The organism is Synergistaceae bacterium (assembly GCA_017450125.1).
Lineage (GTDB): Bacteria > Synergistota > Synergistia > Synergistales > Aminobacteriaceae > JAFUXM01.
In genome coordinates this window covers 115344-173014 of record JAFSWZ010000013.1, presented here as the reverse complement: position 1 = coordinate 173014, position 57671 = coordinate 115344, and the positions used below count along the sequence as shown (strand labels likewise).

The window sequence follows — 57671 nt, the reverse complement described above, 5'->3', positions numbered from 1 at the left end:
AGAAATGTATCTTACGCCGCCTTCTATGTTCTGTTCTGCGTTGAAGGGGTCAGTTACTCCGAGCATCGCGGCAGTTCGGGGCATTAACTGCATGAGCCCCTGAGCTCCCTTGTTCGAGACTGCCTGCGTGTCCCATCCCGACTCCACCTGAATCATCGCGCGTATGAGCTCGCTGTCAATGTTGTACTTTTCCGCGCACCTGTCGATAACTTCCTGAAGTTCCGTGTAGCTGGTCTTGCCCGAGACTGCCCCCGCACTTCTTGCGCGCCGTCCTATCCCGCTGACCTCGTCCATGACTTCCACGAACCTGCTCTTTACCGGCGCAGAACCCTGAGTGTGATACAGGTCGGGCATTATGCGGTGATTGATCTCCTCGATGCGGCTAAGTACCCGCGTTATGTTGGTGAGGTTCGGTCCCATGCGTCAAACATCTCCTTTGCGTGAATACTGCATCGTTGCTACGTCGTCAAGTTCGTTCTGTTCTATGCCCAGCTGTTCCTGGAAGTCCTCTTCCCTGAGGTGCTCTATGTACGTCTCCATTATGCGCACGTCCTTGTGTCGTTCGACGAGGCGGGCTTCTGTTCCGGCAATGCGCGTCCTGACTTCCGCTAGGGATGACATACCGCGCGAAATGTCCGAGTCTATTGCGTCGATGAACTGCCGCTGAAACCACAAGTCATTTGCGCTCACTGTCTGCGTTCCCGCTGTGCTGAAGTCCATTATTGCCTGTCTTTTCTCGCCCTCAAGCTGTGTGATGTGCGTCATCACGGCACGTTCCTCGCTGCGTTCTGCGGCAAGGATTGCCTGTTCGTTCTTGCGGCTGTCCTCGCGAATCTTGAGGATTCGGTTGAATGTAGCTATTCTTTCCTGCATTGTTTAACCTCCCTGCTGGTTGGGGTATGGTGCAAGTTCCTGCAGTCTCTTATCAGTTTCGTCAAAACTCGTGGGGTCTTCCACTCTCTGCGACAGGAATCCCCTCACCGCCTCCATGTTAGCTAGTGCCCAGTCAACACGCATGTTGCTGCCTGTCTTGTACGCGCCGATGTTGATTAGGTCTTCGGACTCTGCGTAGGTCGCCAGCAAGTCCCTGACACGTCCGGCGGAATCAAGGTGTTCGCGCGAAACCAGAGCCGGCATTACGCGGCTGACGCTGTCGAGGACGCTCACGGCCGGGTAGAAGTTCCGTGCGGCGATTTTTCGCGACAGCACAATGTGCCCGTCGAGAATACCCCTCACCGTGTCGGCAACAGGTTCGTTCATGTCGTCGCCGTCAACAAGCACCGTGTAGATTCCCGTGATGCTCCCGACTTCTCCTGCGCCTGCGCGTTCAAGCAGACGGGGCAGCATCTCGAACACTGAGGGGGTGTAGCCTCTCGTTGCGGGGGGTTCGCCGATTGCGAGGCCGATTTCGCGCTGAGCACGGGCAACACGCGTAACTGTGTCCATCATCAGCAGAACGTCTTTCCCCTGATCCCGGAAGTACTCGGCTATTGCTGTGGCGGTCATTGCGGACTTAAGGCGGATTAACGCGGGCTGGTCGCTTGTAGCTATCACCAACACAGAACGCTTCAGGCCTTCCGGGCCAAGATCCCGCTCGATGAACTCCCTGACCTCACGGCCTCTTTCACCCACAAGCGAAATCACGTTCACGTCCGCAGTCGTGTAACGTGCCATCATGCCCATCAATGTGCTTTTTCCCACGCCCGAGCCCGCGAAGATGCCGATACGCTGTCCCTTGCCGAGCGTCAGCATTCCGTCAATGACTCTAACTCCCACGCTTAAAGGAGTGTCAACCATTTTGCGCCTCAGCGGGTGAGGAGGAGTAGCATAGAGCGGGTAGAAGTCCGTCGCAACTATCGGGCCTTTGTCATCGATGGGATTCCCCAAGCCGTCGAGAACCCTGCCGAGAAGCGCATCTCCTACAGGGACTTCAAGCGGCCTGTTCGTCGAAACAACATCACAGCCCGGCCCGACTTCCTGCAGAGCACCGAGCGGCATCAACAGCACTCTGTCATCACGGAAGCCCACAACCTCAGCATCAAGTTCGTGCGAGCCGTCCCTAAACTGTATGTGGCACAAGTCCCCGACTCTCACGTCAGGCCCTTGCGACTCCGCAACAAGCCCGACAACCTGAACTATACGCCCGTTAATCTTTATCAGCGGCTTCTGCAGAAGGTCTACCGCGAAAAGCTGGAACAGTTCGCTTGCCTGCCTTGCCGGTGCTGTGGCTGTCATTGATGGTCTTCCTTCCTGACCTGCTGGAAGATCTCATCAACAACGGCCTCAACCTGCCCCATCTGCGTACGCCACCTCGCGTCGTAAATTCCGAGTCCCGTCTCGACGATACAGCTTCCCGGCTCAATGTTGGGGTCTGCCTTGAGCTCGAGACGTTTCGTGCCCCTCAAGGCCTCGCGGAATTTCGCGTCAAGTTCGCCCTCAAGGTGCTTCATGTCGTCGGGAGATACGTAGATGAGAATCTGATTCTTGTCGCTGAGCCGTGAGAGAAGCTCCGACAACACGGTGTCTATCGTGTCGGGGTTAAGCTCGACCTGACGGAACAGCATACGCCTGAGCATCTCCGTCCACACGCGAATCATTCTCGGTTCGTTGAGGCTGACGAGCTCCGCGAAATCCTCTTCCAGCTTCTTGCCGAGATTCTCGATTACCCCCGCAAGTGCCGCGAACTTATCGAGGTACTCGCGCTCGACTTCCTCACGTGCTTTAGCCATGCCTTCTTCATAGCCCTTTTTCGTGCCTTCGGCGATGGCTTTCTCCCGTGCCTCGTCAGCGATTTTCTTGGCCGCAGCTTTTGCCTCGCCCTCCAGCGTCTTCCTGCGCTGTTCGTAGTCTTTCTTCACGGAAGCTATTTCGCCCTGAACACGCGCAATCTCGTCCTGAAGCTCAACGTTCCTGACCTCTGCAGTGCTCAGGCTGGCGGTGAGCTGCCGGACGCTCGCGGTGAGTTCGTCGATCTCCCTGCTAGTTTTCTCGGAGACGGTTACCTGAACCTTCGGGGAAGGCTTAGGCTCGTGCGGAGCTGGCTTCTCGGGGCGGCCGGCTTTCTGCTCGGGGGGTTTCTCTCCGTCCTGGCGAATCTCGCTCTCGAGAATGCCTATCTTCACCGCCTGCGGAAGAAGCCTGACGGTTCGCAAAACTCTCTGATGTGCAAGACCGTTAGACAATCATATCGTCCCCTCCGCCCGAAGCTATCACTATCTCGCCCTTCTCCTCGAGACTGCGGATTACGTTCACGACCTTCTGCTGTGCCTCTTCAACGTCCTTGACGCGCACAGGCCCCATGAAGTCCATGTCTTCCTGAAGCATTTCCGCCGCACGCTTGGACATGTTGCGGAGGTACTTGGTCTTGAGGTCTTCCGTCGCACCCTTGAGGGCAAGGCTGAGATCCTTCATGTCAACTTCACGCAGCACCCTCTGAAGCGCACGGTCATCAAGCCGCATCGAGTCCTCGAACACGAACAGACGCTTCTTTATCTCTTCGGCAAGTTCCGGGTCGTTCTCCTCGAGGTACTCCATGATGTTGCGCTCGGTTGCCCTGTCCGTGCTGTTCACGATGGCAACAACCGCATCTATTCCGCCCGCAACGGTGAAGTCCTGTCCCATTACAGTACTGAGCTTGCGTTCAAGCACTCTCTCTACCTCCCTGAGAACTTCAGGCGTAATCCTGTCCATGTTAGCGATACGTTTCGTTACGTCGGCCTGAAGTATCGGGTTGAGGCCGCTAAGTATCATTGCCGCCTGCTGTGGCTCAAGGTACGACAGAATAAGCGCGATTGTCTGCGGATGCTCGTTCTGAATGAAGCCGAGTATCTGCCCTGCGTCCGTGTGTCTCATGAAGTCGAACGGCTTGACCTGCAGGCTTGCCGTAATCCTTGCGAGCAAATTCTGTGCCCTCTCCGGGCCAAGTGCCTTCTCCAATACATCGCGCGCATACTCTACTCCTCCTCTTGCCATGAACTCACGCGCCATCAGAATCTCTTGCGCTTCCTTCAGGACCGTGAGCTTTACGTCCGGCGTAACCTTGCGAAGGTTAGCGATTTCCAGCGTGATGAGCTCTATAGTCGAGTCATCAAGTTTCTTGTAGACTTCGGGGGCTACGTCAGCTCCGAGAGAAACCATCAGCACTGCTATCTTCTCGCGGCCTGAAAGTCCCTTTGCGGCTTTGTCGTCCTTCTTTGGTGGCATGTAATCACTCCTTGCTGAAAAAAATACTCCCCGTTATCTCACAGGGAGCATCAAGAATCATCATTCTAGCTGTCCATTGAGAGCCACTCATTGACGAGCGTAGCAATCTCTTCGGGATGGCTCTTCGCGTACGCCTTAAGCTGTTCCTCAAGCACAGCCATTTCACCCTGAAACGCCAGCAGGTCAGGTGAAGTAAGCATCTCCTGAATCGTCGGCACCTTCTTGCCGGCCTCCTCGATCTCCTGAACCGCAAGCCGTGCCCGCTTCATTCTGACCCACACGTACAACGCCACCAGAATCAGCAGCAGCACGAAGAACGCCGCGACAGAGCCGTAGATTATCTTCCACATTCTGTCCTGACGTAGCTGGTCTGCCATCGCGTCCGCAAACGCCGTCGAGAAACGCATTGCCCGCACAACTAGACTGTCTCCGCGTTCACGGCTGAAACCTATCGACGACGCTATTACCTCCTGAATCGCCTCTAAGCGTTCCTCGTTGATTTCGTTGTACTTGTCGTCAATCAGCACGCTCGCAGACAGTCTCCGCACTCCTCCGGGAGTTACGACCTGATCGCCTTTGCGGGTCGTGATCTCGTAGTTCGTCGTCGAGTTCGAGCGGTTATACTCACTCTCTACCGTTGTCGAGTTTATCGCGTAGCCGGGAATGTTCGTCGTTGTTCCGGGATTTCCGTTGACGGGGTTGCCCTGCCCGGTGTAGCTCTCTTCCTGACGCTCGTTGCTGCGCGGGACTCCTGTGCCGGTCTCGGGGTTGGGCGTGTATTCGACGTAGGAGCTGGTCTTCTTGTCGAAATCAAGGTCTATCCTCACCCTGACGACCGCGCTTCCGGGCCCGAACACCTGCTCGAGCATTATGCGCACCTTGTTCTCGAGCTCGCGTTCGTGCTGGCGTTCAAGCTCGCGCTGTACTGAGGTTACGGCGTTGGTGCCGTCGGGATTGTACATTATCATGCTGTCGGAGACCATGTCGGAGAGTATCCGGCCGTTCGTGTCCACAACCGTAACTGCATCGGGCTCGAGGCCGTCAACTGAGTGCGCAACAAGGTGAATGATGGACTTGACCTGTGTCGGCCCGATTGTTGCTCCCTGCCTCAGACGGAGAAGCACTGACGCGGTGGATGGCTTCTGCTGTTCGAGGAAAAGCCTCTGCTCGGGGATAACTACGCTGACACGGGCATTCTCGACCTGCGACATCTGCGAGATTGTACGCGCAAGTTCTCCCTCAATCGCCCTCATGTAGGCTACTCTCTGCTGAAACTCGCTCATTCCCATGTTCGACTCGTCGAAAATCTCGAAGCCCGTCGTCCCGCCCTTAGGCAGTCCCAGCTGTGCAAGGGCAAGGCGCGTCTCGTAGATTGCTCCGCCCGGCATAAGTATCGCGTTCGCGCTCGGGTCAAGCCTGTAAGGTATGTTGTTCTCCTTCAGGTAGTCGACAATAGCCGCCTGGTCGTTCACCTCAAGGCCTGCGTAAAGCGGCTCGTATGTTGTCCCGCCAGACATGAAGATCATCGCCGCAAGACCAGCTATCACTATGAAGATGGCAAAGAATATCGATGCCCTCTGCCATAACTTAAGGCCTCCCCAAAAAGTCAGAAACGAGGCCGCCCAACGTTTCAAGCTATCCATAATCGCCCACGATCGCCCACGTTTAGCCCGTTATCCTTGAGAGTGCCTGATAAGCATCGAGGAACTTGTTGCGCATCTCCATCACGAGACGGAGAGCTGTGTCCGCTCGGGAGGAGGCGAGCACGACTTCAGAGATGTCCTCAACGTCCCCTATCGCGAGGTCTCTCACCTTTTTTTCCGCGTCGAGCTGGAGGGTATTCACTTTCTTGATGGACTGGGTCAGCATATCCTCAAACGACAATCTCGGAGCTTCCTTCTCACGTTCCCTATGGTTCGCTGCGTATGTGCTGTATACACTTCTGGCGGCTTGCTGTGTTCCGCTCTGACCATATACCTGCGAAAAATCTATCAATAGGCGATCCATTACATAGTCCTCCCGGTGAGATATTTAGTTGTCGCTCCGTCGATATGCTTCATGATTTATGTATGATTATGATGCGCGGTACATCAGCAGGCATTCATCCTGAAAGCCAACCGAATCATAAAAATTTTTCCGCCCCTTCTTGGAATTTTATCCCGTTAATTGTACACCCATACAAAAATTTTCAGCCGTCAAATTCCAAATTCTTACTGAGTATGCAATATAATAACATGCGAATTTTCCATTACACAACCAATACCGAAAGGGGATACTTTCATGAAAGCTTTGATGTTATCGTTGATGCTGCTGGCGTTGTCTGCGTGTGCCTGCAGTGCTCTTGAGCTGCCCGACACCTACACTGGAACAATAGCCGCCCTCAATTTTTACCCCAGCGGCGCGAGGTTCGAGTTCCTCATTGAGCCGCAAGGAGAGGACGGGACGTTCGAGGCGTATCTTCCCGGCGCGTTTTCTGCGGAGTCTGTGAAGCTCCTGAACCCCGAGAACGTTTTTGGGGACATCAAGACGGAGAAGCGCACCCGCACGAAGTGGACACCGCCACAGCTTGAAGCCCTGAAGGCCGAGCAGGAAGCGCAGTCCCAGAAGGTCAGCACGCTCGCAGCACATCAGGCCTCGCTTGAGCAGACGCTGAAACTCTTGAAGGCCATCGAGCCCGACAGAGCCGACAACCCTACTGACCTGCTGGACTACATAACCAGCGCGCAGGCACTCCGGCAGAAGACAGAAGACGAACTCGCGACGGTGAAGGCCGAAGTTTCGCGGGAGAAGGAGATTCTGACGATGCTGACGAGCCAGCTGAACTCGCGCCGTCCTTCGGGAGAGAGCAGCTATCTCGTCGTAACAGGACGCGCTAAGGGCACGGTGAGGCTTGAGGCTTCGACGGGCTCGGCGAGCTGGAGACCCCGTTACGCGCTGAACCTCGACAGCGAGTCGGGGGACATTGAGGTTCAGATGTTCATCAGGGCATCGCAGAGGACAGGCCTCGACTACACGGGTGCGTTCTCCCTTCACACAAAAACTCCCGACGAGAACATCAGCAACCCCGATCTTCAGCCTATCAGGGTCTCGATAAGGCCCAGACAGGAGAGAGTGATTGCGACCAAAGGCATGAGCTTAACCCGCACTAACAGGATGTACGAGTCCGCACGTATGGCGGCACCTATGGCGGGGAACATGGCGGCTTTCGATGAGGATACTGTGGCGGAGGACTACTACGCAGAGCCAGAATCAACCGGCCCGGCGGTTCAGGAGAGCTTATCTGACAGGGCAGTGCGCGTCGAAGGCACGATAACCGGCGACGGCCAAGAGAGAGAGTTTGAGGTTGCGCTCGGCGGGCTGAAGCTGAAAGCCAAGCCGATAATCATGCTCATTCCCGAGCAGAAGGACAAAGCGTGGATAATCGCCAGCATGGACGAGGACAACGACAAGCTGATTCCCGGCAACGCAGAGCTCAGAGTTGACGGCAGTCCCACAGGAAAAATCTTCCTCGAGGAGTTCGGCACGGGACAGAGACGTATACCGTTCGGCTATGCGGATCAGATCACCGTGAAGAAGGAAGCGTTAATCGGCAAGACAGGAGTCTCGTGGTTCAGCGGGGTGTTCATGAGCGGCTACAAGCTGGAGATAACCAACGGCACGAGATCCGACAAGGTGATAACAGTCCGCGACCGCCTGCCTGTTCCGACGGATGAGAAGATAAAGCTCGACGTGAAACGCATTGAGCCGAAGGAGAAGGAGAAGGACGCGGAGAACCGTTACACGTGGGAAATCACCGTGCCGGCCGGGAAGACAGAGACGATCATAGTGGACTACACGCTCTCTTATCCCAGCGGCGAGGAACTGGAGTACAAATAGTTATGGGCGGAAACAATTTCCTGAAGTGGATAACAGTTCCTCCCGTCGTTGCGATTGCCACAATAATGCTCGCCCGCGCAATGGGCACAGGGAACGTCTCGGGTGAAGTTGACCTGTCCGTGTGGGGGCTGGTGTGGCTGCTGTTCATCGTGATAAGCGTGCTCTACGGGCTGTTCATAGCTCACGGCTTCAGTCAGGGGCTCGTCCCCCTTCAGGCACTTGCGCAGGGGATACTTCTATGCCCGATGTCGATAATGTACGGCGCAAGAATGTTCCAGTGGCTCGGGGTGATTTTGGCGGTGTGCGGAGCGGCGGCACTTGTCGTTGCGTACAACCAGACCGAAGCCGAACGCAACAAAGTCGTAGTGCTTGAGGTTGAAGACGACCTGAAGCAGCTTCCCGTGAACTTCGCGATAACCGACGAGACGGGAGCGATACTGAACCTCACTGACGACATGCTCGAGGTACTTGGCCTGTCGCGGCTGAACATGCTGGGCAAGAACATTAGCGAGTGGTTCAGTCCCGTGTCAAAGACTGCGGAGATTAACGGCAAGATTTGGGACATCAAGCGCATATCTATCGACGACGGAAGACGCTTCTACTTCGAGCTGAACCCGAAGGGGCTTCCGACCGGTGAAGAGTCCTCCGAAGGCGGAAGCACGTCAGGCGGAGTAGTTCTGGCATTTACCGACGAGGACACACAGCTTCACACGTTCAACTACGGCTTCGCGAGAATAAGCGACGAACTCTACAGGGCTGGGCGTTACGGCAGAGCAGTAAGCGCAGTGATGCTACGTCTCGTGTTCCCGCAGTTATTGCCGTCTGATGACATGGACAAGTACACGCGGCCTTTCAGGGCATACAGTGCACGCGTAATCAACAACATCCGGCAGTCCGACACTGCTATCCAGACGGGAGAGTTTCAGATTCTCGTTGTGCTGTCGGAGTGCCCGTACCAGATGGTCGAGAACGTAATAGAGAGGCTGACGGCTATCACGAATGCCCTTGTGCCGACGTTCGAGGAGTTCATGCATGTTACGGTGCTGAGCGTCTATGAGACCTTCGAGGGCGGAAACAACGTGCCGAGTGCTCAGGAACTCATTGACCGCATGACCAACGCAATGACCCGGAAATATTCGGCTAATGCACTGTCAGAATGAGACGAGGGCTGCTCAACAAATTAATACTCGGCTCATGTGCAGGGCCTTTCGTGTTCGGGATATTAATCTTCGTGCTTATCTTTGTGGCGGGAGATCTGCTGTTTCAGGCGGCCAAGCTCATAATTGAACAGGGAGTGGCCTTCGCTGTCGTTGCGAGGCTGTTCCTGTACCGTTTGCCTGAAGTGGTGATAATGACCGTTCCGATGTCGTCCCTGCTCTCTACTCTGCTGGGAATGTCCACGCTCAACGGAGGCAGTGAGTTAATCGCGCTTAAGTCTCTGGGAATACCCTTCAGAAGAATCCTGCGTCCCATACTCTTTGCGTCAATTCTCATCTCAATAACTGCGCTCGGCTTCAATGAAACCTTTGTGCCGTTCGCGTCGATAGCTGCTGACCGTCTGATGAAGTACGAGATAATGAAGAATCAGGCGGCGGCAGTTCAGGAGAAAGTGTTTCTGCGCGAGGAGGAGAAAGGACAGCTAAAACGCGTGCTGTACATCGATGAGCTTGACCCGAACGAAGGCAAAATGAGCGGGATAATGATGCATGAGTTCGACGACGGGCATCTTGCGACAACGCTTCATGCACAGCGCGGGATGTGGCAGAACTCGCAGTGGTGGATAGAGGACGGCAGAATCTACAGCATTTCCCGTGAAGGCGAGGTGTCCTTACTGTTACGGTTCGAGCGTCAGAGGCTGGCGATTCGTCTTTCACCCGAGCAATTGCAGAGGAGCACCCGCAAGCCTTCGAGCATGTCTGCACACGAGCTGTGGAGCTACATAACACAGGCTGGCACTGCAGGTACAGACCTATCCAAGCTCTGGGTAATGTTTCACCTGAAACTTGCCGTCCCTTGGGCGTGCGTGATTATGGCTGTTCTCGGTGCAGGGTTCGGAGCATCGAGGCGCGGGAGAAGCGGAGGAGGCGTGGGCTTCGGGATAAGCGTTGTTATGGTGTTCGCGTATTACGTTGTTATGTCGCTGTGCCGTGCGCTCGGGGAGTCGGGGAACATTCCGGCGGTTCTGGCGGGCTGGGGGCCTAACTGCGTGTTTCTGGTTATCGCGCTGTTCTTCGCGTGGAGGGTAGACAGGATTTGAGCACGGCACTTATCGCAGGACAAGGAATATTGCCCGTAGAGATAGCTAGGAGACTGCGGGAACTTCAGCCCGAAACGCTGATACTTGCCCTGCGTGATGACCCCGAAGAGTTAGCACCGTACGCCACGCGCCTCGTGAAAATGCGTTCTCCGAATCTTGGCCGGGGCTTGCGTGAGATAAAGGCGTTCGGTTCTGACAGGCTGATAATGGCGGGCAGGATTCCCAAGAGAATTATCTACTGCCTGCCTCTTCTGTTCGACAGATTAACCCGTTCGGTACTGCGGAAGAGCCTGCGTGATGACCATTCGCTTCTTGGTGCAATAGTCAGCGTGTTCGAGGCGAAAGGGATAACGGTTATCCCGTACTGGCAGATACTCCCGGAATTTATCGCCTCGCGCGGGAAGCTATCTTCACGTTCGCCGAATGAGCAGGAACAGCAGGACGTAGCTTACGGCAGAGAGATTCTGCGCGTAACATTGCCGTGTTCGTTCGGACAGGCTGTGTGCGTTGCGGGCGGAGCTGTGGTAGCCGTCGAGGCTATGGAGGGCACGGACAAGATGATTCATCGTGCGGGAGAGCTCGCGGGGCGCGGGGTTGTGGTGAAGATGATGCGTACGGATCAGGACATGCGCTACGACCTCCCGACTGTCGGGACACGAACCATCGAGGCAATGCGTGAGGCGGGGTTGTCGTGCCTTGCGGTTGAGGCGGGAAAGACGCTGATACTCGAGCCGGAGAAGTTCTTTGCGCTCGCAGACAAGTACAAGATAGCGGTATGGGGGATAGACAATGAAGTTCAAAGTAACAGTAAATGAAGCAGACAGCAGAGAGACATTAGGCCAGATTTTGACTTTCGTCCGTGAAAGCCTCGCGTCAAAGAAGCTCGAGACGAAGGAGAAAAACCGCGCCGAAATTCTGTGTGAAGAGTCGCTGCTCAGCCTTATGGAGCACGCAGATTTCACGAAGAGAAAAGTAATCAGAGTGAGTATCAGAAAATTTTTCGGCGACGTGATCATCGAGCTGGCAGTTCCGGGCAAAGAGTTCGATTTTGCAGAGAGTATCAACGTGCCGGATGTGCCTGATGATGAGGACGACATTGCTCCTGATGCCGAAGCAGCGATACGTAATCTTATTCTCAGCTCCTACAGCCATATCATAAAGTACAAGCATTATCAGATGTATAATGTCATCAGGATAAAGGCGTTCGTGTCTGCGTATTCAATGCTGTACAAGACTCTGGGGGCTCTGCTGTCCGCCGTAATCTTCGGCCTTGCTGCGGAACACATTTTCTCTGAGGATACCATAGCCTACCTGAATGACAATGTGCTTATGCTGGTACAGAACATATTCCTCAACAGCATGAAGATGTGTACAATCCCGGTAGTGTTCTTCTCTGTGATGCCCAGCGTTGCCGACATAGGAGACGTGTCCGGCTTCAGGCGATCCGTCGGAAAACTCCTGGCGTGTTTCCTGAGCATACAGGTCCTGGCGGTAGCTCTGGGCTTCGGCTTGGTGATGCTTTTCGGCACGGGCAAAGGCGCATACGTTACGCCTGCCAGTCCCGCAGACATTCAGGGTGCGTCATTCTCAATGACCGATATGCTGAGAAACATAATCCCTGAAAATATAGTCAGCCCTTTCCTGAACAGCAACACCCTTCAGCTGATTGTTCTCGGGGTCATCGTAGGTATAGCCGCTTCAGCGAAGGACGCAAAGCTGATTCGCAGTTCAATCCGCGAACTCAACGACGTGTTCATGAAGATAGCAGAGTTCTTTATGAAGTTCATTCCGATCGTAGTGTTCTGTTCCGTCGGATCGATAGTGCTGACTGAGGACATCCGCACGCTGGCATCTTTGGCGGGAATATTCTTCACGGTAATTCTGGGCTTCATACTCCTGAACGCTTTTTACTTGTTCATGATAAAGTCCGCCGCGAAGCTCAACCCTCTTCGCATGTTCAAGAAAGCTGTTCCGGCAATGATAACCGCGTTCGGCACATGTTCAGCAACTTCTGCGATACCTGACAGCATGAAAGCTGCTGACGACATGGGGCTTCTGCAGAAGTTCTCATCGTTTGCTGTATCGATAGGCGCATCGCTGAACAAGAACGCGTTTTGCCTGAGCCTGTCGGTGATAGTCATGTCCGCCGCGAACATGTACGGTATCCGTTTAACGTGGCTGCAGATAATTTCGCTGGGACTGTCCGTCATCATCATTGCTCCCGGGACTTCTTGGGCACCTGTTATCGCGCTGTCCACGCTGTTTGCTCAGGCGGGATGCCCCGTCAAGTCAATCGGAATGATCATGAGCATCTACACCCTGCTTGACATGGCTGACACAGTTACTTGCTGCAACGGAACTCTAGCCTCTACGCTTATTGTTGCCAAGAGCGGCGGAATGATTGACGAAGAGGAGTACAACCGTCAGTGAGGAATATATTTGTGTCGTGCGGAGAAGTCAGCGGGGACATTTACGCCGGAGACTTTATCAGGGAGCTGCTGAAGGCTGACGGTGATATTTCCGTCTGGGGAATGCTCGGCCCTATGGGCGAGAGTGCAGGAGGCCGTGCAGTGTGGAGTTACGAGGAGCTGAAGCTGATGGGCATTGTGGAGGTTATCCCTGCCCTGCCGAGAATCCTGCGCCTGAAGAACAGCATCACCCGCGAAGTCCTGAGGGTCAACCCTGATGCGGCGGTGTTAATCGACAGCCCGGACTTCCACCTTGTGCTTGCACACTCACTCAGGAAGGCGGGCTACGCGGGAAAAATCATTTCCCTGATTCCTCCGACAGTCTGGGCATGGCGGGCAAGCCGCGTGAAGAACCTCAAACGTGATTATGATTTGTGCCTTCCGCTGTTCTCGTTCGAGCACAAGTTCCTGCTGGACAGGGGAGTGCGTTCGATGTGGAAGGCTCATCCTCTCGTGCATGAACTTGAGGGCGTGAGAGTTCCCGCGTCGTTTGCCGAACGTTTCGGCGGTGAGAGAGTTGTAGCTCTGATGCCGGGAAGCCGACGCTACGACATAAACTATCACCTTGACACATTGCTCGGCACTGCTGAGATTCTTCGGGATGATGGTTACAGGCCTGTGTTCTCGGTAGCTCAAGGCCTGAGCGGTGAGCTTGCTGACGTTCTGAGAGAGAGAGTCAGTGCGTCGGGCTTCGACCTGTGGGAGGACTCGGGACGCGAGCTCATGCTTGGAGCTGAGGCTGTCGCGGGAGTGTCGGGGACTGTTGCGGTTGAGGCCATGCTTCTTGGCCGGTACATGGTCGTTATCTACAACATGAAGCGCGTAACCTACGCAATCTTGAAGCACCTCGTTCACGTGAAGAACATCTCGATCCCCAACATGCTCACGAGTCATCAGGCCTACCCTGAGCTTCTGTGCGATGCCGCGAATCCTGAGAACATAGTCCGCGAACTCAAACGTTACCTCGACGACGAAGCAATACGTCAGGAGACAGATTCCATCCTTCGCGAGGCCAAGACCTTGATGGGCAGCGAACACGCCGCAAAGTTCTGGGCTGAATGCGTCGCCAGCCTTAATGTGTAATTAACCCGTAACACTTTTTCTGCTCACAGTATTATTATTCCTCCTATCCCAAAACTTGTTAGGAGGAATTACTCTCATGAAGCGTTTACTTGCGCTCGCGCTGGCATTATCGCTCGCTGCACCTGCTTTCTCTCACGAACTCACCATCAAGGCACGGGACGAAGCCATGAAGGCCGGAGAGCCCTTCCGTGTTACGGTACAGAGTGCGCACAGGTTCATAGTGCCCGAAGAAGTTGAGGTGCTTTCACGCGTTAAGGCCGGCATCATCGAGGACGGAAAGCTGGTAGAATCATCACTAACCGGCAATGATGCGGAGCTGTGCATTGACTTCACCGTTACGCCGAAGGATTTATCACACTCCGTAATGCTCGTCGCGCTCAAGGACGGCGAGACGTGGTGCGTAACCAACGAGGGCGGCAAGACTGGCGCGCGCAAAGACCTCGAGGCACAGGGCTTGAAGGTTATCTCGGCGAACAAGTACGACAAATACGCTAAGGCACTCTTCAACACGTCGCACGAGGACACGAAATTTTCACAGGTTCTCGGTCATCCTCTGGAGATTGTCCCTGTAACCAACCCTGCAGACGCGAAGGCCGGAGAGTTCTTCACCGTCAAGATACTGCTTAACGGACAGCCTTACACCGGGCCTGTATGGGCGACGTATGACGGTTTCGTAACCGAGTACGAGAACACCTACGCGTATTATACGGAAGCAGAGAATGGAGAAGCATACATCAAGATTACTGCTCCCGGCCTGTGGGGAATCAGGGCGGCGCAGGGCGGACTGCCGGGCGTTGAAGGAGATTACGACGCGCTGAGCCTCCGTGCGTTCCTGCTGTTCGAGGTCAGGTAGTGAGGCGGGGTGCGTTAGTTATGGTGCTGGCTCTGTGTGCATGTGAGGCATACGCTCACGGAGTCGGCTTCCGCCGTTCGGAGGTCAAGGCAATACCGCTGGAGTTCTTCTACTCGACGGGCGAGAAGATGAGTTACCGTGAAGCGCGCGTGTTCTCTCCGCGTGATGAGAAGTTCGCGGTTCAGACAGGAAGGACGGACGAGGAGGGACGTTTCGCGTTCATGCCTGACGTGTCGGGAGACTGGAGAGTAGTCGTGCGGGACGAGGAAGGCCACCAGTGCACGGCGGTTGTTACGGTGAATGATGAGGGCTCGGCGGTCGGCGGAGACAACTCACAGCCTGACATTCTCATACGGGCATTGCTGGGTGTCAGCCTGCTCTTCAACATTGCATTCATGGTGAAACGTTATGCACATAAGTGAAGGTGTCTTGTCAGGAGGAGTCCTTATCGCCGGATGGGCAGGAACTTGCGCTGGAGTAGCGGTAGGATTGCGGCACACTGAACCCGCAAAAATCGTGCGTACTGCTCTTCTGTCGTCGGCGTTCTTCCTAGCGTCCCTCGTCAACGTGAAGATAGGTCCGTCGTCAACTCACCTGTCCCTGATTGCGCCGATGGGCATAGTTCTCGGTTCGGCGGTATTTCCGGCGGTGCTTGTTGCGTTATTGTTGCAGGCTTTGTTGTTCGGCTTCGGAGGACTGCTGGTGCTCGGCGTGAACACTCTCATAATGGCGGGTTCTGCGCTGTGCGTCTATGCACTCTTCGGGAAACGCGCAAGAGCCGGAAACCTCGTTATGTCCTTCGGGGCTGGTGTGTGCGGTGTAATGTTCGCGGCTCTGTTTGCGGGACTGTGCCTCGCAGTCAGTGATGCGGGTTTCGTCAACGCGGCCAAGATTCTCGTTGTCGCACATGTTCCTGTTGCGCTCGTTGAAGGTGCTGTAACTACCTTCCTTGTCTCGTGGCTTAAGAGAGCCGCACCCGAATTTCTGTCATGATGATTCTCTGTGTGCTGTGCTATGCGTTTATTGTCTCGGTGAGCAGAACTCTTCCCGCACTTCTTGCTGCTTCATTGCTGCCCCTTCTGCTGCTCACAAAGAAGCCCTCTCTCCCTCACATCTTCAAGCTCAACGCCCTGAACGCCGTAATGATAATCACTCTCGCACTGACTTGGCCGGATGTGCGTGAAGGCCTCCTCATGGGACTAGTGATAGCCCTCCGCGCGAATATGATATACGTTGTGTTTGCGGCTCTGGTGCTGCCTATGGGGCTGGGGGCTGTGTATTCTCTGCCTCTTCCAGAAAAACTGAAGGTGTTAGTGATTCTGACGGTGAGGGGAATCTACATCCTGCGCGACTCTCTCGATACCGCGTTAATCTCCGTGAAGCTCCGTGCTCCGAACGTTAAAGGCATCGCGCGCCTAAAAATCTTTGCGTACGTTCTTGGTTCTGTGCTCCTGAGAAGCTCGGCAAGGTCTGAACGTATGATGCTGGCAGTGATGACACGCGGAGGCTTCGGCGGGTTCGTGCAGTCTGAACGCGTCAGGCTATGCCCTGCGGACTGGATGAGGCTTGCTGGCTGTGCGGTGTACGTTCTGACTGTAAGCGCGATGAATTATGCTTGAGGTCAATGGACTGCGCTACAAGTATCCCGACGGACACGAGGCACTTCACGGCGTAACGTTCAGCGTGAAGAGCGGCGAGAAGGTAGCTCTTGCTGGTGCGAACGGCTCGGGGAAGTCTACGCTTCTGCTTCATCTTGCTGGTGCTCTTGAGGTTCAGGAGGGCACAATCACGGGCACAAAGGCCGGGCTTACGTTTCAGGACGCAGACGATGAACTGCTGATGCCGACGGTGCTCGAGGATGTTGCGTTCTCGCTCGTTGCCGGAGGAGTCAGCCTGCGTGAAGCACATGAACGCGCAATGAAGATTCTCGTGTCGCTGGGGATAGAGCACCTCGCCGACCGTCCTCCTCACAGGCTTTCGGGCGGTGAGAAACGTATGGTGTCGTTCGCTGGAGTCTTGGCCACAGGGCACGATGTGCTTGCTCTCGACGAACCTTCAGCAGGCCTTGACCCGCGAGCACGTAGGCGCGTGATTGACTTTCTGCGCAGAACGGACAAGACGATACTTCTTGCTACTCATGATCTCGACATGGCACTTGATGTGTGTTCACGGGCTGTAATCCTCAGCGGAGGGACAGTCGCCGCAGAGGGCGCATTGCCGGAACTCTTCAGGGACAAGGAGACGCTGGAAGCCTGCGGGCTTGAACTTCCCCTGCGGTACAGCAAAGAGGCCTGAAGTCTTCCTCCAAGCCTCCCCTTCGTAATTAATTCTGGCTGTAACGCGACAGGAATTGCTTTGTGCGCTCCTCTTTCGGGTGAGCGAAAACCTCGCGCGGGTCTCCCTTCTCGCAGATTACCCCTCCATCCATAAAGATAACCTGATCCGCAACATCACGCGCAAACTCCATCTCGTGTGTTACGATAATCATCGTTGTGTTCTGCTCCGAGAGTTTCCGTATAACCTTCAGGACTTCGCCGGTGAGTTCAGGGTCAAGCGCGCTCGTCGGCTCGTCGAAGCACAGAATGTCCGGGTGCATGATTAATGCCCGTGCGATTGCGACTCTCTGCTGCTGGCCGCCGGATAACTGGTGAGGGTAGTTGTTCATCCTGTCGGACAGCCCTATATCCGCAAAGAGTGCTGTTGCTTCGGCGTGAAGTCTCTCCTTGTCGGCGAACTGTTCGTGATTCTCCTTAGCGAGGAGTCTCGGGGCAATAATAACGTTCTCCAGTGCCGTATACTGCGGAAAGAGGTTGAACGACTGGAACACTAGCCCGAAGTGAAGCCTCTTCCTGCGAATCTCGCTTTCTCTCAGCGTCGACGGGACAGAGCAGTCCAGCAGAGTTTCTCCGTTCACGGTGATGCTTCCGGCATCGGGACGCTCGAGGAAGTTCAGGCAGCGCAGAAGCGTCGTCTTTCCGCTCCCTGACGAACCGATTACCGACAGAGCTTCTCCCTTCTCCAGAGAGAAATCTATACCCTTGAGGACTTCCGTCTTCCCGAAAGTCTTGCGTATGTTCCTGACTTCAAGAACTGGCATGTTATCTCTCTCCTCTCTAGCGGAAATAGTCCAGCTTGTGCTCAAATTTTGCCAGCAGAAGCGTAACTATACCGTTGAAGATGAGGTAGTAGAACGCCGTGAAGAACAGCGGCCATATTGCGCCGGAGATTCCGTGCGAGCCCTTCATGAACGCCTGCCCTGCCCAGATAACTTCCTGCAGTGCGATTATCCGTGCAAGTGCTGTATCCTTAACGAGCGTGATAATCTCGTTCGAGATCGGCGGAACGATGCGCTTAATCATCTGCAGAAGCGTTACATGGAAGAATATCTGCCGTTTCGTCATACCGAGCACGAGTCCGGCTTCAGTCTGCCCGACGGGTACGCTCTGGATTCCTCCTCTGTATATCTCCGAGAAGTAGCACGCGTAGTTGATGATGAAGGCTAACGATGCCGCAAGAAATCTTCCCTGCTCGCCGCCGCCCCAGATGGGATTGTGTAGCACGAGGCCAGGAAAGTAGTACACGATAAGCAGCTGAATCATCAGCGGAGTTCCGCGAATGATCCAGATTACGAACTGCGTCGCGAGGCTGATTGCGCGAATCTTGGAGAGAGACCCGAACGCTATTATCAGCCCCAACGGAAAAGCTCCCAGCAGGGTAACCGAGAAGAGCTTTAACGTCTGTATGAAGCCGACATTAAGCGCACCGATTACTACCGGGAGCTGATTAAGGAATACTTCCATTCCGTTACTTCGTGATTAAGGCTGCCTGTATTCCGTAGGTCTCGGCAATCTTCATGATTGTTCCGTCAGCATATCCTGCCTCAAAGAACGCATTGAGCGCGTACACGAGGTCAGAGCCCTTGCGGAAGCCCACGCCGTATTCCTCGCTGTTGAGAGCGACTGTGTAGGTCAGAGCCTCGTAGCCTGTGCCTTTGCCGACCATTGCCGCCGCCATGAGCGAGTCGATGATAGCCGCGTCTGCCGTGCCCGAAGCAACCTCCATGAGTGCTGTCGCCTGATCCTGAACCTCAGTCGTCTTGAAGCCGTACGCTGTGGCCTGCTCGTTGCCCGCGCTTCCGTGCTCTACCGCGAAATTCAGAGACTTTACCGCATCGATGTTGGAATACTCGTCAGCTTTCACGACGGGCACAACAACTATCTGTGCGTTGTTGCAGTACGGAGCTGAGCAGTCCATTGCGGCCTTGACTTCTTCGGTGAGGGTCATGCCGTTCCACACGCAGTCGATGTTCTTGCCGTCGAGTTCAAGAATCTTGTTGTTCCACTCGATCTCCTGAAACTCTACCTTAACGCCCAGACTCTCCGCAAACGCCTTCGCGAGATCCGCGTCAAAACCTATCCATTCGCCCTTCTCGTTCTTGTAGTCCATAGGCTTGAAGTCCGTGATGCCGACGACAAGAACGCCCTTAGCCTTGACGTACTCCGAGTCTGTCTCGGCGAACGCGCACGAACACACTGCGAGGAGCATAACTGCTAACACTGCTAACTTCTTCATGAATCACATCTCCTGAATATTAAGATTATTGGGGAAAATGAAGCGTGAAAATTGTACGTTATCGGGGGGAAATTGTAAAATTGGCTGGCAAGAAATATGCTTATCGGGGATTGTTCACATGAATGATGAGAGAGAATATTACGCGTTCACATGGCCCGGCAAGAGGGAGGCAATGCTTGAGGCGGGCAGGCCGACGGATAAGGTGCTGAGGCCGTGTGTCAGCGAGAGCGTGAATTTCGGCACTACGGAGAACCTGTACATTGAGGGCGATAATCTTGAAGTCCTGAAAGTGCTCCAGAGGTCTTACATGCGGAAGGTGAAGATGATATACATTGACCCGCCTTACAACACCGGGCATGACTTCATATATTCAGACACGTTCAGGCAGAGCGAGTCGGAGTCCCGGGAGGCGTTCGGGCTGTTCGGGGATGAGGACGGCGCGAGGAATTTCACGATGAGGAATTACCGCGAGAACACTAGGGCTAACCCGCGCTATCATTCGGACTGGTGCAGCATGATATACCCGAGACTGAAGGCAGCCAGCACGCTCCTGAGTGATGACGGAGTGATATTCGTCTCGATTGACGACAACGAGGTTGCGAACCTGAGGAAGATATGTGATGAGATTTTCGGAGAGGATAATTTCAGGAATCAAATTATCATAAGGCGGGGAGCTAAATCTGTTCAAGCACAATTTGATACGTGGGACAAGCTAGGAAATGATTTCGAGTACATAATGTTTTACACAAAGAATCAGACTTACAGATTCCCGAAGCAACTGCGACCAATAGACCAGCCAAAAGCTGGATCGTGGAATAACCACTGGAGGGGAACTGACAGGCCTACGATGCGTTACGAACTGTTCGGCATTACTCCGCCTTCAGGACAATGGAGATGGAGTGAAAATAGAAGCTGTATTGCCATAGAGAACTATAAACGTATGCTCTCGGAGCTCAGTACGGATACGCCAACACAAGAAGAGATTGACGAGTGGTATATCAGACAGGAGGACGCGCCGGATCTCTTGCGTCTATCCGCACAGGGAACGCCCGAGCACTATATACCCCCAACGGCTACAACACTGCTCAACAGCTCATGGATGGATTTGGTCATAGGTTCATCGTCAGAGATTAATACCCTTTTTGGCGTAAAGGTATTTGACACGCCTAAGCTCATAGCTCCCATCAAAAGAATGCTGGCTTTCACAGACCCCGACTCCATCATTCTCGACTTCTTCGCAGGCTCATCCACAACAGCCCACGCCGTAATGTCCCTCAACGCATCCGACGGAGGCCGCCGAAAATTCATCATGATCCAGCTCCCCGAACCCTGCCCGCCGGACTCCGAAGCCGCAAAGGCAGGCTACTCTACTATTGCAGAAATCGGCCGCGAAAGAATCCGCCGGGCAGGACAAAACCTCACGGGCGATACAGGCTTCCGTGCCCTCAGGCTCGACACACCCAACTTCCGCGACGTTTTCACTCTGCCGGAAGAACTCACACAGGACATGCTCGACTCCTTCACCGACAACATCAAGCCGGAACGCTCAGACCTCGACCTGCTCTTTCAGGCAGCCGCTGATCTTGGCCTGCCGCTGTCCCTGCCGTACCGCGCGGAGAAAGTCTCGGGCTTCACCGTACACATTTACGGCACAAACGAACTTGCTGCGTGTTTCGGAGAGGACATCACGGAGGAAGTCATCAGGTACATCGCCGGGCTGAAGCCTTCGCAGGCAGTGTTCAGGGACTCGTGCTTCGACGGAGTATGTTCACGGATTAACCTTGAGCAGATTTTCAGGTACTACGCGCCGGAATCGGACATAAGAATTTTGTAGGAGGGATTCACAGTTGAGCATAAAGCTGAAATTCAAGCATCAAGAGTTCCAGAAAAACGCCGCCGATTCAGTGTGCAGGGTTTTCACGGGCCAGCCCTTCAGCGGTATTCAGTCAGGCAGCAACTCTGAGGGAAGGCAGTACGTAATTCCCGGCACGCTGTCAATGTACGGCAATAACAGCATCCTACTGACAGAAGACGAAATACTTGCGAACCTGCGCGAAGTCCAGAGAGACAACCGCCTTGAGGAGGCGGAATCACTTGACGGCCTTAACTTCACCGTAGAGATGGAGACAGGGACAGGCAAAACCTACACTTACATCAAAACCATTTACGAGCTCAACAGGTTATACGGCTGGACAAAATTCGTTGTCGTAGTGCCCGGCATAGCCGTACGCGAGGGAGTGTTCAAGACTTTCAGGACGACAGAGGAGCACTTTATGCAGGATTACGGGAAGAGAGCGGGATACTTCATCTACAACTCTGCGAACCTTCCGCGCATCAGGCAGTTCGCTTCGGACAGCGGAATAGAGATAATGATAATCAACTCCCAAGCCTTCAGCGCAAGAGACAGCAATACACGCCGCATCTCTATGAGTATTGACACGTTCGGCAGCCTGATTCCCATAGACGTTATTGCTTCCGTGCACCCCATAATGATCATTGACGAGCCGCAGTCCGTAGAGGGAGCAAGGACTAAGGAGAGCCTGAAAAAGTTTGAGCCTCTGTTCACGCTCAGGTACTCAGCGACTCCGAGAGAGTATTACAACCTTGTGTACAGGCTTGATGCTGCGGACGCATACAGCCGCCGTCTGGTTAAGAGCATCAGCGTTACGGGAATATCAGTGAGCAATGTATCAGCTCAAAGCGGGTATGTGTACCTGAAGGGGATAATCAGGAGCGAACATGACCCCGTTGCGCTGGCTGAGTTTGACGCTATGACTGCCTCAGGCATCCGGCGGGTAACGCGGCATCTCAGAGAGGGAGTGAACCTGTACGAACTTTCGGGCGGGCTTGACGAGTACAAGGGCGGCTATATTCTGAAGACGGTTGACGGCCTGAACATGAAGATAGAGTTCCTCAACGGCCTTGCACTGTACGCAGGGGAAGTGTCAGGCAATGCTGACGAGGAGGAAATACGGCGCATCCAGATTCGCGAGACAATAGAGACTCACCTGAGGAAGGAACGTCAGCTTTACCCGCTCGGGATAAAAGTGCTGTCGCTGTTCTTCATCGACAAAGTAGACAGGTACAGGCTATATGCTGATGATGAGGCTGTGAACGGAGCATACGCAAAGATTTTTGAGGAAGAATACAGGGATGCGGTCAAAAATTTTGAGTTCGGTATAGATGACGGCGGATATTCAGGGTATCTGTCAAGCATCGAAGCAGGAAAAACTCACGCGGGATATTTCTCTGTGGACAGGAAGAGCGGCCGCATCACGGACACTCCGGCCAAGAAAGACGGAACCAGCGATGACGTTTCAGCATTCGACCTCATCATGAAGGATCGCGAGCGTCTCTTGAGCATGGGTGAGCCCGTAAGGTTTATATTCTCGCACTCGGCACTTCGCGAGGGCTGGGACAATCCCAACGTCTTCCAGATATGCGCACTCAGGAACAGCACCAGCGACATACGAAGGCGGCAGGAAGTCGGGCGCGGACTCCGGCTTTGCGTCAACCAGAACGGAGAACGTATCGACGAGGAATTTGCTGGCGGAGGTGTTCAGGGCATCAACGAACTCACTGTGATAGCCGGTGAGAGCTACGCTGAATTTGCGGGCGGACTTCAGCAGGAATTTGCGGAGGTGCTCAAAGGCAGACAGACAGAGATTCACATAGCCGACACGCGGGACAAAGGGGTAGAAATCCGGCTTAACCCCGACAGGATGGCATCGCCCGAATTTCAGGCAATGCTGGATAAAATCAGCCGCAGAAGCGTCTATCAGGTCGAATTTGAGGAAGCCGAACTTGTCCGCGCGGCAGTAAGGGCTATAGATGAACGCCTCAACGCTGCCCGGACAATCATCAATATTGAGCACGGAACTATGACTGCAGAGGAGACCGCAGGTTTTGCGAAAGAGTGGAGCAGGTCGGTACGCGCAGAAACCGGCGGAGGAACAGTGAAGTATGACTTAGCAGGGAGGCTTGCGAAGATTACAGGATTGACACGCAGAGTTGTCGTGAAGATTCTGAAGGGTATATCGCCTGTAAAGTTCAGGATGTTCAAGGTGAACCCGGAAATATTTATTGCGGAGGCCTCGAAGCTGATAACCGAGCAGAAGGATTTGGTATCTGCCGGGCACGTAAAATATATACTCTTTGACGAACCGCGCGGCAGGGACGTGTGGCCCGACCGCATAACGAAACCCGGAAGCGTTCTTGCAGACACGCACAGGCACGGGCTGTACGACTACGCTGTATGTGATTCGGAGGTCGAGAAAGATTTTGCGCGCGAACTTGACAGCAGCGAGGATGTTCCTGTTCACGTAAAACTGCCTTCATGGTTCAGGATTCCGACTCCGGGAGGGTACTATAATCCCGACTGGGCTATAGCGTTCAAGGACGGGACATGTTTTGTTGCGGAGACAAAGGGCTCGGACCTGGCCTCACAGCTCAGCGGTTCGGAGAACGCAAAAATCTCATGTGCCCGAGAATACTTCAGGATGACCGGCGTAATATATGAACAGGTTACGGACTTCGGACAGGTCATAAATTACGTGATGGGATGACTGGGGAAAGGCAGGGCAGGAAGAATAATCTTCCCGTCCTGAATAATTATTGTTACTGTACTGTTTCCGCTCCCCTGAACAGCACGTAACCCAGCGGCGAACGGTGAATCCCCTTGACCCTTTTGCTCTGCAGAACCGCCGAAGTGTAGAAGTATATCGGCGCGACCGGCAGATCTTCCATCAGCACAGCTTCGGCCTCGTGCATGAAGTTTATGCGCTTCACTCTGTCCGTCTCGACTGCGGCTTTCCTCATTGCCTCGTCGAATCTCGGGTTGCTGTAGCCGGTATTGTTCTGCGCTGAGCCAGAGATGCAGAGTTCAAGGATGCTCCCTGCGTCGAAGAAGTCCATTATCCATGCATCGCGGGCAATGTCGTAGTCCATCCTGTTGCGTGTCTCGATAAACACCTTCCACTCCTCATTGATGAGTTCGACCTCAACACCGAGAACCTGCTTCCACATTCCCTGCAGTGCTTCGGCCATCTGCTTATTGCCTGCGTTGGAGTTGTACTTGTACGATACGTGAGGGAAGCCCTCTCCGTTCGGGTATCCTGCTTCAGCAAGAAGCCTCCGTGCTTCCTCGACATCTGCGCGTTCAGGGAGGAACGAGCCGCCTTCATCACGAAAATCCTGCTCGTCCGTCGTTCCGGGCACAGCGTCGCACACAAAGCCTGTCGCGGGCTTCTGTCCTCCGCGCGTAACCTTCTCGACGATGATTCTGCGGTCAATCGCAAGCGTGAATGCACGTCTGACTCTCGGGTCATCGAAGGGAGGGCGGGTAACGTTGAAATCACAGTAGCCTGTACCGAGTGCGGGGAGGGACTGAGCCTCGCCTCTCTGCAACAGCATTGGGAGGAGCTGTGAAGGAATGTTGCCCATGTAGTCGATGCGTCCGGCCTTGAACGCTGCATAAGATGTATTCTCGTCATTGATGAGCACGAAACGCAGACGGTCTACTTTGACGTTCTCCGCGTCCCAGTAATTGGGGTTCTTCACGAGGATAATTTCTCCGCCATCGCCGTGCCTCCAGCTCTCGAGCTTGAAGGCTCCGTTGCTGATGAGAGTCTCGGGACGCGCTGCCCACGCTCTGGGGTTCTCGCTGATGATGTCCATTCTTGCGGGCTGGAAGAGTGCAAAGGCCAGATAGTCGAGCATTAAGGGATTCTTGTACTCCAGCTGAATGATTAATGTCCTGTCGTCAGGTGCGGAGAGGCCTACGTCATCAGCAGATGCTTTGCTGTTGTAGAATGCTTCTCCGTTCTTGATGAAGAATGCATAGTACGCATAGGGCGAGCCTGTCTCGGGGTTGAGGGCACGAAGAAAGCCGTCCCTGAACTGCGGGGCTGTGAGAGGTTCGCCGTCAGACCACTTGAGATTTTCTCTCAGGTGAAATGTCCATGTCATTCCGTCGTCGGAGATTTCCCACGACTCTGCGCAGGCTGGTTCGGGCTTGTCGTCGAAGCCCAAGCGTACGAGCCCCTCAAAGATGTTCATGATGACGTTTGCGCCGTCAAGGGCGTTGTTGAGTGCCGGGTCAATCGTTCGGGGATCAGCTCCGAGATTGTAGACTATCTCACCGGCTGAGCAGAGAGAAGCCCACACTGTAACAAGAAGAACTGCCAGAAAAATTTTGCGCATCACTAAATTCCTCCTTTATCTTCACACGAACGGACAAGCGCATAAATGCCCGTTCCCTGTGTCCCGTAATTCTGCGCTGAGAGCCGCACACTCACTCCGTACCTTCGGGCAGCGTGTCCTGAACGTACATCCTGACGGCGGGTTGAGCGCGCTCGGAATTTCTCCCTGAAGGGTTATGCGTTCGCGGTTGTCTGACTTGTCCGGGTCAGGGATCGGAATCGACGACAGCAGAGAGACAGTGTAGGGGTGCTTGGGGTTGGCGTAGAGTTCTCCGCTCTCTGCAAGTTCGACAATCCGGCCAAGATACATTACAGCGACTCTCGTGCTTATGTGCCTGACCATCGACAGATCATGCGCGACGAAAATATACGTCAAGCCCAGCGACTTCTGCAAATCCTCGAGCATGTTGACGATCTGCGCCTGAATCGACACGTCCAGAGCAGAGACCGGCTCGTCGCAGATTATGAGTTCCGGCTCAACCGCAAGCGCACGCGCAATCCCTATCCTCTGCCTTTGTCCTCCGCTGAACTCATGGGGATAACGTCCTGCCTGTTCGCTGTTCAGTCCCACGAGGCGCAGAAGGTGAGCAGCTCTGTCGTAATGTTCATCCTTCGGGATGCCGTGAATTATCATCGGTTCGCGGACAATATCCCCGACGGTCATTCGCGGGTTCAGGGAAGCGTAAGGGTCTTGGAAGATCATCTGCATACGTTTTCGGAAAGGAAGCATCTCTCTCGGGCTGAGGCTGGTGATGTCCTGGCCGTCAAAGACTATCCTTCCGGCAGTGGGTTCGTAGAGCTTGATGATTGTGCGGCCTGTGGTGGTTTTTCCGCATCCTGACTCACCGACGAGGCCGAGAGTTTCCCCGCGTTCGACAGTGAAGCTCACGCCGTCAACCGAGTGTACGACTCCCGCAGGGACAGCAAAATACTTCATGAGGTTCTGTACTTCGAGCATACTCATTCCTTCACCTCCAGCCAGCAGGAACAGCTATGTGTTTCTGACAATGTAACTTCTTCGGGTTTGCGGTCAAGGCAGATTCTCATTGCATGGGGACACCTCTTCACGTACGGGCAGCCCTTCGGAGGGTTCAGCAGATCCGGCGGCTGTCCCTCTATCGGTATAAGCCTGTCGTTCGGACGTTCAGGGTTCGGCACGGAACGCAGCAACCCCTTCGTGTACGGGTGAGCCGTGCTGTAGAAGATTTCCCGCCTCGTTCCCCGCTCCATCACTTGGCCGCCGTACATCACAAGCACTCTGTCAGCTTCCCCCGCAATCACTCCCAAGTCGTGCGTGATCAGAATCACAGACATTCCAGAGTCCCGCCGTAATTCCGCGAGAAGGTCAAGTATCTGCGCCTGAACAGTAACATCAAGTGCTGTCGTGGGTTCGTCGGCAATCAGAAGCTCAGGCCTGCAGATTATCGACATCGCTATCATTATGCGCTGCTTCTGCCCCCCGCTGAACTCGTGAGGGTACTGCCTCAGCCTCTCTTCTGCCGGAACAATCCCAACGCGTTCAAGGACTTCGACGCACCGCGCGTGAATGTCTCCCTTCCAGTGATGACGGCGCAGGGCTTCCTTGAGCTGATACCCCACAGACAGAACGGGGTTAAGGCTGGTCATCGGGTCCTGGAAGATCATCGCGATGTTCTTTCCGCGCAAGTCCTTCACCGTCTCCGCAGAAAGTTCTTCACCCTTGAAGGTTATGCTCTCTGAACGTACAGCAGCATTTTTCCCGGCAAGCCCCATAACCGACAGCATCGTCGCACTCTTTCCGCTCCCGGACTCGCCTACAATCCCCAGCACTTCCCCGCGCCTCACGGAAAAACTCACTCCGTCAACCGCCTTCACCTCGCCCGCACTCGTCATGAACGATGTGTGAAGGTCTTTCACGCAAAGTATCTCGTCATTCATCGTCATCACTTCCTGAGTTTCGGGTCTAATGCATCTCTCAGGCCGTCGCCGAGAAAGTTGAATGCCAGTATCGTGATTGAGATTGCGCCCGCCGGAAAGAACAGCTGATAGGGATATATCGCCAGCGACCCCACAGCGTCAGAGCTCAGGACTCCCCAGCTCGCCATCGGTGCACTTACCCCCAAACCCACGAACGACAGGAACGCTTCAGTGAAGATTGCGCCGGGTATCGAGAAAGTCAGCGTAACGAGGACAGGGCCCATTGCGTTGGGGATTAGATGGCGGAAAAGAATACGCGACGGCGAAGCTCCGAGCACTCTTGCGGCCAAGATGAACTCCTCGTTCTTCAGCCTCAGCACTTCTGCGCGGACAATTCGTGCCATTGGTGCCCAGTAAGATATTCCGAGCGTGATGAATATGCTCTTGAGTCCCGGCCCGAGCACAACCATCAACAGAATAACGTAAATCATCATCGGAACGCTGTAAATTACGTCGACAATGCTCATCATGAGGTTGTCAGTCTTTCCGCCGACGAAGCCGGAAATTCCGCCGTAAGTTACGCCGATGAAGAGGCTTATGATGCTCGCCACGAAACCAACAGCGAGGGAGATACGCGCACCGTACATTACTCTGACGAACAAATCACGCCCGAACATGTCAGTACCGAACCAGTGAGACAGGCTCGGAGGTTCGTTGCTCATCATGAAGTCCTGAGCGTCATACTCATACGGCGAGAACACCGGCCCGAAGACTGCCAGCCCGACAATCAGCAGAATCACAATCAGTCCGAGCACAGCTAACGGGTCTTTAACGAGACGGCTTCTCACGTCCTGCCAGTAAGTTCTTGAAGGCCGCAACACTTCTGCTGTATCCCTCTCATCAGCAGGAAGCGGCAGGAATAATTCAGGGTCATACATCGTTAATCACCTCAGCTTAATTCGCGGGTCAATGAAGCCCAAGCACACATCAGCCAGCAGGTTGAAGGCGACAAGAAGCGCGCTGTAGAAGATTGTTACTCCCATTATGGTGGTGTAATCGCGGTTGGTTATGCTCGTAACGAAAAACGTCCCCAGTCCCGGCACTCCGAAGACCTGTTCGACGACGAAGCTCCCCGTCAAGATTCCTGCTGTCAGCGGGCCGAGATAGGTTACTACGGGAATTATGGCGTTCTTGAGCGCGTGAATGTACACGACCGAACGTTCACGGAGTCCCTTAGCGTAGGCAGTGCGTATATAGTCCTGAGCCATGACCTCGAGCATTCCCGAGCGCACGAGCCGCGAGATGAACGCCGCAGGGTAGCCCGCGAGCGTCAGAGCAGGAAGCCACGCAGTAGAGAGCCCCTCCCAGAAGCCGACGGTAACCCACCCTAACCGCCACGCGAACACGTACACCAGAACGGCAGCAATCACGAAGCTCGGGACAGTTACGCCGAGTGTCGCGAGAATCATTGCGAGCCTGTCAGGCCACTTCCCGCGCTTGAGGGCTGAGACGATTCCTGCGGGAATACCGGCAAGAAGAGCAAGCACCAGCGCGATGCCTCCGACCATTGCGGACACAGGGAAATTCTGCGCTATAAGTTCATTGACGGTCAAACCTTCATACCTGTACGATGGCCCTAAATCGAAGCGCAGAACGTTGAGCAGGTATCTACAATATTGTGTGATTAACGGGTCATTGAGGCCGTAACGGTCATTCATTTTCTCGAGGACGAAGGATGGTATAGCTTTCTCGTCGGTGAAAGGTCCGCCGGGAATTGCGCGCATCATGAAGAAGGTCAGCGTGATTACGACAAACAATGTGAGCAGGCTTGATATTACTCTCCTGAAAATGTATCTGCGAATTTGGAATCACTCCCCGCAAGTTTGTGGATGAGTGAGATTTTAGCATGGTTAAAGATTTTTTCTGATAGTCTGCTAAAATATTGCGAAATTTCCACACACAAAGGAGACTTATATTTTTATGGCACGCGTTTACTACGAGAAAGACTGCGATCTCGGCAAGCTCACCGGCAGAAAGATTGCGATTATCGGCTACGGTTCACAGGGACACGCCCACGCAATGAACCTCAGGGATTCCGGCTGTGATGTAATCGTCGGACTGTACAAGGGCGGGAAGTCCTGGCCTGTCGCTGAGAAGGACGGCTTCACGGTTATGACGGTCAGCGAAGCCACGAAGGCCGCCGACATCATCATGATCCTCATCAACGACGAGAAGCAGGCAGACATGTACCGCACCGAAATGCTCCCCTACCTCACCGAAGGCAAGACGATAGCGTTCGCGCACGGCTTCAACATCCGCTACAAGCAGATAGTTGCTCCGAAGGGCGTTGATGTCTTCATGGCAGCCCCCAAAGGTCCCGGCCACACAGTACGTTCACAGTACGTTGCGGGCAAGGGCGTTCCGTGCCTCGTGGCAGTCGAGCAGGACGCATCAGGCAAGTGCCTCGACACAGCATTAGCGTACATTGCAGGAATCGGCGGCGCACGTGCAGGTGTCCTCGAGACGACGATGCAGCAGGAGACAGAAACAGACCTCTTCGGCGAGCAGACCGTTCTTTGCGGAGGAGTTGTTGACCTTATGCAGTGCGGCTTCGAGGTTCTCTGCGAGGCAGGATATGACCCCGTCAACGCGTACTTTGAGTGCATCCACGAGATGAAGCTCATAATAGACCTCGTGAACAGGGGCGGAGTTGCCGCAATGAACTACTCAATCTCCGACACAGCAGAGTTCGGCGAATACGTCTCAGGTCCGCGCGTACTTCCTCACGAGGAGATCAAAGCCAACATGCGCAGGGTACTTCAGGACATTCAGGACGGGACGTTTGCGGGACGCTGGATAGCCGAGAACAAGAACGGCAGGACGTTCTTCAACTCGAAGCGCGACCAGCTGGCCAAGCACCCGATGGAAGTAATCGGCAGGGAACTCCGCGAGCAGATGCTGTGGAAGGACGGCGGCGGCCTCGATGACGTGTCGAAGTGATAACATCAAGGCCGGTGTTGAACGTACCCCGAACGTCAGCCTTCTTTATGCACTTGGCCTCACGAAAGAAGAGATAGAGCGTCCGATAATCGGTGTTGTGAGTTCCTTCAGCGAGGTTGTGCCAGGACATATGCACCTCGACAAGATAGCTCAGGCCGTCAAGGAAGGGATTTACGCGGCGGGCGGTACACCGATGATGTTCCCGGCTATTGCTGTGTGCGACGGCATAGCGATGGGGCACGTCGGAATGAAGTACTCTCTTGTGTCGCGCGACCTTGTGGCTGACAGCACGGAAGCTATGGCGATGGCTCACCAGTTCGACGGGCTCGTGATGATTCCCAACTGCGACAAGAACGTTCCCGGCCTCCTGATGGCGGCAGCAAGGCTGAACATTCCCGCAATCTTCTGCGCTGGAGGGCCGATGCTCGCGGGACACCTCAAGGACGGACGCAGGACGTGCCTAAGCCACATGTTCGAGGCAGTCGGTGCGTACCACGCAGGGAAGCTCGATGAAGCAGGAGTCGATGACTACACGGAGAACGCGTGCCCGTCGTGCGGTTCGTGTTCGGGAATGTACACCGCAAATTCTATGAACTGCCTCACCGAAGCTATAGGCATGTCGTTACACGGCAACGGAACGATTCCTGCACCTTACAGCGCGCGTATACGTCTGGCCAAGCTCACCGGCATGAAGATTATGGAGCTGGTGAAGAAGAATATACGTCCGCGCGACATAATGACCGCCGAAGCCTTCAACAACGCAGAGGCCGTAGATATGGCGTTGGGATGCTCGACGAACACGATGCTTCACCTTCCCGCAATCGCGCATGAAGCTGGCGTAACTATCGACCTATCGCACGCAAACGCAATCAGCGAGCGCACACCGAACCTCTGCCACCTTGCACCTGCAGGAGATACCTTCATGGAAGATCTCGACCGTGCGGGCGGAGTGTACGCCGTGATGAACGAGCTGGCCAAGAAGGGACTCATCAACACGACGCTTCTCACAGCGACAGGCAAGACGGTAGCCGAGAACATTGCGGGCTGTGAGATTATGGACACTACGATAATCCGTCCCATCGACAACCCTTATTCGCAGACCGGAGGAATAGCGGTGCTGAAGGGCAACCTTGCGCCGGACGGGTGCGTAGTGAAGCGTTCTGCAGTTGCTCCCGAAATGATGAAGCATGAAGGCCCTGCGAGAGTCTTCGACAGCGAGGATGATGCTATTGCGGCAATCTACGCGCAGAAGATTAATCCGGGTGATGTTGTTGTTATCCGCTACGAAGGTCCGAAGGGCGGGCCCGGTATGCGCGAGATGCTCAACCCCACAAGCGCGATCTGCGGAATGGGGCTTGATACGAGTGTTGCGCTCATCACTGACGGAAGATTTTCAGGCGCAACGAGGGGCGCAAGCATCGGGCACGTCTCACCTGAAGCGGCAAGCGGCGGGAACATCGGGCTTGTCCGTGAGGGAGACATCATAGCCATCGACATCAACAGCTACAGCATAACCCTCAAGGTCAGCGACGAGGAGCTTGCTGAACGCCGTAAAAACTGGACTCCCAACGAGCCGAAGATCAAGACAGGGTACTTGGCACGTTACGCGAAACTTGTTACGTCGGCGGACAAGGGAGCAATTCTAGAATAATAATCACGATACCCTTCTGAACATTCAGGGGGGTATTTGTTATAATTACCCAATCACTGAATTTTTCACATATACAGGAGGATTAATTACTATGGCTAAATTTTGTGAGTGCTGCGGGCGCGGGCCTGTGGCCGGTAACGCTGTGAGCCATTCCAACAGACACACAAGGAGACGCTGGCTGATCAACCTTCAGAGCGTCAAGGTAGACTGCGGAGACGGCACGACCATGAAGGTCAGGGTCTGCACCAAGTGCCTGAAGTCCGGCTACGTCAAGCGTGCTGTAAATGCAGATTAACCGCTGGGAGAACACTCCCGTTGATAGTGTCCTTGTTCTGCTTCGGGAAGAGGACTGCACAAACCTTCCTGCTCTCCCTGACAGCCTCAAGGAGATAACGGCTTCTCTGATTGCCCGCAAAGATTTCACCGGCAAGAAGGGAAGCCTTCTGCGTGTTCCGCTCGTTGAAGGGACGCTGTACTTGGCCGGTCTCGGAAAGAAGCCCGCGCTGAACGTAATCCGTGATGCTCTCGCTTCAGGCCTGAGGGCGGCAGGACGCAAACGCGCGAAGAGTGCGTTCGTTCCTCTGTCGCATCTCGGAGCTGAGGGCTTGGGTGCTGTGCTCGGAGAGGCCGCAGGGCTGTGCGGGTACGTTTTCGACAAGTACAAGGCAAAGAAGGAAGACTACGAACCGTTTGCGCTTGAAGAAATCTTCACGGACATCGACGGAGATTTTGCGAGGGGCTTGACGTTCGCGGAAGCACAGATATTCTCCCGCGACATCGCCAACGAGCCGGGCTGTGCTGTATGGCCTCAGGTAATGGCGGAGAAGGCTCAGGCACTCGCGGAACAGTACGGACTGACCTGCGAAGTCTGGGACGAGGAGAGGCTGAAGGCAGAGAAAACCGGCGGGATTCTTGCTGTCGGAAGCGGCTCAAAGAATCCACCGCGCCTTATTCACCTTGCGTACACACCCGCTAACCCCGTGAAGAAAATCGTTTTTGTCGGCAAAGGTATAACCTTCGACAGCGGAGGCCTCAACATCAAGCCTGACCAGTTCATGCTAACGATGAAGGGCGACAAGACCGGCGCGTGCAACGTTCTCGGAGTCATGAAGGGAGTCGCTGAACTTGGCCTGAACGTCGAGGTTCACGGCATTCTGTCGTGCGCCGAGAACATGCCTTCAGGGAGTTCGTACCGTCCCGACGACATAATCACTGCGCGCAACGGCAAGACCATCGAGATCAACAACACTGACGCGGAAGGCAGGCTCGTGCTTGCGGACGCTCTGTGTGTTGCCAGCGAGCTGAAGCCCGACGCGATTATTGACATGGCGACGCTCACTGGTGCGTGTGTCGTGGCTCTGGGAAAATACCGCGCAGGTCTCTTCTCGAACGACGACGGACTCGCGGGCGAGATTCTGTCTGCCTCAGGAGCTCAGGGCGAGCCCTTCTGGAGGATGCCCCTCGAGGACGAGCACATCTCCGAGTCCCTGAAGTCTCCTTATGCTGACCTCGTAAACAGCGGAAACAGGTACGGCGGAGCTATATTCGCGGCTCTGTTCCTGAAGGAGTTTGTCGGCGAGGGCATAGCGTGGGCGCACATGGACATTGCGGGCACGGACTTCAAGGACAAAGAAGAAGGCGTGTACGCTAAGGGAGCGAGCGCGTTCGGGGTGAGGACGTGCCTTGAGTACGTTATGGGACTGTAACAAGTCCCTGACGTATTTTTGGAGATGATGGATGGTGATTATGTGGACAATAGGAATGCAATGCTGAAGTATATACGTCCGCCTGTTTGGCAGGTGCTTTTCACGGCGACGTTTTTCCCCCTCTCTGCACTATATCTGCTGTGGGTAATGATCAAAAAAATTTCTGCAGGAAATGCCTCGACATTCGAGCTTGTGTTGTTTGCGGTGTTCATTCCGGCGTATTGTTTCTTCGCGTTCTTGCCTTTCATGGACTACAGGAAAACGGTGAAGTCTCTCACAAGCAGCAATAGTCTTGATGAAGCAGCAGCAGACTTTTCTTCTGCCCAGCCTTTCTTTCAGGATCATATTCGTTTTGGGGATAGATATTTGTTCGGCGGGAATTGCTGTTCTGTCCTCAGATATACGGACATCGTGAAGGTTTACCAGTCCGTCTATAAACAAAAGAGGCGCGAAAGATCACGGACATTGCGGGCTGTTGACAGGACAGGGAAAAACTGGGACATATGCAAGCTCATACCTCACAGCAGATTCTCAGACGAAAGAAATGCTGAACTTGAGGCTAGAGAGTCGGAGATTATCAGCTTCCTGCTGTCAAAGAACGGAACTATAACTGTAGAAGAATGAGGGATGCGGCAAGTCATGGCAAATATTAATCTGCGCAAGGTCGCGATAATAGGCTGTGGTTTCGTCGGGAGTGCAAGTGCTTTCGCGCTGATGCAGAGCGGCCTGTTCTCGGAGATGGTTCTAATTGACGTGGATCACGGACGCGCAGAAGGCGAAGCTCTCGACATCGGGCACGGAATGCCTCTCGCCCGTCCGATGAAGATTTACGCGGGGGACTACGACGACGCACAGGATGCCGCAGTAATCGTTGTTACCGCCGGGGCAAACCAGAAGCCCGGAGAGACGCGCCTTGATCTCGTGAAGAAGAACGTAAACATCTTCAAATCCATCATGCCGGAGTTCGCTAAGCGTCAGTGCAAAGGTATCATGCTCGTCGTCGCTAACCCCGTCGACATCCTCACGTACGTTGCGGCCAAGTACTCGGGACTTCCCGCAAAGAAGGTCATCGGTTCGGGGACAGTCCTTGACACCGCGCGCCTGAAGTACCTGCTCAGCGAACATCTCAGCGTTGACAGCCGGAGCATTCACGCATTCATCATCGGCGAACACGGGGACAGCGAGTTTGCGGCATGGTCGAGCGCGAACGTCTCGGGAGTCCCGCTCTACGACTTCTGCACTATGAGGGGGCATTCACATTTTGAGGAAGCCTCACGGAAGATAGAGGACGAAGTCAGGAACAGTGCTTACGAGATAATCAAGCGCAAAAACGCGACGTATTACGGCATAGCGATGGCAGTGAAGCGCATCTGCGAGGCAATCATCAGGGACGAGAAATCTGTTCTGGCAGTCTCTAGCCTGATGAAGGATGTCTATGGCGTTGAGGATGTTGCGCTGAGTATGCCGGCGATTATCGGCAAGGACGGAATAGAGGACTTGATTCCTGTACGGCTTGACGTTACGGAACAACGGAAGCTGAGGGAAAGTGCAAGCGTTCTCAAAGAAGTAATCAGCGACGTATTGTGATGATAAATCCCCCTGCCGTAATCAACAGGGGGAAACTTTTTACAGCAGAACGGGAATAATCTTCGTCCCGACGAAATCCATGATGTACCCGCCGAACAATCCCGTCAACACCGCTCCGGCACTCAGCAGCAATAACGGAATCTTCATGTTCACCGTCAGTTCCTTCTGCTGAACAACCCTCGTGTAGTCGTAGTCAGCTCCCGGAAAGAACGCATCAGTAACAATCGGCAGCAAGTACCCGGCCGTCAGCAAGGCACTCACCATCAGCACGGCAATTCCAGCCCCGCCGAGCCAGCCCAGCCCCAGTGCTCCCGAAGCCATGTACCACTTGGCCACGAATCCTCCCGTAACAGGAAGCCCTATCAGCGACACCGAAGCCAGCGCAAAGCACGTCATTGTGATGGGAAGCTCCTTGCCCACGCCTTTGAGCTGGTCAGCGTAGTGGTAGTTCGCTCCCTCAAGCGTGAAGTAGATCACCACTCCCGCGCTCAGGAACAGGCAGCTCTTCGCCATAGCGTGAGCCGCAATCTGCAGAACCGCTCCCCTCAGACCGTCGGCGTTCAGCAGCATCATCGCAAACACGACGTAGGAGACATTGCTCACACTCGACCACGCAATACGTTTCTTCAGGTGCTTTTCTGTGTAAGCCATCATTGAGCCGGTGAAGATGGTCAGCAGTGCCATGCAGATTATCGCCGTCTGAACCCACGTCCCGCGCAGAAAATCATCACCCACGACGTAATAGATTACCCTGAACATCGCGATAACTCCTGCCTTCGTGATTAAGCCGGAGAGTACCGCGCTTGCCGGTGTCGGAGCAACAGGGTGAGCGGTCGGAAGCCACGCGTGAAGAGGCACAAGCCCAGCCTTCGCCCCGAAACCTACGAGCGTCAGGAAGGTTACGGTGAGAAGCATTCCTTCGCTGTGCTCTGCGGTTATACGCGCCATGTCCAGCACTCCGCCCGGCGTAAACTCCATCGAGACACCGTACACCTGGAAGAAGAAGAATCCTCCCAGCGCAAGTGCCGCACCTACCAGCGAATACAGCAGGTACGAGACCGTCGCTCGTATCGCCTCCCTCTGCTGTGAGTGCATAACCAGCGGAAGAGTCATGAACGTCATCAGCTCGTAGAACAGGTACAGCGTGAGGAGATTAGCGGCACACGCAACGCCGATAAGTATTCCGTACGTCGACAGGAAGAAGCAGTAGAACCTGTCCACAGGCGGCCGCCGTCTCAAGTACTCGAACGCATACAGCGTAACCAGAGGCCAGATGAACGACACTAGGCACGCGAAAGCTCTAGCGGGATAGTCGAACCTGAAGGCGATCGACAGCGAGGGCGTTACGCGCCAGAGAACTATCAGCTCACTGCCCGTCAGGCATACTGCCGCGAAGGTTATTCCCGCAGTCAGGAACGTCATCACTCCTACGTAAATGTGCCTGTCCTCGAAGATCGGCCTCGAAAACAGCGCAAACCCGGCAATTATCGGGAACAGTATCGGTATAAGCGTAAGGTATGCATTGCTCACAGCACGTTCACCCCCCTAGTTATCAGCCTCAGCAGCGGCATACAGAACAGCCCCAAGTAGAAATTCAGCGCGAGAAACACGAACATCGAGAAGTTGTAGAGTTTCGTCGGAGGAGGCGCGGTGAAGTTCTTTTCTGCGTCCTTGTTGTGGGTGAGGATAACGATTACTGCAGGGACGTAGTAGAGGGCGTTAAGGACGGAGCTCGCCGCCAGTGCCGCCAATGACCAAGCGACAAAAGGACTGTCAAACGACGCGAGCATCAGGCTGAGCTTCGAGGCGAACCCCGCGAACGCCGGAACTCCCATCATCGAGCACGCTCCAGCAACGAGGCCAAGCCCGGCCCAGCGGTTGACGTAGAACGTTCCCATCAAGGCATGAAGCCCCTTCTTGTGCCCGGCGGCGTTGCTGAGGCCTCCTGCGGCGGTGAACAGCATCGGCTTAACTGTCGCGTGAACGATTATGTGAAGGCACGCGGCGGCTACTCCTGCGGCGGTGTTCAGGCCTACGCCGAGAAAAATATACCCGACCTGAGCGACGCTCGACCACGCAATCATACGCTTCACGTTCTTCTGCTGCAGAGCGTGAACCGAACCCATAATCATTGCCGCGACTCCGAGAATGAATATCACCGTGTCCATCCTCAAGGCATGAATCACATCCAGCCCGAACACTCTGTAGAATATCTTTATGACGGTGAAGATGTGCCCCTTCAGGACGAGGCCGGAGAGTATTGCGCTTGAAGCGTTCGTCGAGCTTCCGTGAGCGTCAGGCAGCCACGCCGCGAAAGGATAAAGCGCGCTCTTTATGGCGAGCCCGACAGTGATGAACGCCAGCGACACGGTCAGCGGCATCATGTAGCTCTTCGTCGCGACAAGAACCTGAATCGCTCCGTGCATGTTCTGCATCAGGAGGTGTCCCGTCAAGTCGTAGAGCAGGCATATCGCGATCATCACCAGCCCCGAGCCCACTAGGCTCATCACGAGGTAGCGGATTGCCGCTCTCACTGTCTCCGGGCCCTCCTTGACCGCGACAATCGAGCACGCCGCGATAGTGTTTATCTCGATGAAGACATACGCTGTGAAGAGGTCGTTGGTGTACGTCAGCGCAAGAAGAGAAGCTGTGAGCAGGTTCACCAGCACGCAGAAGATGCTTCGGCGCGAGGCGGGGATGTCCTCCTGAGTTGACGAGAAGTTGCCGGTCAGCGAGAGCAGCATTGCCGCACAGAAGACCAGCGCAAGCACAGCCTCCAGAGGCCCGGCTCTCAGTTCGTTTCCCCAAGGGGCAGGGAAATGTCCCATCGCGAAGTTGAAGGCGATGCTTTGCCCTCCTGCCGTCAGACTGTAGAGCAGGTACGCCGACAGAACTCCCACAGTGCCGATAGCGTAACACGACAGCTTCTCGGGAAGCCTGTTGCGCGTCGGGAGCAGGGGAGTGATTATCGCCGAGATCATCATCACGAAGATACTGATGAACGGGATGTTGAACGCGAACATGTTTACTTCGTTCATGACAGCACATCCTCTTCTGCCCGCGAAATCTTGGCCTCAATGTCTTCCTGCTGTTCGGTCATCTTCATGAGTGCCTCGTCAATGTTCAGCGTCCCGTAATGCTCGTACAGTCGGAGAGTTAATGCAAGCGCGAACGCTGTAACGCTCACGCTGACGACAATTCCCGTGAGGACGAGGCCTGCAGGTACGGGGTTGACGTACACGTCTGGGTTGGTTATCCATCCGCCGCCCTCCGCAGGAATCAGAATCGGTGCGGCTCTGCCTTCAACGTAGCCTTTCGCGGCCAAGAACAGGTAGACCGCAGTGTCCATGATGTTGAGGCCGATGATCTTCTTGATGAGGTTGCGCTGAAGAAGCAGATTCGTCAGGCCTATCCCAGAGAGGATGACTGCGGCGGCCTCGTAATGGTTGAGCAATAATTTTTCCAGCATGGTCTATATTTCCCCCTCGCTGAATAACGCATAGAACCCGTAAAGCGTTCCGGCAACGATTAACCCGACGCAGATGTCCAGAGGAAGGATGAGGCCTGCGCTTAGGATGTCGCCGATTGTGCCCTTAGGGATGATTGAGTGCAGGTGATTCGCCCCAGTGAAGAACGAGTAGCCCTTAGACAGCGCGTAAATCATGAGTGCCGTAGAGCTGGATAGGATGAACGTTCGCTCGTTGAAGAACTCGTGAACACGCTCGAAGCCCCAAGCGTTAGCCATAAGGATTAACGCAGTGCTGAGGATAGCTCCGCCGGAGAAGCCTCCGCCCGGCGACAAGTGCCCGTTGATGACGACGACAATCCCCATCATCAGGATGACGTGAATAGCCAGCGATGCCACGCCGCGAAGAATAGCGTCGTCCTTCCTGAATAGGTGATGCCGTGCAAGCGGAGATTTCTTGTCGGTCTTGGTGCTTCGCGAGGCACTGAGTATCATCAAGACACTGCAGGCCGCCGTGAACAGCACGGAAGATTCCCCGAACGTGTCAAACGCGCGGTAATCCAGAATCAGTCCCGCGACGATGTTCTGTGCTCCTGTCTCGAAGCCGCCGTGTTTGACGTAACGCTGAATCACCTCGTTGTTGGCGGGGTTGCGTTCGTGCCCGAAGGGGGGAAGCTCTGCGACTGTGGCCAAGAGCAGGCAGACAATCACAACGCAGGTCAGGACGCTAAGGCCTGAGTACAGGGACGAGAACAGGTGGAGGCCGTGAATCTCGAGCCACTGGTTATAGCGTTCCTTGAGGGTTGCCTCGTGGAAGCGGGTGTACTTCTCCTCCTGTTTCTGCGTGAAGGGCAGGGCAGGCGGAGGTTCGGGAGGGATGACTTCGTTTTCGGGGCGCGGGCCGTTGCCCATTACCCAGTTGAAGAATGAGAGCCAGATTTTGCGGAGTTCTTCGTTCAAGGCTGTGTGTCTCCTTTCGTTGAATACATAGTTATTTATCTCCCTCGTCCTTGTGTCCCATCTGCCCGATCTTCCTCAGCGCAAGGAAGAACAGCACGCTCGTTACTCCAGCACCGACCGCCGCTTCAGTTATCGCGAGGTCAGGAGACCTCAGCAGCACCCAGATAACCGCCATCACAAGGCTGTAGCTCATGAAGATAATTATAGAGTTCAGCAGGTTGTTCGAGATTGACACAGCGATTGCGCACACAATCAGGAATATCAATAACAGCCACTCAATCACCAGCATCTGCCTTGTCCTCCTTCGTCAGGTCAACGTAATCACATATCTGCTCTATTTCCGGGTTGGTCTTGACCTCAGCGCGCGCAACAAGATGGCTCGCCGCAGGGTTGCACAGCCACAGGAACACTATCACCAGTCCCAGCTTCAGCGTGAACACCGTCCAGCCCGACAGCACCATCAACCCCGACAGAACCAGCAGAGCCCCCATTGTGTCGCACTTGGCCGCAACGTGTATCCTGTTCAGCATGTGCGAGAACCTGAAGATTCCCATCGTCGCAATCCCAAGCACGCACAGCCCGCCGAGCATCAAGACCGCCGCAACAATTACCCTAATCACAGTTCCTTCTCTCCTTCCCGCTTCTCGAGGACTGACCGCGCAAGCACAACAACCGCCAAGAAGTTTATGATTGCGTAGATCAGGCAGATGTCCACGAGGTAATCATTCCCGACAACCATAGCCAGCACCGCAATCAACAGAATGACCTTTGTCCCGATGATGCTCGAGGCCGTAATCCTGTCCGTGTATCTCGGGCCGAGCGAAGCCCTGAACAGGCAGATGAACACCGTAACCGACAGGAACACTGCGCACACAACAAGAAGCGCGTTCTTCAGCGTTAGTACGTCAGGCATTTGCTCTTCTCTCCATTCTGGCTAACAGCCGCTCGAAGATGCTTCCCTCCAAGCCCTCAGCGATCCCCTTGTCCAGTGCGTGAACGAGCAGGGAATTTCCCTCGAGGGCAACGGTGATCGTTCCGGGAGTCAGGGTGATGGAGTTGGCGAGGGCAACACGTGCGGCCGTCGTCTTGAGGGGGGTAGTGAACTTCACGAGGCACGGCTCAACCTGAATGTGTGAGGCCAAGACGAGGCGGATTATCGTAAAGTTTGCGCGTATTATCTCGACGAGAAGGACGACAGCATAAACCAGTGCGTCAGGCAGGAGCTTCAAGAACTTCCAGAAAGTTGCTCCGGCGAGGCGTATCTTCATCACGCGCTTGACGAAAAAATCCAGCAGAAGAGAGATTATCACTCCGGCTATGAGAATCTCGCGGGTAACGCGTCCGTTGAAGATTACCCACAAAGCAAAATATACGAGGCTCAACAGATTACCTCCCTTAATGAGAAAATTGGTTGTGTAATGTGATGTGAATGGCTTAAATTTTAGCACAGGGCATTGTAAAATTTACCCTGCCATAATATGGAGAGGAGAACAGCTGATGACGAAAATATCCTTCAACGATGAGTGCGTTCACGTAGTGTTTCTCGGTGTGCCGAATGTTCCGGGAGTAGCGTCGGAGATATTCGGGACGCTGTCAGCACATTCAGTGAGCGTCGGCATGGTAACGCAGAACACGATGCGCGGCGGGCGTTCGGATCTGTCGTTCCTGATGGGCAAGGACAAGCTGGATGACGTTATCCCTGTGTGCCGGGAAGCGGCCGAGCGTGTAGGGGGGCAGGGAGTGTCTTTCGCGACGGAGGTAGCGGCAATTACGGTGGGGATTGGTGAGGATGCGGCGGGGACGCTGTCGAGGATTTTTGCGGCACTTGCGTCGGTGAAGGTGAACATCGAGATCATCAATTCGACTGGGGAGAGTGCGATCTGCATCGTGAGCAAGACGAGGGCGCAGGAAGGCCTCGAGGCACTGAAGAGGGCGTTTGCATAACAAAAAAACGGAGGAAGCCGTTTCTGACTCCCTCCGAATTGTCTTTAGCCCTGATTGGGTTTCGTTGGACTAGAACGTTACCTTCGTCCTGAATTTCACGACGTTGTCCTCGCGGCCTACGTCGTCATCAGCGTGCATATAGTTGAGGCCGAGCGTCGTGTAGTCATTGAGCTTGTAGCTTACACCGATGCCGTACTCCTTGGGCTTTACGTCCTCAGTGCGAAGAAACACGCCATTACCATTATAGACTCCTATAGCATCCTCAACGACGTATCCATAGTAGAACAGGTAAGTTGAGAACTTGTCGGTCCACTCCTGCCCAAGCCCGACTCTGTAGTACTTTGTATCCCAGTACGCCCTGCTCCCGCCAAAGGTTTGCTGAAGAAGGTCGCCGTAGAACAGTATTCCGCCGTTATTGCCCCAGAAGCCCTCATCGAACTGGCCGTACTCGAGCCACAGGCTAGTGTACTTGAGAGCCGCCTGCTTCACGTCGAGAATTACTGCCCAGTGGTTGGCATCATCAATCATCCCAGCTCCGCCGCCGAAGTAGCCACGATCTCTCCAAGCGAGACGATTATTCCCGTCTACATAGACTTCTTCCATATCCACGTTCTGGTGGTAGAAGACACCCTTGATGCCTATAGCGTCGTTGAAGTTGAAGCGAAGGCCACCGTAAATTGTCCAGATATTGTTGAAGGACAAGTCTCCAGCACCATGCCTAGTGAGGTTACCATTGACATCTGCCACAGAAAATTGCTCTGCATTGTCGCCTACATATGCTTGTCCGCCAATATCGAAACCGATCTGTTCGGTGAACTGGAGGGAAGCCTGCGCCAAAATCATCCAAGTGTCCAATGCTGTGGTTCTCCAACCCGTTATGTTCCCATCGGCATCATACGTCAATGTACTGGCAGTATACCTACTAGGATGCGCGAAGGCTATACGCGCCATACCCAGACCGAAGTTCTTGGTGAGACCGAAGCCATCAAACGTCCAGTCCGTGAGGATCTGGTCGCCATCCCACACGCCAGTGCCGGGAAGAGAAATCTTGTAGTCTCCTTCGAGAGCCCAGCTGAAGCGTCCGACAGTCATCTTGCTGTCAAAGAAGAACGGCATCTCCACGAAGAACCTATCGAAGCGCGCATGAACCGTATCGTCATTGCGAAGCCTCGCACGGAAGAAGTAGTCGTCGTTCTCGCCGAAGTTGCGCTCGAAGATCAACCTTGCTTCATCGAAGCCAACCGAGCCTTCGCCGTCACCATCAAACGCATCGCCTGCACTGTTCCTGCTCTGGTTTATGACATCAAGCACCAGTGAACCTTCAATGTGCCATCCTCCGAGACGATCCTCGAGAACAGCAACGCGCTCGTCGAGTTCATCAACCCTGACACCCAGAGCTTCAAGCTCATCCTTGAACTCCACCACAAGACGCTTCAGCATTTCGACATCCTGCTTGCTCGCTTTGGTCATGTCCACAACAGCAAGTGCCCTCGCAAGTGCTGATGCCATCTCGTACCTCGTGGTTGACTGCTGACCCTTGTACGTGCCGTCCGGGTAGCCGGAAAGTATTCCATGAGCCGCAAGCTGTCCTATCGCATCGTACGCCCAGTGATTCATGGGTACGTCCATAAACGGATTAGTTGCAGAGAATGCAGGAGCAACCGCGCTCACCGCAAGAACTGCAGCTAAGAACATTACTGCTAATTTCTTCATTACAGATAAACCCCCTTATGAAATTGTCAATCAACTATCGCCTTTTACGCACTCAGTCCATATACTGCCCTGAGCCTGCGGGGGTTCGGAAAGTTACCTTGTTTCCTTTCTGTCCCTCTGACAGTCCGAGAGGCTGTACTCCCGACCTCCTGCGCCCTCCGCGTCCGAACTCTTCCTTAATGCTTGAACGGGGATTCGTGCATCTCCTTTCCCTGCTTCTGGCTAACAAGTTCTGCGTTGGTTTGACGATATTCCGCTACGTATTTCCCGTAGCACGCGGAGTATATTACTACACACATCTGAAAATTGCAAGCGAATCTGTAATTTCACGTATAAAGTTTTGGAAAACAGCGGCGCAGACTGCTTCCTCGCAAGGGCTTCTGAGGCGGTCGACGTGGTGAGCGTAGATCATTGTGGTGGTGATGTTCTTGTGCCGTGCGAAGGCCTGAACCTCACTCAGTGGTATGCCAGCCGATAGGGACAAGGTTATTGCGGTGTGTCGGAGGGAATGCGCGGTGAGGCGCGAGGAGGAGAAGCCGTTTGCGCGCATTGCGGATTTGCAGAGCTTGGAGATGGTTTGTGCGGAGAGGCGGGCATTCGTGTTCCGGCGGCTCATTGAGGCAAAGAGCGGGGCGGACTCCTGAACTTTGCCGCGTTCCCTGATGTAGTCGCCGATTGCTGAGCTGACTGGGGGAGGGACCTTCACGAACTCAGACTTTGTGCACCGTCCCTTGCCCCTCACGAACAGGCAGGTGTGCGTGCCGACTTTACGGAAGTCGCCGATGTTTGCGCGAGAGACCTCGATTGTGCGGAGGCCGGTTACTGACATGAGGGCGATGATGGCGAAGTTTCTGCGGCCTATGGGGGTTGTGCGGTCGATCCCGGCGAGGATTGTGCGGAGCTGTTCGGCGCAGAGGCAGTCGCGTTTGTGGCCGGGCTCGGGCTTCGGGGCTTTAACGCCGAGCGCGATGTTGGGGTAGATTCCGGCGTGTTCTGTCCAGGCGAAGAACCTGCGGCTTGCGGCGAGGTATAGTGCGATGGTGCTGGGCTTGAGGTGCTTGCGTTCGAGGTGTCTGCGGAAGCTGATGATGTCGTCGCGGGAGGGCTTGAGGATTCCGTGTTCGGTGAAGTAGGTGAAGAGCTGCCGCAAGGCTCTGCGGTAGATGGACTCTGTTTTCTCCGAGACATCGATAAACCTGAAGAATGGTTCTAGGATCATGGCGGGTTCTCCTTCGTGGAAAAATTGTAGGTGTATTGTACTGAAAAAAGAAATTAGCAGTAATAGCAGCTGTTGTAGCAGTTGCAGCACTTGCAGCCCCGGCGTTTTCAGCGACCAATCCTTTCATGGACGTGCCGATGAACCACTGGGCATATGACGCAATCGGCCAGCTGGCCGCACACGGGATTCTCTCGGGTTATCCTGACGGAACCTACAAAGGGCAGCAGTCCACGACACGTTACGAGATGGCCAGTGCGCTTGCCAGAGCACTCGCAGTAGTAGACATGACGAAGGCCAGCAAGCAGGACGTAGAGATGCTCAAGAGGCTCGTTGTTGAGTTCAAGGACGAGCTCGAGGCACTCGGCGTAAGGGTAGACGAGCTTGACGAGAGAGTAGCTGTTCTGGAAGACAGGCTCGGCGGGTGGCACATGCACGGAACGCTCGTGCTCGATGTTCAGAATGAGAGCCGTAATGACGCTGGCGACGCAATCGGACCTGACGGTAAGGGTTCAGTAGGCTTCGATGAGGCGAGAATCTGGTTCGAGCGCAGGTTTGGCGAGAATGAGGATTACTTCTTCGCGGCAAGACTTCGCGATGAAGAGGGCGGAAATGGACGCTTAGACAGGTTCTTCGTGGAGATGCCTTTCTTCTTCGACACGAAGATGACTGTAGGACGTTTCAACTGGGCTCTTGAGGGCGACTATAAGATTTCCCTCCCCGGCACGGGCGTTTGGGACGGTGACCAGATCCTCACAGACTGGACAATGACGGGCTTCGGCGTAACCAAGAACTTCGGGCTGGGCATGGCACGTGTAGTGTTCGCACATCCCAGCGACAGATGGAGTATCGGTGGTCGTATAACGGATCGTAATGGTAATTTTTACGGAAGCCAGACGACAGTGTTCGATCTGTGGATGATTTTGCCGCAGGTTACGCTCCAGTTCACCGAACAGATCGGACTCGATCTCGGAGCACAGGTGTTCGTCGGTGATAATGCTGAGCAGTTTACGGGGCTTGACAATAACGGCGATATTACTGAGCACAGAATTGGCGACGTGTCCTTCAACAACCTCTGGACAGTGTATGGCGGGCTTCGCTTTAACTTCAACGATGCCATCGGCTTCAAGGGTGTGTTCTACCATCAGGAGATGGATACCGAGATGGTCTATCGCGACCCTAATGACGGGTTGCTCAAGTGGATGGATACCGGCTCTTTGTTGCTGGACGCAAACAACAACATCATTGATGACGCAAACCACTGGGCAGCCATCCTTGATGTGAAACAGCAGGCTCTGAAGTTCACCAGCCTGTGGCTCGAGTATGGCCAGTATGACAGGGGTTTCTGGGGCAACAACACTGGAATCCTGTTCTATGGCGACCTTCTGAAGGAAGAGTACGGCATGAATGGCGGCAGGCGTATACAGTTTGATACGAAGTACTGGAGAGTCGGTCTCGGCCAGGAGTGGAACGACAAGTGGTCAACCTACCTGTTCTACTACGGCTACAAGCTCGAGTGGGGCAACGCTGATGTCAGCCCGAAGGAGTTCGGTTTAGGCGTACAGTACAAGCTCAACGACTACACGACACTCGGTCTCAACTACATGCACGCTGATAACGATGCTAACGGCGCGGCCAGCAGGGAAGACAATGTCGTGAAGTTCAGGACAGCGATAGAGTTCTAGCACGGCACAGGGCTTCAACAAGAACAAGCAGCAACCAGCGGAGTTTTCTCAAGTGTGAGGAGACTCCGCTTTTTTGTGGGCTACTTTTCCGGGTTATCCTTCGGCTTGCGGTTTCTCCTGCGCTTCGGAGGATTACTGCTGCCCTGCTGCTGCTGAGGCTGCTTCGCCGGTCTGCTCTTGGCCTGCCTGCGCTCCTCATGACGCTTCTCCGCACGCGCAATCCTCTCACTCCGAAGGCGCGCAACCTTCGCCGTCGCCCTCAGCTTCTGCCTCTCACGACGCTTCTCCAGCATCGCCGCACGCTCCTGCATCGCCCTCTTCTTGGCCGCAAACTCCTTGTCCTCTCCCCATTCCTCGCCGCGCAATACTGTTTCCTTGAAGTCCGGGAACTCGCTTATCAGCACAGATACCAGCCTTCCGGACGGAAAACGTATGTTCACGCTCTCACGCCCGATGTCGAGGCTCTCGAGGATGTATGCTCCCTGCTCCGTCTTTATCTTCGCGCCCGGGCCGGGAAGTTTAGCCCAAAGCTCGGAGTAGAACTCCTGCTCGTACGACATACAGCACATCAGCCGCCCGCAAAGCCCCGAAATCTTCGTCGGGTTCAGTGCTGAACGCTGCTCTTTAACGATCTTGATGCTTATCGGCATGAAACCCCTAAGCCAGTAACCGCAGCAGCAAGGCCGCCCGCACGACGCAATACCCTTCACAATCCTAGCTTCGTCGCGGATACCTACCTGCCTCATCTCGATGCGCGTACGAAACTCCCTCGCCAAATCCCTCACGTACGCACGGAAATCTACCCTCTGTTCCGCCGTGAAGTACAGGAAGAACTTTTTGCGGTCAAGCATGAACTCCACGTCCACCAGCTTCATGTCCAGATTGTGGGCGGCAAGAATCTCGCGGGCACGAAGAAGTGCCTCGTTCTCCTCCTGTCGGCACATGTAGTAGTTCTCGATGTCCTCAGCGTCGGCTTCACGCACAAACTCCACGTCCTGCAGCACCGCATCGCCAGGATCTTCGTACCTCGACGCTTCTGCCCGGTATTTGGCCTGCTGTTCTTCTGAGAGGCATCCGCCGGGAAGCCCCATCTCGTAGCCTCTGGATGTCCTGAGCACCGTCCAGCGCGGTGAATGTATCTCTCCGTCAATCCTCGCAAGTCCCAAGTATCTAGGCTTGCCGAAGATCGTCAAGTATATGTTCATGTTTCGTGTTGTCCTCTCGTAATGTAAGTATTATCAGGTCGCAGAGAAGCGGCACGGATAGATTCTTCTTCTCCGCAATAATTCTCAGTGTGTCAAGGCGTTCTGCCTTCGCAAAATCTTTGTCGTCTGAAGCACGGTTTGCCCATGCACGGAGTTCCGCGATCATCGCGTCGGTGTCGTACTTCCGCGCTCCGGCAAGCCACTTCACCCAGTCTGACGGCAACGGGCGGGCATCTTCGTCCTCTTTGAGCGTTATCGTGCTGAAACGCGACCGGCTCTTCAGCGTCGGCAGAAACAGTCTTCCGTCCTCCATCAGGAACAGCAGGAAGGCGTGTGCGGGAGGTTCTTCCGCGAGCTTCAGCAGACTGTTCGCGGCAGGAAGAAGCAGACGGTCAGCGTTCAGGATTACCCCGAGACGGCGTGAAGATTCCAGCGGCTTCAGGGCAATGTCCTCGATGAGCTGCCTGCACATGTCGATGTTGGGGGCTTTGTCAGGCGTGCCGGTTATCAGCAGGTCAGGATGAGACGGCCGGTACGTCCCGAGAATCATGCGGGCTAGGGTCTCCGTGATTTCGTTGTGGAGTTTCGCGGGCGCAGCAACTGCCCGGCAGTGCGGAATGTTTCCGGCTTCCGTTTCGTGCAGAATTTCCTGCCAAGCTACATCAGAAGCGAGATCAAGCAACCCTTTATCTCCTCCATCAGCGCAAGTGCCTTCGTCCTGTTGCCCTCGTAAAGGAACGCCTCCTCGAGCTCGTCCATCGCCTTCTCAGTGCGTTCTATCGTTACGTACATTTTGCGGTCAGTCTTGCGCCACCTCATGTCGCGCTTTATCCTCAAACCCTTCGCCGCACGTTTCAGCAGCTCGTGAAGGACGTTCCTGTACTCCTCGATGAGACGGCCGCCCGGAAAAACCGAAAGCCTGTCCGAGAGTTCGTAGAGCTGGTCGAGCAAGTCCTCAAGCTCCGTGCTCTCCATCGCCGCCTCAAACGAGAACGCCGATGATGCCACAGAGTTTGCCGGTGCGGTGTGCGAGCCGGTATGACTTGTGCCTGACTCCACGCGCGGTTGTGAGGCAGCAGGGGGTTCGCCCCCTCCGCGCTTTATCTGAATAGCCACAGCCTGGCCTCCAGTTCGCGGGTTATCGACGCAAACACCTCGTCTTCGTCCATTGCCCCGCAGTCGATGCGTATCATGCTCTCAAGCCACCTGTAGAAGGATGATACCCGCTTCATCAGCGCGAGCCCCTCTGCCTCGAACCTGTCGCTTTTTGTCCGCGCAGCTACCCGCGAGAAAGCTATCTCCGGCGGAACGTCAAGGAATATCTTTGCGTCCGGCTCTGGGAATGCGCACGCGTCGATGATGCTCTTTGCGCGCGAAAAATCCAGCCCGTGCCATCCTGACTGGTAGGCTAGGGTTGACTCGTTCCAGCGTTCGCAGATTACGTGGCTGCCTGCAGATATTGCCGGAGCAATGACTTCGTCGACGTGCCTTGCCCTGTCAGCGAGGAACAGCAGGAGCTCCGGCATAGGGGAGATGCTGTCCTCTAGGAGAAACTCGCGGAGCTTTCCGCCGTCAGGGTAACCGCCGGGCTCGAAGGTTCTGATGACCTCTGAGGCTGTGCGTTCCTTGAGCCACTGCGCGAGACGTGCGGACTGCGTCGACTTTCCGCACCCGTCAATCCCTTCTATAGTGATGAATATTCCCTTACTTCTCGACATGTATTATTCTCTTCATCATGCCTTCTATGATGTAGTCGGCTTTGAAGACACGGAGCGTGCCCTCAGAGATGCGGCGTTCTTTGGTCTCGCTCATGTATTCTTCTTCTTCCGGCAGAAGGTCAGGCTCACGCTTTTTGCTTCTTCTGCGCGCAAGAGCTTTCTTCAGGGCATCGTCCTTGTCGGCGTTGAGCTCTAGAACTAGGTCGTTGTTCGCGTCAGCGGCCTTGAACTCCGTCAGCATACGCTCAATGCTGTCTATAGACTTCCAGCCTTCGTCGACGGAAAGCTGGCTCATCGGTTCAGTTCCTCCGCCCCTCACGATTAGTTCGCACACTCCCTCCGAAGCGTCATCGGGCATCTTCATCGTAAAACTGCGCTCGACTATGCCGGTTCGCCAGCCCCTCAGCTTCACGGTTACGCCGACCTCTCCGCCGGGCTCAACTGTGTCTTCAGAGAGCGTAACGTCCTCGATGAGCAGAACCTTCGGCCTCTGTGTCGCCTCGACAGTGAGCGTGAATCCTGCGGGCATCGTCTCCTCAAAAGGCTGTATCATGTAGGCGTTGATGAGTGCCTGAACGTCCTTGAACGCTTCCTCGAAGATGTTGCTGTCGGAGAAGAATATGTCTTTCCGCGCCCAGCCTTTGGGGACTGCCGGGCCGTCTATGCGGAGACTGACGGACATTGTGCCCTGCCCCTTCCTGCCCCAGCATTCCTCGACGAGAGCCTGAAAGACTTTCACGATGATTTCCCGGCTCATGAACTCATCGACAATCACGCGGAACTGACTTTGCGCCTCTGTTCCGTTGTCGAGGTTCTTGAAGACCAGCTCGGCAGAGATTGACGGTGGATACACGCCGAACTTTCCGCCCGTAGCGGCCTCCCTGTCCTCCGTGAATGTCCCGACGATCGTCTCAGGGCTTCCCAGCTTGAAGGGAAACCTGATGCTGTCTACCGTCTCGTGAATGTAGGTCTTGGCCGCAGGGTATGATGATTTGCCGGCCTTGTTCATCTCGTGCCCGAACGCAAGGAATCTCCCGTCCCGCGCCGTCGCTGTAACTGTCCCGACAGCCCCTATCTCCACGTCTCCCCACGCGAGGAGCGCAGAGACTGAGTCGCCGGGCTTCAGCCTCTCTCTGCTGATGGTCATGGGCTGTGAGCTCAGAGGTGCTCCCTGCATGAACGTCAAGCCCATCGTGTCAGCCAGCGCACATACAGCGGAGTTGTTCAGGCTAAGGCCGGAGATCATGAAGTCAGCTAGAGGAAGGCTCGGAGACCCGTACTCGAAGACATTGCACATCGACTCTATCGGCGCAACCATGCCCAGCTTGTGGTCGCTCAAGTTCCAGCCGCTCCGCACTGCTCCGATAAGCCTGCCGTTGATGTACACAGGGCTTCCGCTCATTCCCTGCGCGAATTTGTGTTTGCCCGTAAGACGTATCAGTATCTCGTCGGAAAGCTCCCTGCCCGGTTTCTGCGGAGCAACGCTCACGACTTTTACCGGCAATCTCTCGGGAGTGTAGCCCTTGAGCACCGTCATGATGTACCCCGTCATTCCGGGACGTATCTCCCTCACCGGCATGATTAGCTGTTCCGGGACAAACCGGGCTGCTTCGGCCGCAACGCACTGCAGGATCAATACCACAGCCAGCAGAAATTTACGCATCACCTTTCGCCCTCCTCTTCAGGTATTCCATTATGAAGCCGCTGATGTCCCCGTCAAGAACTGCCTGGATGTTGCCCTTCTCGTAGTTGGTCCTGTGATCCTTAACCAGAGTGTACGGGTGCAGGACGTAGCTGCGGATCTGGCTTCCCCACGCGGACTCCTTCTTCTCGCCGACAACAGAGGCCAGCTCCTCCTCGCGTTCCTGCAAGGCACGTTCATAGAGGCGGCTCTTGAGGACGTGAAGTGCTGTCGCGCGGTTCATGTGCTGTGAGCGTTCGTTCTGGCACGTTACTACGATTCCCGTCGGAATGTGGGTGATTCTCACTGCACTGTCCGTCCTGTTCACGTACTGCCCTCCTGCTCCTGATGCCCGGAAAGTGTCAACCTTCAGGTCTTCGGGCTTTATCTCCACGTCAACATCATCGCTGAACTCCGGCGAAACAAGCACGCTCGCAAAGCTGGTGTGCCTTCTGTGCGCGCTGTCGAACGGCGAAATTCGCACGAGCCTGTGCACTCCTCGTTCTGCCTTCAGGAAACCGTACGCGTATTCGCCCTCGACAAGAATAGTTGCGTTCTTGATGCCGTCTCCTTCGTCGGCAGTGGCCTCGATGACGTTCGTCCTGAAGCCCTCGCGCTCGCAGTAACGCAGATACATCCTCAGGAGCATTCCCGCCCAGTCCTGAGAGTCCAGTCCGCCCGAGCCCGCGTGAACCATCAATATTGCGTTTGCGGAGTCGTATGGTTCATTGAGTAGAAGAAGGAGGCTTGAACGTTCGAGCTCCTCGCGCAAAGCTGAAGCTCTCTGCGAGAACTCTGCCTCGAGGTCTGCGTCGTCGGTCTCGCCCAGAATCTCCTCTATCGCCGACAAGTCCTCGTACTCTGAAGTTATGTGCTTTAGGCCGTCCAGCTTGGCATTGATGCCGGAAAGTTCGCGCAGAGTGTCTTCACGGTTCTCCTGCGTCCAGAAGTCAGGGGCAGAAGTCAGACGTGTAAGCTCTTCGGCGCGGGAAGAGAGTGCAGGGAGGTCAAAGGCTGTCCCGCATGTTGCGGATAAGCGCGTGCAGTTCCTCCAGTTCGGATTTGATGTTAGGGTTCATAATTCACTAAGCCTTTCCTTAATGGGATGAGGGAAATAATATCACACACTCTGCTATACTCTAAACAATTACTCATCACAATTTTGAGGAGGTATTTCCAGTGCAAACATTCTTCACGATTGCCGGAGGAGTCGCTCTGTTCCTCTACGGCATAAAGCTGCTATCGTCAGCTCTACAGTCCCTCGCAGGGGACAAGCTCCGCCAGCTTCTCGGTGAGCTCACCAAGACTCCCTTGCGCGGAATACTCGTCGGCATTCTGGTTACTGTCCTGATACAGTCCTCAGCGGGCACAACTGTCATGACCGTCAGCTTCGTGAACACCGGCCTTCTGTCCCTCAAGCAGGCACTCGGCCTCATAATGGGCGCGAACATCGGGACAACCGTAACCGCACAGCTGATCGCCCTCAACATCGACACGCTGGCACTGCCTCTTCTGGCGGTCGGAGTGTTCATGTCGATGCTCACGAACCGCAAGCAGCTGGGTTACATCGCGAGCGGGCTTATCGGGCTGGGTCTGGTGTTCATCGGAATGCAGACCATGAAGGCCGCCTCGCACGTAATCTCACAGCACAGAGACCTTCTGCTGTTCCTGAGCCGTAGTCCTCTGACGGGAGTCCTCGCGGGAATAATCCTTACTGCGCTGATACAGTCTTCCGCCGCAACAATAGGCCTCACGATTGCCGTAGCTTCGCAGGGGCTTATATCGCTTGACGCGGCGATACCCATAATTCTCGGCGACAACATCGGCACGACCCTCACAGCAATAGTCGTCTCCCTCAACGCCTCGCGCCCGGCGAAACAGGCCGCAATGGGGCACGTACTCTTCAATCTTATCGGCACAATAATCTGCCTGATTTGTCTGCCGTTCTACAAGGAGATTGTCTTGATGAGTTCGGACGACATAGGCCGCCAGATAGCTAACTCGCACATGATCTTCAACGTCCTCAACACGATAATCTTCTTCCCGTTCATCTCGCTGCTGGCAAAGCTCATCGAGACGATTATTCCCATCCGTCCGGAAGACAAGCCCGAAGATGTCATGTACCTTGACCCGACGCTCATCAACGTTTCGACGGCTTCGGCAGTTGCGGCGGTGAAGGACGAGCTCCTTCACATGGGAAACATCATCGGCAAGATGTTCGACGTTGTGGGGGAAGCGTTCTTCCAGTACGACACGGCCAAGATGGAGGACAGGCGCAAGAGGTTCGACTCCCTCGAGGACAGCGTCAACAAGATAACGCGCGCAATCTCCGAGTATGCTTCCGAGATCTGGCAGAAAGGTGTCAGCGACGAAGTCTCGACGGTTCTCGGGTGCTACGTGAATGCTTCGCTTGACCTCGAGAGAATCGGCGACAGGATGGAGAACCTCATTGAGAGGTGCGACGCTATGGATCACTATCTTTCGGCTGAGGCAGTCGGTGAGTTCCGGGACATGTACGACACCACCAACAGAGCCGTAACGCTCGCAATGTCCTCAATCGAGAAGGAGAATGCTTCTGAAGCATGGGAAGTCATCCGCGACATCGAGAAGAGGATAGACGGACAGGAGCGCACCTACAGGAAGAACCACATTGACCGCCTCAACAAGGGCGAGTGCGACCCCGAGAAGGGCGTGAACTTCATCACGCTGCTGAGCAACCTCGAACGTATCGGCGACCACAGCAACAACGTAGCCGGTTACACGCTGGACATCCTCGCTCTCGGCAAGAAGTAATGAAGAAGTATCTGTTCCTCCTGCCTGTTCTGGCGTTCGGTGTGTTGTGGCTCAGCATAGACATCAACCCTGAACGCGTAACGACAATCTTCGGCTCACCCGCACTCTACGACTCTGAGGGCAGATTGTTCCACGTGAGGCTGTCGCCGGACTCCGAGTGGCAGATACCGATTCCGCTCGGGGAGATGGGCAAGTGGCTTCCGCTTGTGGCGGTGAACGCTGAGGACGGGAGGTTTTACCGGCACGGAGGAATAGACTTCATCGCGATGCTGCGGGCGGTCTACAAGGACATAACGAGAGGGCGGATAGTTTCCGGCGCGTCGACGATAACGAGCCAGGTTATCCGCCTTTCGGTGTCCGAACGCGAAGGCCGGAAGCGCACACCGATGACGAAGATCCGCGAGTTCGTGATGGCGTTGAAGGTGGAACGTTCGCTGAGCAAGGAGCAGATTCTGGAGAGCTACCTCAACCTTGCACCGTTCGGCGGGAACATCAGGGGAGTTCAGGCGGCATCGCTGATATACTTCGGGAAGAAGGCCGAGCAGATTTCGCCCGGTGAAGCGTGCCTGATGATAGGGATGCTCAAGGGGCCGACGCTTTACCGTCCCGACACCCGGCCAAGAGCAGCACGGAAACGCCGCGACGAGATAATTGACCTGATGGAGCGCAAGGGAGTATTCACGCACGAGGAGGCACGCCGCGCAAAGCTCGAGGACTTGCCGCGCAAGAAGTCAGACCTTCCGGCAAGGGCGTGGCATTATTCCGAGCTCGTGCTGACCCAGAACCCCGAGCACTCACGGAAGTTCGACACAACCCTGAACCTCGAGACACAGACGAAACTTGAGGCAGTGCTCCGGCAGTCGCTGAACGACTTTCCGCGAGACATCACGCTTTCCGCCGGAATCGTCGACAACAAGACTGCGGCACTCGTTGCGTGGTCGGGAAACGCGCGCTTCAGCTACGGTTCTGACCCTTCGTCGTGGGTTGACTGCGGACGTGCTCCGCGTTCTCCGGGCTCGACGCTTAAACCTTTCGCCTACTTGGCCGCAATCGACGACGGTATCCTCACTCCCTCAACGCTTCTTGCTGACACGTCAATGGCATTCTCCGGGCGCGCACCGCGAAACTTTGACCTGAAGTACAGGGGGGCAGTTACGGCACGGACAGCGTTGTCGCAGAGCCTGAATGCTCCGGCAGTGAGAGTGCTCCGCAGGACGGGCAATGAACGCGTCTTGAGCCTTATGCGCGAGGCAGGGCTACGCCATCTCATCCACCCGGCCAAGTACTACGGCGACTCGCTGATACTCGGAGGGTGCGACATTACGCTTCTCGAGGAGCTCGAGGCATTTACCGCGCTGGCTTCGCTGGGGGTTCACCGGCCGCTGAAGCTCCTGCAGGATTCACCGCAGAACTCAGGAAGGATCGCGACTGCGGCAGGGTGCTGGCTGGTCAGCGACATGCTGCGCTACAACGGAGAACTGTCCCTGCTTGCGCGCGGAACTCTCGGCGGAAGGTGGCGTGTTGCTCTGAAGACGGGGACATCGTACGGGCTGCGTGATGCTTGGGCGGCGGCGTGGACTCCTGATTACACAGTGGTTGTGTGGGCGGGAAACCCCGACGGTACTTCGTGGGAAGGTTTAGTGGGTGCACGTGCGGCGGCTCCTGTTGCGGTGAAGCTCTTGCGCACTGTCTCGCCGAAATCAGGCTGGTACGACAAACCCGAAGCCCTCACCCTGCGCAAAGTGTGTTCATTGTCGGGCAAACCTCCGACAGCTCTTTGTCCGTCAGTGAAAATGGAGTGGGCGATTGTGGGCATAACACAGACGCTGCCCTGCGACATGCACGCCTTGAAGGGCGGTCAGACAGTCGTGAACCTTCCGGCAAGTTTCGGTGCGCGCGAGAATGTTCCTGCGGTGAAGGCACGTGCTGAGCTGAGCATAATCTCTCCTGTTCCGGGAGCATCGTACTTTGCCGCGCCTCTGGACAACGAGCGCAGAATACCCATGAAGACAGAAGGCGCGAGCGGGTCTGTGTGGTGGTACTTGGACGGGAAATACATAGGCACATCGCGGGCAGAGAGTACGTTCTTCCATGATATTCCTGACGGCGAACACGTTGTGAGTGCAGTTGATGAAGCAGGACGCAGCGCAAAAGTTGATGTGAAAGTGTTTACGCCCGGCAGACGCAAAAAGGAGGAGCTTCTCTTCTGACACTCCTTCATTGACGTGAAAATCAATCCTCCTGACAGTTATAATATAATAACTCCATTACGGACACTGAATTTTTACCCGATATTACGGGTTATATATACAAAATCTTTCTCAAACAGGAGGACTAATAATTTGACGCAGAAAAATTCACGTACACGCAGGAAGAATGGAGGCAGTGAGGGCAAAGAGCATCTGAGCTTCATAGCACTCGGAGGGCTCGGGGAAATCGGAAAGAACATGTACGTTCTTGAGTACGGCGACGAAATCATAGTTATCGATTCGGGGCTGAAGTTCCCGGACAGCGAACTTCCCGGAATAGACTACATTGTGCCGGACATCTCTTACCTCGAAGCCAACAAGGACAAGATACTCGCAATCCTAATCACTCACGGCCACGAAGACCACACCGGCGGACTGCCTTATGTTCTGCCGCGTCTTGATGTTCCTCTCTACGGGACACAGCTGACGCTCGGACTTATCCGCAACAAGCTGCAGGAGGACTTGCCGCTCTACCGGCCCGACATGCACGAGATTCGCGCTGGGGACGTGATAAAGATAGGTTCGTTCACGATAAGGTTCATCGCGGTGTCGCACTCAATCCCCGACTGTGTAGCCCTGTCGATTGACACGCCGCTGGGACGGATTGTTCACACGGGGGACTTCAAGCTCGACAGCACGCCGGTAGACGGACGCATAACCGACTACGGAGCTTTTGCGGAAGAGGGGGACAAAGGAGTGATGCTTCTGTGTTCCGACAGCACGAACGCAGAGCGCAAAGGTTTCACGCCGTCAGAACGCATAATCGCGGCGACACTCGACCAGCTTTTCCGCAACTACAGGAGCAAGAGGATAATCATCTCGTCATTCGCGAGCAACGTCCACAGAATTCAGCAGGTTGCGGACGTGTCAGCGCGCTTCAACAGGAAGATAGCTTTTCTCGGCCGCAGCATGATTCGGAACGTTGAGCTTGCCAGAGATACCGGCTACCTCAAGATAGACTCGAAGATGATAATCCAGATCGAGGAGAGCTGGAAGTATTCTGACAATCAGCTCGTTGTTGTAACGACAGGAAGTCAGGGCGAGCCGTTCAGCGGCCTCGTAACGATGAGCAGGGGTGAGAACAAGTCCATAGAGCTCGGCGAACATGATGTAGTGTTCCTTCTTGCGTCGGTCATTCCCGGCAACGAAAAACTCGTGAACAACACAATCAACCGTCTGTTTGCGCAGGGGTGCGAAGTTGTTTACGAGAGGGACAAGAACATTCACGTCTCCGGCCACGCATCGAGCGAGGAGCTCAAGATTATGCTGAACCTCGTACGTCCGCAGTACTTTGTGCCCGTTCACGGAGAGTACAAGCACATGGTGAGACACTCACAGCTTGCGCAGGAAGTCGGCATCCCCGCCCGCAACATCTTCCTGATGAACAACGGAGACATCCTGACCTTCACGCGGAGTGCTCCGCCGAAGAAGCACGGCCAAGTGCAGTCTGGTGCAGTAATCGTTGACGGGAACGCCGCCGGAAGCATCAAGAGCGAAGTCCTCAAGGAACGCCGCGAGATTGCGGAAGACGGAGTGCTTGTTGTCGGTGCATCAGTTGACGACAGGGGGAATCTTCTTGCGCCGGTGGCCATCGAGACGCAGGGAGTGTTCATCTCTGAGGATACGCCGTCAATTTTCCAGGAACTCTACGCGGTGAGCGAGCGGGCAATTCAGGAGATGGCGGGGGGC

Annotated in this window: 54 protein-coding genes and 1 pseudogene (2 of these 55 cut by a window edge); 24 read left to right on the top strand and 31 right to left on the bottom strand. The window is 54.9% G+C overall.

The features are described 5' to 3' along the window. From IJT02_02715 to fliE, 7 genes are all read right to left on the bottom strand, one after another. A protein-coding gene (locus IJT02_02715) for a lytic transglycosylase domain-containing protein (protein MBQ7543833.1) crosses the window boundary here: on the bottom strand, positions 1–420 show its 5' portion. The gene continues 156 nt to the left of window position 1, outside the view; the window shows 420 of its 576 coding nt (coding positions 1–420); its start codon is at positions 418–420; the stop codon falls past the left edge of the window. A 3-nt stretch (positions 421–423) separates the two neighbouring features. Continuing rightward, complete coding sequence (gene fliJ / locus IJT02_02710; GenBank protein MBQ7543832.1) at positions 424–873, bottom strand: flagellar export protein FliJ; 450 nt, start codon at positions 871–873, stop codon at positions 424–426. 3 nt (positions 874–876) lie between these two features. Continuing rightward, on the bottom strand, positions 877–2235 hold the full coding sequence (gene fliI / locus IJT02_02705) for a flagellar protein export ATPase FliI (GenBank protein MBQ7543831.1): 1359 nt from the start codon (positions 2233–2235) through the stop codon (positions 877–879). After that, complete coding sequence (locus tag IJT02_02700; GenBank protein ID MBQ7543830.1) at positions 2232–3182, bottom strand: hypothetical protein; 951 nt, start codon at positions 3180–3182, stop codon at positions 2232–2234. The genes fliI and IJT02_02700 overlap by 4 nt, the downstream gene beginning before the upstream one ends. After that, the gene (gene fliG / locus IJT02_02695; protein ID MBQ7543829.1) at positions 3175–4203 is read right to left on the bottom strand and encodes a flagellar motor switch protein FliG; all 1029 of its coding nucleotides are present in this window, start codon (positions 4201–4203) and stop codon (positions 3175–3177) included. The genes IJT02_02700 and fliG overlap by 8 nt, the downstream gene beginning before the upstream one ends. A 65-nt stretch (positions 4204–4268) precedes the next feature. Then, a complete protein-coding gene (gene fliF, locus IJT02_02690; GenBank protein ID MBQ7543828.1) occupies positions 4269–5846 on the bottom strand; it encodes a flagellar M-ring protein FliF in 1578 nt (525 codons plus the stop codon). Between the two features lie 22 nt (positions 5847–5868). Continuing rightward, positions 5869–6210, bottom strand: coding sequence for a flagellar hook-basal body complex protein FliE (gene fliE, locus IJT02_02685; protein MBQ7543827.1), 342 nt, complete (start codon positions 6208–6210; stop codon positions 5869–5871). Positions 6211–6483: 273 nt separating this feature from the next. On the opposite strand from fliE, the gene IJT02_02680 reads away from it, so the two are divergent. The 11 genes from IJT02_02680 (at position 6484) to IJT02_02630 (ending at position 17035) form a co-directional block, all read left to right on the top strand. After that, a complete protein-coding gene (locus tag IJT02_02680) occupies positions 6484–8079 on the top strand; it encodes a DUF4139 domain-containing protein (protein MBQ7543826.1) in 1596 nt (531 codons plus the stop codon). A 2-nt stretch (positions 8080–8081) separates the two neighbouring features. Further along, positions 8082–9239, top strand: a complete 1158-nt coding sequence (locus IJT02_02675) for a hypothetical protein (protein MBQ7543825.1) — start codon at positions 8082–8084, stop codon at positions 9237–9239. Then, positions 9236–10336, top strand: a complete 1101-nt coding sequence (locus IJT02_02670; protein MBQ7543824.1) for an LptF/LptG family permease — start codon at positions 9236–9238, stop codon at positions 10334–10336. Before IJT02_02675 ends, IJT02_02670 begins: the two co-directional genes overlap by 4 nt. Next, entirely contained in the window at positions 10333–11151 is an 819-nt protein-coding gene (gene lpxI / locus IJT02_02665) for a UDP-2,3-diacylglucosamine diphosphatase LpxI (GenBank protein MBQ7543823.1), read from the top strand. The genes IJT02_02670 and lpxI overlap by 4 nt, the downstream gene beginning before the upstream one ends. Beyond that, on the top strand, positions 11126–12766 hold the full coding sequence (locus IJT02_02660; GenBank protein ID MBQ7543822.1) for a dicarboxylate/amino acid:cation symporter: 1641 nt from the start codon (positions 11126–11128) through the stop codon (positions 12764–12766). The genes lpxI and IJT02_02660 overlap by 26 nt, the downstream gene beginning before the upstream one ends. Continuing rightward, on the top strand, positions 12763–13887 hold the full coding sequence (locus IJT02_02655; GenBank protein MBQ7543821.1) for a lipid-A-disaccharide synthase: 1125 nt from the start codon (positions 12763–12765) through the stop codon (positions 13885–13887). Before IJT02_02660 ends, IJT02_02655 begins: the two co-directional genes overlap by 4 nt. A 76-nt stretch (positions 13888–13963) precedes the next feature. Next, positions 13964–14740, top strand: coding sequence for a DUF4198 domain-containing protein (locus IJT02_02650; GenBank protein MBQ7543820.1), 777 nt, complete (start codon positions 13964–13966; stop codon positions 14738–14740). A gap of 20 nt (positions 14741–14760) precedes the next feature. Further along, positions 14761–15162: a hypothetical protein gene (locus tag IJT02_02645; GenBank protein MBQ7543819.1), complete on the top strand. Its 402-nt coding sequence runs from the start codon at positions 14761–14763 to the stop codon at positions 15160–15162. Beyond that, a complete protein-coding gene (gene cbiM / locus IJT02_02640) occupies positions 15149–15733 on the top strand; it encodes a cobalt transporter CbiM (GenBank protein MBQ7543818.1) in 585 nt (194 codons plus the stop codon). The genes IJT02_02645 and cbiM overlap by 14 nt, the downstream gene beginning before the upstream one ends. Next, the gene (locus IJT02_02635; GenBank protein MBQ7543817.1) at positions 15730–16359 is read left to right on the top strand and encodes a hypothetical protein; all 630 of its coding nucleotides are present in this window, start codon (positions 15730–15732) and stop codon (positions 16357–16359) included. The genes cbiM and IJT02_02635 overlap by 4 nt, the downstream gene beginning before the upstream one ends. Beyond that, positions 16352–17035: an ABC transporter ATP-binding protein gene (locus tag IJT02_02630; protein ID MBQ7543816.1), complete on the top strand. Its 684-nt coding sequence runs from the start codon at positions 16352–16354 to the stop codon at positions 17033–17035. The genes IJT02_02635 and IJT02_02630 overlap by 8 nt, the downstream gene beginning before the upstream one ends. A gap of 28 nt (positions 17036–17063) precedes the next feature. Here the strand turns inward: IJT02_02630 and IJT02_02625 are convergent, their stop codons facing one another. Genes IJT02_02625 through IJT02_02615 form a run of 3 tightly spaced genes read right to left on the bottom strand, consistent with a single transcriptional unit; the run spans position 17064 to position 19312 of the window. Further along, entirely contained in the window at positions 17064–17837 is a 774-nt protein-coding gene (locus IJT02_02625) for an amino acid ABC transporter ATP-binding protein (protein ID MBQ7543815.1), read from the bottom strand. Positions 17838–17853: 16 nt separating this feature from the next. Beyond that, the gene (locus IJT02_02620; protein ID MBQ7543814.1) at positions 17854–18540 is read right to left on the bottom strand and encodes an amino acid ABC transporter permease; all 687 of its coding nucleotides are present in this window, start codon (positions 18538–18540) and stop codon (positions 17854–17856) included. Between the two features lie 4 nt (positions 18541–18544). After that, a complete protein-coding gene (locus IJT02_02615) occupies positions 18545–19312 on the bottom strand; it encodes a transporter substrate-binding domain-containing protein (protein ID MBQ7543813.1) in 768 nt (255 codons plus the stop codon). Positions 19313–19430: 118 nt separating this feature from the next. On the opposite strand from IJT02_02615, the gene IJT02_02610 reads away from it, so the two are divergent. Further along, positions 19431–21146, top strand: coding sequence for a site-specific DNA-methyltransferase (locus IJT02_02610; GenBank protein MBQ7543812.1), 1716 nt, complete (start codon positions 19431–19433; stop codon positions 21144–21146). A 13-nt stretch (positions 21147–21159) separates the two neighbouring features. Next, complete coding sequence (locus IJT02_02605) at positions 21160–23877, top strand: DEAD/DEAH box helicase family protein (GenBank protein ID MBQ7543811.1); 2718 nt, start codon at positions 21160–21162, stop codon at positions 23875–23877. 52 nt (positions 23878–23929) lie between these two features. On the opposite strand, the gene IJT02_02600 is transcribed toward IJT02_02605, so the two are convergent. The 5 genes from IJT02_02600 to IJT02_02580 are packed head-to-tail and all read right to left on the bottom strand — an operon-like array spanning position 23930 to position 29270. After that, a complete protein-coding gene (locus IJT02_02600) occupies positions 23930–25513 on the bottom strand; it encodes a peptide ABC transporter substrate-binding protein (GenBank protein ID MBQ7543810.1) in 1584 nt (527 codons plus the stop codon). 21 nt (positions 25514–25534) lie between these two features. Next, on the bottom strand, positions 25535–26476 hold the full coding sequence (locus IJT02_02595; protein MBQ7543809.1) for an ATP-binding cassette domain-containing protein: 942 nt from the start codon (positions 26474–26476) through the stop codon (positions 25535–25537). After that, complete coding sequence (locus tag IJT02_02590) at positions 26473–27435, bottom strand: ABC transporter ATP-binding protein (GenBank protein MBQ7543808.1); 963 nt, start codon at positions 27433–27435, stop codon at positions 26473–26475. The genes IJT02_02595 and IJT02_02590 overlap by 4 nt, the downstream gene beginning before the upstream one ends. Beyond that, complete coding sequence (locus tag IJT02_02585; GenBank protein ID MBQ7543807.1) at positions 27435–28346, bottom strand: ABC transporter permease; 912 nt, start codon at positions 28344–28346, stop codon at positions 27435–27437. The genes IJT02_02590 and IJT02_02585 overlap by 1 nt, the downstream gene beginning before the upstream one ends. Positions 28347–28352: 6 nt before the next feature. Then, the gene (locus IJT02_02580; GenBank protein ID MBQ7543806.1) at positions 28353–29270 is read right to left on the bottom strand and encodes an ABC transporter permease; all 918 of its coding nucleotides are present in this window, start codon (positions 29268–29270) and stop codon (positions 28353–28355) included. A gap of 118 nt (positions 29271–29388) precedes the next feature. Here IJT02_02580 and ilvC point away from each other — a divergent pair, with 118 nt between their 5' ends. The 6 genes from ilvC (at position 29389) to IJT02_02550 (ending at position 35352) form a co-directional block, all read left to right on the top strand. Continuing rightward, on the top strand, positions 29389–30408 hold the full coding sequence (gene ilvC, locus IJT02_02575; GenBank protein ID MBQ7543805.1) for a ketol-acid reductoisomerase: 1020 nt from the start codon (positions 29389–29391) through the stop codon (positions 30406–30408). Continuing rightward, positions 30392–32059, top strand: coding sequence for a dihydroxy-acid dehydratase (ilvD, locus tag IJT02_02570; protein ID MBQ7543804.1), 1668 nt, complete (start codon positions 30392–30394; stop codon positions 32057–32059). The genes ilvC and ilvD overlap by 17 nt, the downstream gene beginning before the upstream one ends. 91 nt (positions 32060–32150) lie before the next feature. Beyond that, positions 32151–32354, top strand: a complete 204-nt coding sequence (locus IJT02_02565; protein MBQ7543803.1) for a 50S ribosomal protein L28 — start codon at positions 32151–32153, stop codon at positions 32352–32354. Beyond that, positions 32344–33765: a leucyl aminopeptidase gene (locus tag IJT02_02560; protein ID MBQ7543802.1), complete on the top strand. Its 1422-nt coding sequence runs from the start codon at positions 32344–32346 to the stop codon at positions 33763–33765. Before IJT02_02565 ends, IJT02_02560 begins: the two co-directional genes overlap by 11 nt. Positions 33766–33789: 24 nt before the next feature. Continuing rightward, positions 33790–34389 carry a hypothetical protein gene (locus tag IJT02_02555; GenBank protein MBQ7543801.1) on the top strand — a complete coding sequence of 200 codons (600 nt, stop codon included), beginning with the start codon at positions 33790–33792 and terminating at the stop codon, positions 34387–34389. Between the two features lie 15 nt (positions 34390–34404). Continuing rightward, the gene (locus tag IJT02_02550; GenBank protein MBQ7543800.1) at positions 34405–35352 is read left to right on the top strand and encodes an L-lactate dehydrogenase; all 948 of its coding nucleotides are present in this window, start codon (positions 34405–34407) and stop codon (positions 35350–35352) included. 39 nt (positions 35353–35391) lie between these two features. Here the strand turns inward: IJT02_02550 and IJT02_02545 are convergent, their stop codons facing one another. Genes IJT02_02545 through IJT02_02510 form a run of 8 tightly spaced genes read right to left on the bottom strand, consistent with a single transcriptional unit; the run spans position 35392 to position 41160 of the window. Beyond that, positions 35392–36882, bottom strand: a complete 1491-nt coding sequence (locus IJT02_02545) for a hypothetical protein (protein MBQ7543799.1) — start codon at positions 36880–36882, stop codon at positions 35392–35394. Then, positions 36879–38390, bottom strand: coding sequence for a hypothetical protein (locus IJT02_02540; protein MBQ7543798.1), 1512 nt, complete (start codon positions 38388–38390; stop codon positions 36879–36881). Before IJT02_02540 ends, IJT02_02545 begins: the two co-directional genes overlap by 4 nt. Next, positions 38387–38821: a cation:proton antiporter subunit C gene (locus IJT02_02535; GenBank protein MBQ7543797.1), complete on the bottom strand. Its 435-nt coding sequence runs from the start codon at positions 38819–38821 to the stop codon at positions 38387–38389. The genes IJT02_02540 and IJT02_02535 overlap by 4 nt, the downstream gene beginning before the upstream one ends. Positions 38822–38824: 3 nt before the next feature. Beyond that, positions 38825–39778: a hypothetical protein gene (locus tag IJT02_02530; protein ID MBQ7543796.1), complete on the bottom strand. Its 954-nt coding sequence runs from the start codon at positions 39776–39778 to the stop codon at positions 38825–38827. A gap of 31 nt (positions 39779–39809) precedes the next feature. Next, entirely contained in the window at positions 39810–40067 is a 258-nt protein-coding gene (locus IJT02_02525; protein MBQ7543795.1) for a DUF4040 domain-containing protein, read from the bottom strand. Beyond that, complete coding sequence (locus IJT02_02520) at positions 40054–40398, bottom strand: monovalent cation/H(+) antiporter subunit G (GenBank protein MBQ7543794.1); 345 nt, start codon at positions 40396–40398, stop codon at positions 40054–40056. Before IJT02_02520 ends, IJT02_02525 begins: the two co-directional genes overlap by 14 nt. Further along, positions 40395–40691, bottom strand: coding sequence for a sodium:proton antiporter (locus IJT02_02515; GenBank protein ID MBQ7543793.1), 297 nt, complete (start codon positions 40689–40691; stop codon positions 40395–40397). The genes IJT02_02520 and IJT02_02515 overlap by 4 nt, the downstream gene beginning before the upstream one ends. After that, the gene (locus tag IJT02_02510) at positions 40684–41160 is read right to left on the bottom strand and encodes a Na+/H+ antiporter subunit E (protein ID MBQ7543792.1); all 477 of its coding nucleotides are present in this window, start codon (positions 41158–41160) and stop codon (positions 40684–40686) included. Before IJT02_02510 ends, IJT02_02515 begins: the two co-directional genes overlap by 8 nt. Before the next feature lie 115 nt (positions 41161–41275). Between IJT02_02510 and IJT02_02505 the strand changes: the two genes are divergently transcribed. After that, on the top strand, positions 41276–41722 hold the full coding sequence (locus IJT02_02505) for an ACT domain-containing protein (GenBank protein ID MBQ7543791.1): 447 nt from the start codon (positions 41276–41278) through the stop codon (positions 41720–41722). Between the two features lie 69 nt (positions 41723–41791). On the opposite strand, the gene IJT02_02500 is transcribed toward IJT02_02505, so the two are convergent. Both IJT02_02500 and IJT02_02495 read right to left on the bottom strand, forming a co-directional pair. Next, the gene (locus tag IJT02_02500) at positions 41792–43435 is read right to left on the bottom strand and encodes an S-layer homology domain-containing protein (protein MBQ7543790.1); all 1644 of its coding nucleotides are present in this window, start codon (positions 43433–43435) and stop codon (positions 41792–41794) included. Positions 43436–43724: 289 nt separating this feature from the next. Further along, the gene (locus IJT02_02495) at positions 43725–44654 is read right to left on the bottom strand and encodes a tyrosine-type recombinase/integrase (protein ID MBQ7543789.1); all 930 of its coding nucleotides are present in this window, start codon (positions 44652–44654) and stop codon (positions 43725–43727) included. A gap of 125 nt (positions 44655–44779) precedes the next feature. Between IJT02_02495 and IJT02_02490 the strand changes: the two genes are divergently transcribed. After that, positions 44780–46336, top strand: coding sequence for an S-layer homology domain-containing protein (locus IJT02_02490; GenBank protein ID MBQ7543788.1), 1557 nt, complete (start codon positions 44780–44782; stop codon positions 46334–46336). Positions 46337–46416: 80 nt separating this feature from the next. Here IJT02_02490 and IJT02_02485 read toward each other — a convergent pair whose 3' ends face one another. The 6 genes and pseudogenes from IJT02_02485 to prfB all read right to left on the bottom strand — a co-directional run bounded on the left by IJT02_02485 (position 46417) and on the right by prfB (position 51955). Beyond that, positions 46417–47541, bottom strand: coding sequence for a hypothetical protein (locus IJT02_02485; protein MBQ7543787.1), 1125 nt, complete (start codon positions 47539–47541; stop codon positions 46417–46419). Beyond that, positions 47507–48223, bottom strand: coding sequence for a hypothetical protein (locus tag IJT02_02480; protein MBQ7543786.1), 717 nt, complete (start codon positions 48221–48223; stop codon positions 47507–47509). Before IJT02_02480 ends, IJT02_02485 begins: the two co-directional genes overlap by 35 nt. After that, positions 48199–48657, bottom strand: a complete 459-nt coding sequence (locus IJT02_02475; protein MBQ7543785.1) for a DUF327 family protein — start codon at positions 48655–48657, stop codon at positions 48199–48201. The genes IJT02_02480 and IJT02_02475 overlap by 25 nt, the downstream gene beginning before the upstream one ends. After that, positions 48642–49241, bottom strand: coding sequence for a dTMP kinase (gene tmk / locus IJT02_02470; protein MBQ7543784.1), 600 nt, complete (start codon positions 49239–49241; stop codon positions 48642–48644). The genes IJT02_02475 and tmk overlap by 16 nt, the downstream gene beginning before the upstream one ends. Positions 49242–49245: 4 nt before the next feature. Further along, positions 49246–50922, bottom strand: coding sequence for a hypothetical protein (locus IJT02_02465; GenBank protein ID MBQ7543783.1), 1677 nt, complete (start codon positions 50920–50922; stop codon positions 49246–49248). Further along, positions 50915–51955: pseudogene (gene prfB, locus IJT02_02460) on the bottom strand (peptide chain release factor 2). The gene IJT02_02465 and the pseudogene prfB overlap by 8 nt, the downstream one beginning before the upstream one ends. 164 nt (positions 51956–52119) lie before the next feature. On the opposite strand from prfB, the gene IJT02_02455 reads away from it, so the two are divergent. From IJT02_02455 to IJT02_02445, 3 genes are all read left to right on the top strand, one after another. Then, entirely contained in the window at positions 52120–53733 is a 1614-nt protein-coding gene (locus IJT02_02455) for a Na/Pi cotransporter family protein (GenBank protein ID MBQ7543782.1), read from the top strand. Then, positions 53733–55943: a penicillin-binding protein 1C gene (gene pbpC / locus IJT02_02450; protein ID MBQ7543781.1), complete on the top strand. Its 2211-nt coding sequence runs from the start codon at positions 53733–53735 to the stop codon at positions 55941–55943. Before IJT02_02455 ends, pbpC begins: the two co-directional genes overlap by 1 nt. A 93-nt stretch (positions 55944–56036) precedes the next feature. Further along, on the top strand, positions 56037–57671 hold the 5' portion of the coding sequence (locus IJT02_02445; protein MBQ7543780.1) for a ribonuclease J. The gene runs 159 nt beyond the window's last position; only the first 1635 of its 1794 coding nucleotides appear in the window; its start codon is at positions 56037–56039; the stop codon falls past the right edge of the window.

Coding starts and splice junctions, on each gene's coding strand:
- IJT02_02540 (MBQ7543798.1), bottom strand. CDS start 38,390: ATGAACGAAGTAAACATGTTCGCGTTCAACATCCCGTTCATCAGTATC.
- IJT02_02625 (MBQ7543815.1), bottom strand. CDS start 17,837: ATGCCAGTTCTTGAAGTCAGGAACATACGCAAGACTTTCGGGAAGACG.
- ilvD (MBQ7543804.1), top strand. CDS start 30,392: ATGACGTGTCGAAGTGATAACATCAAGGCCGGTGTTGAACGTACCCCG.
- fliI (MBQ7543831.1), bottom strand. CDS start 2,235: ATGACAGCCACAGCACCGGCAAGGCAGGCAAGCGAACTGTTCCAGCTT.
- IJT02_02630 (MBQ7543816.1), top strand. CDS start 16,352: ATGCTTGAGGTCAATGGACTGCGCTACAAGTATCCCGACGGACACGAG.
- pbpC (MBQ7543781.1), top strand. CDS start 53,733: ATGAAGAAGTATCTGTTCCTCCTGCCTGTTCTGGCGTTCGGTGTGTTG.
- IJT02_02525 (MBQ7543795.1), bottom strand. CDS start 40,067: ATGCTGGTGATTGAGTGGCTGTTATTGATATTCCTGATTGTGTGCGCA.
- ilvC (MBQ7543805.1), top strand. CDS start 29,389: ATGGCACGCGTTTACTACGAGAAAGACTGCGATCTCGGCAAGCTCACC.
- IJT02_02515 (MBQ7543793.1), bottom strand. CDS start 40,691: ATGCCTGACGTACTAACGCTGAAGAACGCGCTTCTTGTTGTGTGCGCA.
- IJT02_02555 (MBQ7543801.1), top strand. CDS start 33,790: ATGATGGATGGTGATTATGTGGACAATAGGAATGCAATGCTGAAGTAT.
- fliE (MBQ7543827.1), bottom strand. CDS start 6,210: ATGGATCGCCTATTGATAGATTTTTCGCAGGTATATGGTCAGAGCGGA.
- IJT02_02465 (MBQ7543783.1), bottom strand. CDS start 50,922: ATGCGTAAATTTCTGCTGGCTGTGGTATTGATCCTGCAGTGCGTTGCG.
- IJT02_02610 (MBQ7543812.1), top strand. CDS start 19,431: ATGAATGATGAGAGAGAATATTACGCGTTCACATGGCCCGGCAAGAGG.
- IJT02_02495 (MBQ7543789.1), bottom strand. CDS start 44,654: ATGATCCTAGAACCATTCTTCAGGTTTATCGATGTCTCGGAGAAAACA.
- IJT02_02595 (MBQ7543809.1), bottom strand. CDS start 26,476: ATGAGTATGCTCGAAGTACAGAACCTCATGAAGTATTTTGCTGTCCCT.
- IJT02_02645 (MBQ7543819.1), top strand. CDS start 14,761: ATGGTGCTGGCTCTGTGTGCATGTGAGGCATACGCTCACGGAGTCGGC.
- IJT02_02590 (MBQ7543808.1), bottom strand. CDS start 27,435: ATGACGATGAATGACGAGATACTTTGCGTGAAAGACCTTCACACATCG.
- IJT02_02585 (MBQ7543807.1), bottom strand. CDS start 28,346: ATGTATGACCCTGAATTATTCCTGCCGCTTCCTGCTGATGAGAGGGAT.
- IJT02_02600 (MBQ7543810.1), bottom strand. CDS start 25,513: ATGCGCAAAATTTTTCTGGCAGTTCTTCTTGTTACAGTGTGGGCTTCT.
- IJT02_02650 (MBQ7543820.1), top strand. CDS start 13,964: ATGAAGCGTTTACTTGCGCTCGCGCTGGCATTATCGCTCGCTGCACCT.
- IJT02_02680 (MBQ7543826.1), top strand. CDS start 6,484: ATGAAAGCTTTGATGTTATCGTTGATGCTGCTGGCGTTGTCTGCGTGT.
- IJT02_02535 (MBQ7543797.1), bottom strand. CDS start 38,821: ATGCTGGAAAAATTATTGCTCAACCATTACGAGGCCGCCGCAGTCATC.
- IJT02_02660 (MBQ7543822.1), top strand. CDS start 11,126: ATGAAGTTCAAAGTAACAGTAAATGAAGCAGACAGCAGAGAGACATTA.
- fliF (MBQ7543828.1), bottom strand. CDS start 5,846: ATGGATAGCTTGAAACGTTGGGCGGCCTCGTTTCTGACTTTTTGGGGA.
- IJT02_02505 (MBQ7543791.1), top strand. CDS start 41,276: ATGACGAAAATATCCTTCAACGATGAGTGCGTTCACGTAGTGTTTCTC.
- IJT02_02550 (MBQ7543800.1), top strand. CDS start 34,405: ATGGCAAATATTAATCTGCGCAAGGTCGCGATAATAGGCTGTGGTTTC.
- IJT02_02620 (MBQ7543814.1), bottom strand. CDS start 18,540: ATGGAAGTATTCCTTAATCAGCTCCCGGTAGTAATCGGTGCGCTTAAT.
- IJT02_02635 (MBQ7543817.1), top strand. CDS start 15,730: ATGATGATTCTCTGTGTGCTGTGCTATGCGTTTATTGTCTCGGTGAGC.
- fliG (MBQ7543829.1), bottom strand. CDS start 4,203: ATGCCACCAAAGAAGGACGACAAAGCCGCAAAGGGACTTTCAGGCCGC.
- IJT02_02670 (MBQ7543824.1), top strand. CDS start 9,236: ATGAGACGAGGGCTGCTCAACAAATTAATACTCGGCTCATGTGCAGGG.
- IJT02_02565 (MBQ7543803.1), top strand. CDS start 32,151: ATGGCTAAATTTTGTGAGTGCTGCGGGCGCGGGCCTGTGGCCGGTAAC.
- IJT02_02485 (MBQ7543787.1), bottom strand. CDS start 47,541: ATGAACATATACTTGACGATCTTCGGCAAGCCTAGATACTTGGGACTT.
- IJT02_02560 (MBQ7543802.1), top strand. CDS start 32,344: ATGCAGATTAACCGCTGGGAGAACACTCCCGTTGATAGTGTCCTTGTT.
- cbiM (MBQ7543818.1), top strand. CDS start 15,149: ATGCACATAAGTGAAGGTGTCTTGTCAGGAGGAGTCCTTATCGCCGGA.
- IJT02_02490 (MBQ7543788.1), top strand. CDS start 44,780: ATGGACGTGCCGATGAACCACTGGGCATATGACGCAATCGGCCAGCTG.
- IJT02_02675 (MBQ7543825.1), top strand. CDS start 8,082: ATGGGCGGAAACAATTTCCTGAAGTGGATAACAGTTCCTCCCGTCGTT.
- IJT02_02615 (MBQ7543813.1), bottom strand. CDS start 19,312: ATGAAGAAGTTAGCAGTGTTAGCAGTTATGCTCCTCGCAGTGTGTTCG.
- fliJ (MBQ7543832.1), bottom strand. CDS start 873: ATGCAGGAAAGAATAGCTACATTCAACCGAATCCTCAAGATTCGCGAG.
- IJT02_02500 (MBQ7543790.1), bottom strand. CDS start 43,435: ATGAAGAAATTAGCAGTAATGTTCTTAGCTGCAGTTCTTGCGGTGAGC.